The 55,676-nt window shown below is 52.1% G+C and carries 64 protein-coding genes; 53 read left to right on the forward strand and 11 right to left on the reverse strand.

Annotated elements, in window-relative coordinates:
* Positions 1-102 precede the first annotated feature (102 nt).
* The 7 genes from ACMV5H_RS17415 to ACMV5H_RS17445 all read right to left on the reverse strand — a co-directional run bounded on the left by ACMV5H_RS17415 (position 103) and on the right by ACMV5H_RS17445 (position 7,381).
* Positions 103-1,185: a tyrosine-type recombinase/integrase gene (locus ACMV5H_RS17415; RefSeq protein WP_414822183.1), complete on the reverse strand. Its 1,083-nt coding sequence runs from the start codon at positions 1,183-1,185 to the stop codon at positions 103-105.
* The gene (locus tag ACMV5H_RS17420) at positions 1,160-1,438 is read right to left on the reverse strand and encodes an excisionase (RefSeq protein ID WP_414822184.1); all 279 of its coding nucleotides are present in this window, start codon (positions 1,436-1,438) and stop codon (positions 1,160-1,162) included. Before ACMV5H_RS17420 ends, ACMV5H_RS17415 begins: the two co-directional genes overlap by 26 nt.
* Before the next feature lie 71 nt (positions 1,439-1,509).
* The gene (locus ACMV5H_RS17425; protein ID WP_414822185.1) at positions 1,510-1,689 is read right to left on the reverse strand and encodes a hypothetical protein; all 180 of its coding nucleotides are present in this window, start codon (positions 1,687-1,689) and stop codon (positions 1,510-1,512) included.
* Between the two features lie 3 nt (positions 1,690-1,692).
* Positions 1,693-2,760 carry a RecT family recombinase gene (locus ACMV5H_RS17430; protein WP_414822186.1) on the reverse strand — a complete coding sequence of 356 codons (1,068 nt, stop codon included), beginning with the start codon at positions 2,758-2,760 and terminating at the stop codon, positions 1,693-1,695.
* A 14-nt stretch (positions 2,761-2,774) separates the two neighbouring features.
* The gene (locus ACMV5H_RS17435; protein ID WP_414822187.1) at positions 2,775-5,819 is read right to left on the reverse strand and encodes a RecE family exodeoxyribonuclease; all 3,045 of its coding nucleotides are present in this window, start codon (positions 5,817-5,819) and stop codon (positions 2,775-2,777) included.
* 580 nt (positions 5,820-6,399) lie between these two features.
* A complete protein-coding gene (locus tag ACMV5H_RS17440; protein WP_209526789.1) occupies positions 6,400-6,594 on the reverse strand; it encodes a hypothetical protein in 195 nt (64 codons plus the stop codon).
* Positions 6,595-6,994: 400 nt separating this feature from the next.
* The gene (locus ACMV5H_RS17445) at positions 6,995-7,381 is read right to left on the reverse strand and encodes a helix-turn-helix domain-containing protein (RefSeq protein ID WP_173409105.1); all 387 of its coding nucleotides are present in this window, start codon (positions 7,379-7,381) and stop codon (positions 6,995-6,997) included.
* A gap of 102 nt (positions 7,382-7,483) precedes the next feature.
* On the opposite strand from ACMV5H_RS17445, the gene ACMV5H_RS17450 reads away from it, so the two are divergent.
* From ACMV5H_RS17450 to ACMV5H_RS17705, 52 genes are all read left to right on the forward strand, one after another.
* Positions 7,484-7,726, forward strand: coding sequence for a transcriptional regulator (locus tag ACMV5H_RS17450; protein WP_173409106.1), 243 nt, complete (start codon positions 7,484-7,486; stop codon positions 7,724-7,726).
* A gap of 10 nt (positions 7,727-7,736) precedes the next feature.
* Positions 7,737-8,198: a toxin YdaT family protein gene (locus tag ACMV5H_RS17455; protein ID WP_173409107.1), complete on the forward strand. Its 462-nt coding sequence runs from the start codon at positions 7,737-7,739 to the stop codon at positions 8,196-8,198.
* A gap of 15 nt (positions 8,199-8,213) precedes the next feature.
* A complete protein-coding gene (locus ACMV5H_RS17460) occupies positions 8,214-8,447 on the forward strand; it encodes a hypothetical protein (RefSeq protein ID WP_253083480.1) in 234 nt (77 codons plus the stop codon).
* Positions 8,448-8,508: 61 nt separating this feature from the next.
* A complete protein-coding gene (locus ACMV5H_RS17465) occupies positions 8,509-9,525 on the forward strand; it encodes a DnaT-like ssDNA-binding domain-containing protein (protein WP_414822188.1) in 1,017 nt (338 codons plus the stop codon).
* A 28-nt stretch (positions 9,526-9,553) separates the two neighbouring features.
* Complete coding sequence (locus tag ACMV5H_RS17470; protein WP_245209359.1) at positions 9,554-10,012, forward strand: replication protein P; 459 nt, start codon at positions 9,554-9,556, stop codon at positions 10,010-10,012.
* Positions 10,013-10,027: 15 nt separating this feature from the next.
* Complete coding sequence (locus ACMV5H_RS17475; protein ID WP_414822189.1) at positions 10,028-10,426, forward strand: hypothetical protein; 399 nt, start codon at positions 10,028-10,030, stop codon at positions 10,424-10,426.
* A 2-nt stretch (positions 10,427-10,428) separates the two neighbouring features.
* Positions 10,429-10,659 carry a hypothetical protein gene (locus tag ACMV5H_RS17480; RefSeq protein WP_179252718.1) on the forward strand — a complete coding sequence of 77 codons (231 nt, stop codon included), beginning with the start codon at positions 10,429-10,431 and terminating at the stop codon, positions 10,657-10,659.
* Positions 10,656-11,282, forward strand: a complete 627-nt coding sequence (locus tag ACMV5H_RS17485; RefSeq protein WP_414822190.1) for an HNH endonuclease — start codon at positions 10,656-10,658, stop codon at positions 11,280-11,282. Before ACMV5H_RS17480 ends, ACMV5H_RS17485 begins: the two co-directional genes overlap by 4 nt.
* On the forward strand, positions 11,279-11,818 hold the full coding sequence (locus ACMV5H_RS17490; RefSeq protein ID WP_414822191.1) for a hypothetical protein: 540 nt from the start codon (positions 11,279-11,281) through the stop codon (positions 11,816-11,818). The genes ACMV5H_RS17485 and ACMV5H_RS17490 overlap by 4 nt, the downstream gene beginning before the upstream one ends.
* A gap of 225 nt (positions 11,819-12,043) precedes the next feature.
* Positions 12,044-12,199 carry a hypothetical protein gene (locus ACMV5H_RS17495; RefSeq protein ID WP_414822192.1) on the forward strand — a complete coding sequence of 52 codons (156 nt, stop codon included), beginning with the start codon at positions 12,044-12,046 and terminating at the stop codon, positions 12,197-12,199.
* Positions 12,200-12,259: 60 nt separating this feature from the next.
* The gene (locus ACMV5H_RS17500) at positions 12,260-12,853 is read left to right on the forward strand and encodes a DUF1367 family protein (RefSeq protein ID WP_414822193.1); all 594 of its coding nucleotides are present in this window, start codon (positions 12,260-12,262) and stop codon (positions 12,851-12,853) included.
* Entirely contained in the window at positions 12,853-13,140 is a 288-nt protein-coding gene (locus ACMV5H_RS17505; RefSeq protein ID WP_414822194.1) for a DUF1364 domain-containing protein, read from the forward strand. Before ACMV5H_RS17500 ends, ACMV5H_RS17505 begins: the two co-directional genes overlap by 1 nt.
* Positions 13,137-13,973, forward strand: coding sequence for an antitermination protein (locus ACMV5H_RS17510; protein WP_414822195.1), 837 nt, complete (start codon positions 13,137-13,139; stop codon positions 13,971-13,973). Before ACMV5H_RS17505 ends, ACMV5H_RS17510 begins: the two co-directional genes overlap by 4 nt.
* Positions 13,974-14,483: 510 nt before the next feature.
* A complete protein-coding gene (locus ACMV5H_RS17515) occupies positions 14,484-15,512 on the forward strand; it encodes a DNA-methyltransferase (protein ID WP_414822196.1) in 1,029 nt (342 codons plus the stop codon).
* 161 nt (positions 15,513-15,673) lie between these two features.
* A complete protein-coding gene (locus ACMV5H_RS17520; protein ID WP_414822197.1) occupies positions 15,674-15,928 on the forward strand; it encodes a phage holin in 255 nt (84 codons plus the stop codon).
* A complete protein-coding gene (locus ACMV5H_RS17525; protein ID WP_414822198.1) occupies positions 15,928-16,458 on the forward strand; it encodes a lysozyme in 531 nt (176 codons plus the stop codon). Before ACMV5H_RS17520 ends, ACMV5H_RS17525 begins: the two co-directional genes overlap by 1 nt.
* Positions 16,455-16,793, forward strand: coding sequence for a DUF2570 family protein (locus tag ACMV5H_RS17530; RefSeq protein WP_414822199.1), 339 nt, complete (start codon positions 16,455-16,457; stop codon positions 16,791-16,793). The genes ACMV5H_RS17525 and ACMV5H_RS17530 overlap by 4 nt, the downstream gene beginning before the upstream one ends.
* Positions 16,693-16,995: an Rz1-like lysis system protein LysC gene (lysC, locus tag ACMV5H_RS17535; RefSeq protein ID WP_414822200.1), complete on the forward strand. Its 303-nt coding sequence runs from the start codon at positions 16,693-16,695 to the stop codon at positions 16,993-16,995. Before ACMV5H_RS17530 ends, lysC begins: the two co-directional genes overlap by 101 nt.
* Positions 16,992-17,378: a hypothetical protein gene (locus ACMV5H_RS17540; protein WP_414822201.1), complete on the forward strand. Its 387-nt coding sequence runs from the start codon at positions 16,992-16,994 to the stop codon at positions 17,376-17,378. Before lysC ends, ACMV5H_RS17540 begins: the two co-directional genes overlap by 4 nt.
* 121 nt (positions 17,379-17,499) lie before the next feature.
* A complete protein-coding gene (locus tag ACMV5H_RS17545) occupies positions 17,500-18,477 on the forward strand; it encodes a terminase small subunit (protein WP_414822235.1) in 978 nt (325 codons plus the stop codon).
* Positions 18,467-19,738 carry a hypothetical protein gene (locus ACMV5H_RS17550; protein WP_414822202.1) on the forward strand — a complete coding sequence of 424 codons (1,272 nt, stop codon included), beginning with the start codon at positions 18,467-18,469 and terminating at the stop codon, positions 19,736-19,738. The genes ACMV5H_RS17545 and ACMV5H_RS17550 overlap by 11 nt, the downstream gene beginning before the upstream one ends.
* A gap of 11 nt (positions 19,739-19,749) precedes the next feature.
* Entirely contained in the window at positions 19,750-21,171 is a 1,422-nt protein-coding gene (locus tag ACMV5H_RS17555) for an anti-CBASS protein Acb1 family protein (protein WP_337050053.1), read from the forward strand.
* Complete coding sequence (locus tag ACMV5H_RS17560) at positions 21,168-21,989, forward strand: hypothetical protein (RefSeq protein ID WP_414822203.1); 822 nt, start codon at positions 21,168-21,170, stop codon at positions 21,987-21,989. Before ACMV5H_RS17555 ends, ACMV5H_RS17560 begins: the two co-directional genes overlap by 4 nt.
* Before the next feature lie 12 nt (positions 21,990-22,001).
* Complete coding sequence (locus ACMV5H_RS17565) at positions 22,002-23,621, forward strand: NUDIX hydrolase (protein WP_414822204.1); 1,620 nt, start codon at positions 22,002-22,004, stop codon at positions 23,619-23,621.
* Positions 23,622-23,636: 15 nt separating this feature from the next.
* Complete coding sequence (locus ACMV5H_RS17570) at positions 23,637-24,497, forward strand: hypothetical protein (protein WP_414822205.1); 861 nt, start codon at positions 23,637-23,639, stop codon at positions 24,495-24,497.
* Positions 24,498-24,513: 16 nt separating this feature from the next.
* Positions 24,514-25,545, forward strand: a complete 1,032-nt coding sequence (locus ACMV5H_RS17575) for a DUF2184 domain-containing protein (protein ID WP_414822206.1) — start codon at positions 24,514-24,516, stop codon at positions 25,543-25,545.
* Positions 25,546-25,612: 67 nt separating this feature from the next.
* Entirely contained in the window at positions 25,613-26,095 is a 483-nt protein-coding gene (locus ACMV5H_RS17580) for a hypothetical protein (protein WP_414822207.1), read from the forward strand.
* On the forward strand, positions 26,092-26,520 hold the full coding sequence (locus ACMV5H_RS17585; protein ID WP_074031902.1) for a hypothetical protein: 429 nt from the start codon (positions 26,092-26,094) through the stop codon (positions 26,518-26,520). The genes ACMV5H_RS17580 and ACMV5H_RS17585 overlap by 4 nt, the downstream gene beginning before the upstream one ends.
* Positions 26,517-26,951 (forward strand): hypothetical protein, encoded by a 435-nt coding sequence (locus tag ACMV5H_RS17590; protein ID WP_414822208.1) that lies wholly within the window; start codon positions 26,517-26,519, stop codon positions 26,949-26,951. Before ACMV5H_RS17585 ends, ACMV5H_RS17590 begins: the two co-directional genes overlap by 4 nt.
* Positions 26,935-27,873 carry a hypothetical protein gene (locus ACMV5H_RS17595; protein ID WP_414822209.1) on the forward strand — a complete coding sequence of 313 codons (939 nt, stop codon included), beginning with the start codon at positions 26,935-26,937 and terminating at the stop codon, positions 27,871-27,873. The genes ACMV5H_RS17590 and ACMV5H_RS17595 overlap by 17 nt, the downstream gene beginning before the upstream one ends.
* A 4-nt stretch (positions 27,874-27,877) precedes the next feature.
* On the forward strand, positions 27,878-29,272 hold the full coding sequence (locus tag ACMV5H_RS17600; protein WP_414822210.1) for a hypothetical protein: 1,395 nt from the start codon (positions 27,878-27,880) through the stop codon (positions 29,270-29,272).
* Between the two features lie 3 nt (positions 29,273-29,275).
* Positions 29,276-29,713, forward strand: coding sequence for a hypothetical protein (locus tag ACMV5H_RS17605; RefSeq protein ID WP_337050064.1), 438 nt, complete (start codon positions 29,276-29,278; stop codon positions 29,711-29,713).
* The gene (locus ACMV5H_RS17610; protein WP_414822211.1) at positions 29,713-30,309 is read left to right on the forward strand and encodes a hypothetical protein; all 597 of its coding nucleotides are present in this window, start codon (positions 29,713-29,715) and stop codon (positions 30,307-30,309) included. Before ACMV5H_RS17605 ends, ACMV5H_RS17610 begins: the two co-directional genes overlap by 1 nt.
* Before the next feature lie 123 nt (positions 30,310-30,432).
* On the forward strand, positions 30,433-32,454 hold the full coding sequence (locus ACMV5H_RS17615) for a lytic transglycosylase domain-containing protein (protein ID WP_414822212.1): 2,022 nt from the start codon (positions 30,433-30,435) through the stop codon (positions 32,452-32,454).
* Positions 32,454-33,170 (forward strand): hypothetical protein, encoded by a 717-nt coding sequence (locus ACMV5H_RS17620; RefSeq protein ID WP_414822213.1) that lies wholly within the window; start codon positions 32,454-32,456, stop codon positions 33,168-33,170. The genes ACMV5H_RS17615 and ACMV5H_RS17620 overlap by 1 nt, the downstream gene beginning before the upstream one ends.
* Entirely contained in the window at positions 33,167-33,442 is a 276-nt protein-coding gene (locus tag ACMV5H_RS17625) for a hypothetical protein (RefSeq protein WP_414822214.1), read from the forward strand. Before ACMV5H_RS17620 ends, ACMV5H_RS17625 begins: the two co-directional genes overlap by 4 nt.
* Positions 33,442-34,485, forward strand: a complete 1,044-nt coding sequence (locus ACMV5H_RS17630; protein ID WP_414822215.1) for a hypothetical protein — start codon at positions 33,442-33,444, stop codon at positions 34,483-34,485. Before ACMV5H_RS17625 ends, ACMV5H_RS17630 begins: the two co-directional genes overlap by 1 nt.
* On the forward strand, positions 34,482-35,198 hold the full coding sequence (locus ACMV5H_RS17635; RefSeq protein WP_414822216.1) for a hypothetical protein: 717 nt from the start codon (positions 34,482-34,484) through the stop codon (positions 35,196-35,198). The genes ACMV5H_RS17630 and ACMV5H_RS17635 overlap by 4 nt, the downstream gene beginning before the upstream one ends.
* A complete protein-coding gene (locus ACMV5H_RS17640) occupies positions 35,195-35,527 on the forward strand; it encodes a hypothetical protein (RefSeq protein ID WP_414822217.1) in 333 nt (110 codons plus the stop codon). The genes ACMV5H_RS17635 and ACMV5H_RS17640 overlap by 4 nt, the downstream gene beginning before the upstream one ends.
* A complete protein-coding gene (locus ACMV5H_RS17645) occupies positions 35,524-36,750 on the forward strand; it encodes a baseplate J/gp47 family protein (RefSeq protein WP_414822218.1) in 1,227 nt (408 codons plus the stop codon). Before ACMV5H_RS17640 ends, ACMV5H_RS17645 begins: the two co-directional genes overlap by 4 nt.
* Entirely contained in the window at positions 36,734-37,411 is a 678-nt protein-coding gene (locus tag ACMV5H_RS17650) for a hypothetical protein (protein WP_414822219.1), read from the forward strand. Before ACMV5H_RS17645 ends, ACMV5H_RS17650 begins: the two co-directional genes overlap by 17 nt.
* A 146-nt stretch (positions 37,412-37,557) precedes the next feature.
* Positions 37,558-39,375: a hypothetical protein gene (locus ACMV5H_RS17655; protein ID WP_414822220.1), complete on the forward strand. Its 1,818-nt coding sequence runs from the start codon at positions 37,558-37,560 to the stop codon at positions 39,373-39,375.
* A 1-nt stretch (position 39,376) separates the two neighbouring features.
* Complete coding sequence (locus ACMV5H_RS17660) at positions 39,377-40,303, forward strand: hypothetical protein (protein WP_414822221.1); 927 nt, start codon at positions 39,377-39,379, stop codon at positions 40,301-40,303.
* 167 nt (positions 40,304-40,470) lie between these two features.
* Positions 40,471-42,249 carry a gp53-like domain-containing protein gene (locus ACMV5H_RS17665; RefSeq protein WP_414822236.1) on the forward strand — a complete coding sequence of 593 codons (1,779 nt, stop codon included), beginning with the start codon at positions 40,471-40,473 and terminating at the stop codon, positions 42,247-42,249.
* Positions 42,250-42,251: 2 nt separating this feature from the next.
* Positions 42,252-42,674, forward strand: a complete 423-nt coding sequence (locus ACMV5H_RS17670) for a tail fiber assembly protein (protein ID WP_414822222.1) — start codon at positions 42,252-42,254, stop codon at positions 42,672-42,674.
* Positions 42,675-42,712: 38 nt separating this feature from the next.
* The gene (locus tag ACMV5H_RS17675) at positions 42,713-43,747 is read left to right on the forward strand and encodes an acyltransferase family protein (RefSeq protein WP_414822223.1); all 1,035 of its coding nucleotides are present in this window, start codon (positions 42,713-42,715) and stop codon (positions 43,745-43,747) included.
* Between the two features lie 146 nt (positions 43,748-43,893).
* Entirely contained in the window at positions 43,894-44,100 is a 207-nt protein-coding gene (locus tag ACMV5H_RS17680) for a hypothetical protein (RefSeq protein WP_414822224.1), read from the forward strand.
* 484 nt (positions 44,101-44,584) lie between these two features.
* Complete coding sequence (gene cho, locus ACMV5H_RS17685) at positions 44,585-45,457, forward strand: excinuclease Cho (protein ID WP_115158017.1); 873 nt, start codon at positions 44,585-44,587, stop codon at positions 45,455-45,457.
* A gap of 309 nt (positions 45,458-45,766) precedes the next feature.
* Positions 45,767-46,240 carry an anti-virulence regulator CigR family protein gene (locus tag ACMV5H_RS17690; RefSeq protein WP_115158016.1) on the forward strand — a complete coding sequence of 158 codons (474 nt, stop codon included), beginning with the start codon at positions 45,767-45,769 and terminating at the stop codon, positions 46,238-46,240.
* 220 nt (positions 46,241-46,460) lie between these two features.
* Complete coding sequence (gene umuD, locus ACMV5H_RS17695; protein ID WP_414822225.1) at positions 46,461-46,883, forward strand: translesion error-prone DNA polymerase V autoproteolytic subunit; 423 nt, start codon at positions 46,461-46,463, stop codon at positions 46,881-46,883.
* Positions 46,883-48,154 carry a translesion error-prone DNA polymerase V subunit UmuC gene (gene umuC / locus ACMV5H_RS17700; protein WP_115158014.1) on the forward strand — a complete coding sequence of 424 codons (1,272 nt, stop codon included), beginning with the start codon at positions 46,883-46,885 and terminating at the stop codon, positions 48,152-48,154. The genes umuD and umuC overlap by 1 nt, the downstream gene beginning before the upstream one ends.
* 225 nt (positions 48,155-48,379) lie before the next feature.
* A complete protein-coding gene (locus ACMV5H_RS17705; protein WP_258557341.1) occupies positions 48,380-49,063 on the forward strand; it encodes a VanW family protein in 684 nt (227 codons plus the stop codon).
* Positions 49,064-49,128: 65 nt separating this feature from the next.
* Here the strand turns inward: ACMV5H_RS17705 and ACMV5H_RS17710 are convergent, their stop codons facing one another.
* The 4 genes from ACMV5H_RS17710 to ACMV5H_RS17725 form a co-directional block, all read right to left on the reverse strand.
* A complete protein-coding gene (locus tag ACMV5H_RS17710) occupies positions 49,129-49,917 on the reverse strand; it encodes an inositol monophosphatase family protein (protein WP_115158012.1) in 789 nt (262 codons plus the stop codon).
* A 21-nt stretch (positions 49,918-49,938) separates the two neighbouring features.
* Positions 49,939-51,000 (reverse strand): ABC transporter ATP-binding protein, encoded by a 1,062-nt coding sequence (locus tag ACMV5H_RS17715; RefSeq protein WP_414822226.1) that lies wholly within the window; start codon positions 50,998-51,000, stop codon positions 49,939-49,941.
* The gene (locus ACMV5H_RS17720) at positions 50,997-53,225 is read right to left on the reverse strand and encodes an ABC transporter permease (RefSeq protein ID WP_414822237.1); all 2,229 of its coding nucleotides are present in this window, start codon (positions 53,223-53,225) and stop codon (positions 50,997-50,999) included. The genes ACMV5H_RS17715 and ACMV5H_RS17720 overlap by 4 nt, the downstream gene beginning before the upstream one ends.
* Before the next feature lie 74 nt (positions 53,226-53,299).
* On the reverse strand, positions 53,300-54,328 hold the full coding sequence (locus tag ACMV5H_RS17725; protein WP_115158010.1) for an ABC transporter substrate-binding protein: 1,029 nt from the start codon (positions 54,326-54,328) through the stop codon (positions 53,300-53,302).
* Positions 54,329-54,544: 216 nt separating this feature from the next.
* Here ACMV5H_RS17725 and ACMV5H_RS17730 point away from each other — a divergent pair, with 216 nt between their 5' ends.
* A complete protein-coding gene (locus ACMV5H_RS17730) occupies positions 54,545-55,585 on the forward strand; it encodes a LacI family DNA-binding transcriptional regulator (protein ID WP_024528810.1) in 1,041 nt (346 codons plus the stop codon).
* Positions 55,586-55,676: the final 91 nt, after the last annotated feature.

Consider the following 55,676-nt stretch of genomic DNA (forward strand, 5'->3'; position numbering starts at 1 on the left):
AGGAATCGTACTCGGTCTTTTTTTATTCTATTGATTTATAAGGATAAAAAATCAATTCCACGAAAATACACGAAATTTCCACGAATTCCTATACTCGGCCTTTTACAACATCACGTATTCTTTTCCCCTCGTATCGAGATATTTGTCCGTCATTTTGACCGACTTATGCCCCAGCAATTTCATCGCAAACTCCTTCCCTTTCTCCTTCTCATACAGTCGCCCGGCCAAGCTTCGGATCTCATGGAACGTTGGCGGCGAATCCTCAAGAACGAGCCCAGCCAGTTTCCTGGCCTTCACAAATGTTTTTGTTAAGCTGTCAGGATTAAGGGAGCCGTCCAGGCTGTTTTTCCTTATCCCTGAACTGACCATAAAGCCTGTGGTGCTGGCCTGCTTGCATCGTTCAATAACCGCCTCCAGTTTTAGCCCCAGCGCAAGAAGCTCCAAATCCAGTGGTACAGAGATCATGGCGCCAGTTTTTCCCTGGGTGATCTGCAGGCGACCATCAACAATATGTTCGAAACGGATTTGCGCCACATCCTCCCGACGCTGGCCGGTGATCAGCGCGAGATCCATTGCAAGGCCAAACCATGCGGGCAGAGCGGTAGCCGCTTCACGAATGGCTACGTATTGCTCCAGTTCCAGGCGTTCACGCTTCACAGTAACCGTGGCCGCTCTCGTTGGTGTCACCGGGTTGCTATCAATATGGCCTTCGACAATTGCCTCGCGGAAAATGTCAGACAGCACGGATCGCATGGTTGTGGCCATTGTATGCTTTTCCTGAACCACCCAGAACTCGAGGAACTCAGCGACATGCCGTGTCGTGATTTTTGATAGCACCATCGCCCCCATTTTCTCGCTGACGATGGCTATTTGCCCCTTGCGTGATTTGTAGGTGTTATCGGATAGCTTACGACGTTTGAAAATAACATCGTATCGCTCAAGCCAGGCGTTCAACGTGTATTCGTGCGTCCCCTTTATTTTTTCAAGCAAAAGAACAGGGGAGTAGTTCTGCTCAATGTAATGGTTGGCCTCGATCGCCTGGGCAATTGCGTCTCTTCGTGCGATTTCCCCAAGTGGAATTTCCTTCTTTGTTATGGGGTTTCGCCAATAGTAAGATTTGTACTTACGGCGATAAGTCAAATTTTTGGGTTTTTTCATATCATACCCGTCCTTTCGCCGTGCCATTGATTACCTTCTCCATAAACACGGCCCGTGCGGGCTCCGCGCTTTGGGCGTCTCTTATTTTCTTTCCGAGATTTAGGTCGTTTGGGTTGATATAGATTGCGCCAGGCTTAACGAAGTATTGCCTGCCTTGTTTATCCGGTGTCGGGTATATGTTCCCGTTCCTTGCCCACCGCTGGAGCGTCGGTCTGGTAGGCTTAGACTTGTCCGTATAAGTTTCATCAGCCCATTCTTCTAATGTCAGTAACTTGGTCATTGGTTATGCCTCGAGCACACAACCGGCCACCATGATAAACGCGATGGCCGGAGTGGTTTGGTTTTTGGAAATCAGTTTTCAGGTCGGTAGGCTTCGCCACAAAAAAGAACTGCGTGTGGTCGGCGCACCTGGATCGCTTCTTTCACCTGCTCGCATTCAGCTTTGGTCGAGTACACCCGCTCGGATACCGGCAGCGCATCACAGAAATTGTGACCACAGGCGTTAACTAACAGAACGAATCCGATTAGCATGCATCACTCCTTAAACTCAGAACGCATGTCATCCAGTGCAATCTGGAAACGTTCCAGATCATCTGCACTGAGGTCACGCTCGGAACGGCGAACCAAAGCCTCCGCTGCTGCAAAGGCTTCCGGTGTGCTGCAGGCTTTAATCTGCTCATTTACGGTTGTAGCCGTGGTGATCTGCCGGTGGCGCTTGACCACTTTATTTTTCAGCTCGGTGTAATCTGTGATGCCCAGTTTCTGTTTCAGCTCCTCGACCTGCGCGCGGATAGCCGTGGTTTGTTCGGGGGCTTTCGCCTGCTCGATCGCTGCCCGGATATCTGCCGCAATACCGTCGCTGTCTACCGGCGGGGCGCTGCTTTGCTGCTGCGCTGCCGCAACTGGTTCAGTCAACTGGCTGACACTCACCCGCGCTGCAGGGGCTCCCGGATTGATTTCTTTCTCGTTCCGCTGCTCGAGTTCGTCAATTGTGTACACGCCGAGGATGACCTCAGGGCAATACAGGCGCGCCCAACGCTTAACGGCCAGGTAGGCCAACTGCTGGCGTGGATCATCAGCCCAAAGCGTAGAGTTGCGTGTTCTGGCCTGCGCCAGCAACAGGGTAAGTTCGCGAGGCTCTGCCTCCCCCTTGAGCGTGGCCCATACCTTTATGCCGATCCCTTCTTCGTCCGCCATCCGCCAGCCAGGAACGCGGTATTCACCTTTTTCACTTCTCTTGACTTCAAACTTCCCGATGACCTTATCCCATGGCCCAAACCAGTCGTAGTTGATACGGTCAACCAACGGCCCGCGCGTGGAAATCACTGCGTTGACGAGCTGTGCCTCATAGCCGAGTATCCCGCTCACCGTGTAGGTCTTCTGCGCTACTGCAAAGGGGTTCATTTGCCACTGTGCTGCCTGCATCGCGATTGCCATACAGTCGGCAGGGTTGCCCTGTAGATGCTTGGGAACCGTGGCCACGCCGCTGGCCATCATCTGCGCAAAGTTGCTGATGGCTGTCAGGTATTGAGGATTGAACAGGGCAATGTTGGAGTCAGTAACCGAGTTCGTTTTTTCTTCTGCCAAAGTGATATTGCTCATTTTTTTCGTTCCCCTTATGCAATGCGCAGCGCTTCAAGCCGGCGTTGGTCAAAATCGTTCAGGTCGTCGATCACTTCTTCTGTGATCGGCGCTGGCCATGTTTCGGTGTCGAAAGCTTGCTTGATATCGCGCATCGCTTTTTTGTATTCCAGTCGGCCCAGCTCCAGCAGATCCGGAGAGGCCTCAACGATGGCCACCCAGTGATAGCCCTCGTCCTTGTTCACGAAAATCCAGAAGAACTGATCAAAGGCGGCAACGTCGCAATACATGGCCGCGCTGAGGTGGTAATCGCGGTCGATGATTTCCCGGTGCAATTTGGCGCGTAAAAAATCCTGTTTAACGCGGCCCATGCTGGTCGATTTGAGATCCACACCCAGGCGAACGCCATCAAGGTCAATCTCTAGGTCTGGACGAATGCGGACCTCGAGGCCTGTGTCTTCGTCGATCCCGAAGTAACTCACCTCGACAGCACGGTTCTGGTGCTGCAGTAGGGGGCCAGCGGACGGGTGAGTGAACAGGGCACGCTGAATGGCTTTCGCCGCCTGCATTTGCTGCTGGGTCACCAACTGGCGTCCGTCATCTGACGACGTCCATGCATCAAGGATTTCATCGGCAAAAATGGCCTCAGGCAGAATCGTTTTGATCCGGGCTGCCATGTCCTCTTTTGACCCGCTGACCGGCAGCGGCGCAGGGATGGCTTTTTCACGCGTGGCGAATTCCAGATCAATGGTTGCCAACTGCTCGAGCAAAGCATCACGGCCGCCGCTGGTTTTCAGCATTTCGGGCAGGGTGGCGTTGTACTCTTTGATGCAGGCTTTCATGGCAGTAGCCGTGAATTTCTGCCCCTCGGCGATGCTCTGAAACTCCTGCGGTAGCAAGGTGTAAATCCGGCCGATTTCATCAGCGTTGCCGCCCAGGGCGTAGGGTGTTGGCAACTTGGCGTTGTGCTCATCAAGGAGTGAACGCAGCGTGTCCGAGTCCGTCATTTTGGGCAGGGTGGCATTGTGCTTTTCGATGAATGCGCGCATCGATGCTACGCCGGTGAATGCACCCTCAGGAATGATTGGCTCGATGTTGAAATCGTTGGTCAGTTTTTCAGGCTCCAGCGCCATCGTGTGGACGAGTGAGCCGAAGGTCAGGGCATCGCTACGTTCACGGGCAATAGACTTGATGACGTGGCGGCCATGGAAGTACATCAGGCTGATCCGTGCATCCTTCACTTGGGTGCTACTGATGCCGTTCGCCGCGTGGTAAACGTCGTTCGGGATATCGTGGTAACGACCAGGCTCGAAATAGGCCGGGTACGTTACGGCAGGTTCTGCCGTTTCGCTGGCAATCACCTCTGGAGCGGTTTCGCTCACTGGAGTGGATACCTCCACAGCTTCTTTGTTTTCGAGGGTGACGCTTTGAGGCTCTGCGCTACCTTCGCGCAGATAAGATTCAATGCGTTCGTTGATCAGATCAATCCGCTGGGATTTATCATCAAGCCAACCCTCGAGTACATCGCAGGTGAGGTGATAAATATCATCCTCGACCAGTTGCTTCAAGGGATCACAAGGCTCTATCTCTTTGGCCAGCAGCCTGGCGAGATATGCGTAATTAAGGCCGCCTGTGTTTACGATAAGCTCCTCGACATCAATCACACTCATCACTGATGTTTTGCCTTCAAGAGCTCTCATGATTTCGCGGCGTAGCCACGCGCTGCGCGTTGTTGGTTCGAGATCGCTAACTGCGTCCACTTCTTCTTTTTCGCCTTCATTTGAGGCGATTTCCGGCGCAAGTTCTACAGGCGCGTTCTGAAGAGGGGAAGCCTCAAAGAGTGCGGACACGTCGAACTGACCGCTTCCCATGCTGACCAGTTCGCCCGCCAGCGTCGAGCTGCCAACACCTTCTGCTGCGCCTGCCAGCGTTTCATTCTCAAGCTGTTCATCAGCCAGTGAGCCTGCCTCGCCCTGCGGCAGCGATTGGGTTTGAGCATGGTTTTTTACCTTCGCTGTTTTGTCGTCAATTTCAATCAGGTTCGCATTGATATAGTCGCGTAGTGGGCCAGGTGTTAGGTGGAGGGTTTCCGGCGCATTGCGGATAAGCATACCAACGGCCTCACGGGAAAAGTCCAGAATGCCGGGAGTTTCGGACAACTGTCCATACCATGCTAATGGGGACTTTTCTTTGCGCGTTTTCATCTCTTTTACTGCATTAACAATGCCGATTGGCGGCCTGCTGATATCAAAATCGGATGGGTAGTGCGCAAGGTAGGTAACTGTTTCAAGTTCGCTAAAGGACGCTATTGGTGTGCCGTAGGCTGGTTTCTTGCCTGTGCCGGCCAGTGCGCCGGACGACGTGCGCGGCAATTCTACCTGTGAATTATTTGCGGTACCGGGCGACGTCTGCCACTTGGAAATTACAGACTGGCGATCATCTACTTTCGCATTCAGGTATTCGGTTGCGAACTGACTAATTTTGCCTAGCTCTGGCGCTTTATCGAATGGTGGCCAGATAGCCTTTATGGCTGCAATGGCTACAATTGGCATGTCCGGGTAAACGTAATCGAACCCCTTAAGATTGGAGAGGGCCATGATGACGTTTTGCGGGTACCGCTGCGAGTCATCCATCATAAGCCTGGTTGCTGCTTTCAGCTGCTCCCCTGTCATTTTCATGCAGTCACGGCCAAACAGCCACGCGGCGGCAATCACAGTATGCTTGTCGAGGTCTATTGCGGAATATGTGGTCTCGTCTTTTGCTGGCGGTTTTGCGGTTACCTGCGGCAGCTGTTGCGCGGGTTCGGTAACGATCAGCTCCCACGTCAAACCATCATCACCTAAGCAATAACGGTCACACCAAGGTTCGCTGAATACACCTTCGATAGGCAAGTCGTCGACCACCGGGAAGTTTGTGCGAACTGGTTTGAAATACTCTTTCGGATCCAGCTCGGCATCTTCAATTTTGTTTTCCAGATCACGCAGCGCTCGGGCGTCGTTCTTCGCTTCAAAATAAATGAACAGGGAAGGTTTGCCGGATTTTTGTTTTGCCTTGAGATAATAGGCATACATGTTTTGCATTATGCAATTCTCCTGAATTTAGGTAGAATGCAGTCGATCATTGACTGCGATAGTGGTCATTGGTTATGTCTCGGTTGCTGGGGGTGGTTCCCCGGCTACCCATCCCCCAGATGTAAAATGGGTAAGATGGCCCGCCTAGCGCGGGCTTTTTTACGTCTAATCGTCATAGCTCCGGTTGCAGTGAGGGCAGAAGCAGATCACCTTGCTGCCAGCCTCTTGAACTGAAATGCCAGTAGGACGCGTGGGGGTGGTTTGTTGCTGATAAATGTCCCGCTTGCAACGCCAGCAAATCCCGTCACGTGGCGCGAAATGCGGGTAGCTTTTTTCTTTGCAATATTTGGCCTGCGCCTGTCGAGCCTCTTCTGAGTTAAAAGTTTTCACATCAACACCTCGTTAAATAATTGCGATTTGGTGCCTTTCAGGCGTGGGGATCCCGTGGGCAAAGTAATTGCCCGTCAGGTGCCGGTTATTTTTTAATTAGAAAGTGCAAAAATTAGAAAGAACACAAACGCCCAAAACAAAGAACAACCGATGATTATGTCCTTCCAAACATGTCGCCGAATGGTCATGGTTTATACCCTCAGTGGGTACCAGCTGGTTCGAACTCCGCCGGGATGCCGGGGGCTTCGAACGGTGCCTTGATGGCGCGCAGGTTGCCTGTCGGTTCAAACCGGTAGACGCTGCGCGTGTGGTCGAACGAGGCAACCCAAGGCGCGCCGGTGCGCTTATTGCGGAGGGTTACCGCTTTGCCGCTATTAGGAACGATTGTATTCATTGGTTTATGTCTCGGTTAGTCTGCATGCTTTTCCCGTTACCGGGGCTACGGATGATGGCTGTCAGGACAGCGCCTCTACAAACTCTGCAAAACTCAATGCTTCTTCGCCTTTTGCCAGGCTGTTGAAATATTCTTCGTATGCATCTTCCATCATCTAGCCCTCTGCGGTAGTGGTCATTGGTTATGTCTCTGCCGTCTTTCCGGCTGTCAGAACGTTTTCACCTGCTGCTTGTTGAGATCAATTAAACACAAAGTTTATAAACATGTCAACAAAATGAGTTTAAAAGGCGTGTGGGCATAAAAAAACCGCCATGCGAGGCGGTTTATGATAGGAAGGATTTTATTATTATTTTTTAAAAACAGTGAGTTGTGGGAGTTTTATGAGAAGTAAGGCCTTCAGCTATGGCTGTTTATTTCTTCGTTGTGCGTATCTAGCTGTAAACTCATCCAATTCTTTAAGCCGCATTTCGAAGGCGGCGATCATGTTGTCTTGATCAGCCTCAGGAAGCTGAGCAAAAAGGTTGAGCAGATGAGTTTGCCTTTGATCAAGTCCTGTCTGGCTATCATCACCCTCGCATAAAATCCACGCGACAGAAACGCCTAACTCCTCCGCTAATTTTAAGGCAGAGCTTTTCCCAATAGTGCCGCGAGCAAACCAGTTATTGACAGATTGAGGGCTGACGCCAGCTATCCTGGCCATCTCTGCCTTAGAGATACCCTTCAAGTCCATCAGCTCATTCAGCCGCTTAATTTGCGGGTGATCTACTTGGTGCGTTTTTCCTTTCATGCCAGAAGTTTAAACCAAATGTTTATAAGTAAAAACACCCTTAATGTTGACATAATAATAAACATATTGTTTACTCTGGTTGTCTAACCACAGGAGCTATGTATGAGTGCATTGGAAAAGGCCATCAGTCGAGCGGGAAATGCGACCAAGTTGGCCAAGAAACTGGGGCTTTCGTCAATGGCCATTAGCCATTGGAAGAAGCGCTATAACGGCGTGATCCCATCAGAACATGTTCTCCCAATCTTTAACTTAACCGGGGTAACACCCCATGAGTTGCGGCCTGACCTTTACCCAAATCCAACCGATGGATTACCACAGCAGCAGGATACCTGCGTCGCCCCTTAAGGACTGATATATGGAAATCAAACACGAGTTGATCCGCGACGCGCTGCGCGGATGGGCCACGGAGGCCACTCAGCGCACGGTTGCAGCCGAAATCACTCGGGCTTACTTCGACATGAATCTGGACCTGCCACACCTGGACCAGATCGAACGTGCCGACGGCACTGTGGATTTTGCTGCCTGGCACAACAACAAGCAGCAGATCTTCCGTTGGCTGGACAGCGACACTGCTGGCGCCCGTCGGAAAATCGAAATGCTGCAGCCTGCGATCCTGGCCGCCTTACCGGCAGAACTGCGCGCCCGACTAGTCGCAGGCAAGAGCATCGAGTATCTGGCCATCCGTTCGCTGAAAGAGCACCAGGAGGCGATCGCCGCGGCTTTGCTTAACGCATCACCTGCAGACTTCGAGCGAGAGTGTGACGAGGCGGAACGGAGCTTCCATGAACTACGGCGCGCATATTGCGCACTGCACTGACCGAGACATAAACCAATGACCACACATGATGATTTCCTGCAAAAGCAGATCGCCGCGCAGCTGCGTGAGGCGAAATACGAGGAGGCTGTCGCAGTGTCGTCGGCCATGGCTGCTGTCGATCACCAGCGCAGCAACCCACGCATGAAATTGCCTGAACTGCTGGCATGGGCCAAAACGCATGCGAAGCATAGCAGGCGAGTAAAGGGGAAACCGACCAAAAGCAGCGCCATGGCTTCTGCACGACGTTAACCCTTGTGTGTGCAAAACGTAACGCACTCAGCGTTACAGAATACTGATAGTAGAGGCAATTATGGCGGCAAGTTGGATCAAGGTAGAGGTAATCACTCCAGATAAACCGGAGGTGTTCCAATTGTCGGAAATTTTGAAACTGGATCCTGACGCGGTGTTAGGGAAATTGGTTCGCCTCTGGGCTTGGGCTGATCAGCAGACCATCGACGGTAACGCAAAGTGTAACGCTACCAGCGTTACTAAAAATGCAATTGATCGCATCACTTTCGTTACCGGTTTTTCGGATGCACTGATTCATGTCGGTTGGCTGGCTAACGAGGGCGAAACGTTGGTATTCCCGAACTTTGACAGGCACAACGGGAATTCATCGAAAAAACGGGCACTTACAAATAACCGCGTTACAAAATCGAGACAAGTGAAACGCAATAGTAACGCTAGTGGTAACGCCAAAGGTAACGCACAAGGCGTTACACCAGCGGATCCAAATGCGTTACCAGAAGTAGAGGAAGAAGTAGATCTAAAAGATAAAACCCTCTCTCTAGGGGGCCAGCAAAATTCTGATGATTTACCCCCTGATAAAAAACCAGGGGAACTACAGGAACCGGAACCATGGGGCGACGACCAGCAAACGCCATTCGGTAAATTCGCCATGGCTGGTACTTGGGTACCGTCGGAACAGTTCCAACGGCAGGCGGCACTGTGGGGCCGGATTATCACAGGCCCAGCGCCAGGGTACGAAGCCACAGAGCTGGCCAGTTTTATATCGTTCTGGCAGGCCGAGGGAAGGGTATTAAATCAAACCCAGTGGGAACAGAAATTTGCCGATCACGTGCTGTACGAACGGCAACGGGCGGCGGTAAGAAAACCAGCATCAACGGGAGGTTCAAATGCGACAAGAGCAACAGCAGGCGTTACCGCTCAGCAGCAGGTCAGGGCTGCACGAAACGCAGAGCGGGAAAGACAGGGGCTGGCTCCTCTGGGAGACGATGGCGGGGATTTATGCGAACCGCTGGGTGAGCAAGAACGGGGTGCAGCCTTCCATGATTTGGGTCCAAGCGATTTCGCGGTTCTCGAATGAACAGCTGGCGTTCGCGGCGAAGCGGTGCATGGAACGCTGCAGCGCGGGTAACCACTGGCCACCAGACCTTGCCGAGTTCACGGCGATTGTCGGCGAGTGTACGGCTAACCCGTTCGGGCTCGCAGCCGAGGATGTCATGGCGGAATACAAGCGTTGGCGCAACGAGTCATGGCGCTATGAATCGTCGGAAAGCTTCCCTTGGAAACACCCAGTGTTGTTCCAGATCTGCACCGAACTGCGCAGGGCTGGTGTCGAGCGAAAACTAGGGCAGGCCGAGCTGGCGGCGCTGGCCGGGCGTCAGTTGGCGAAATGGGCCAAGCAGGTCGAAATGGGCTTTTCAATCCCGCCGATCCGCAAAACCAAGTCCCTGGAGCATCGGCCACCAGGCGAATCTCAGATCGCCGACGCCGACGGGGCTTACAAGAAAAAAGGCATGGAACTGTTGGCGAAAATTCGCGCCGATGCAAAAAGTAAAATCGTTAAATAACCGAGACATAAACCAATGACCAATAAAACAAGCCAAAAATACAGAATTACAACCAAGCAGTTCGTCGATCTGATCCTGGGTAAGGAACTGAGCACCAGCGAAATTTACGAGCTGGCACACCAGGCTTATCCAGATGGTGACCTCACTCGCATGTCAATCCTCACTCGACTGAGGAATATGGTTCGATCTCCACACGCTGAGATTGTTGTCAAAAGCCAGGGGAGCAAGGCGCGATACACACTGATCAGCGCCAGCGAAAAATTTTTGGCGCGAGGGGAGATCAATTATCGCGCTTACTCCCAAACCACCCCGGCCAATGAAACACGGTGGCATTTTAATCCGATTGAACTGCGGTTCTGCCATTTTCACAAAATGTTCGATCAGGCTCTGGCTAAAGTGCAAGTGAGGATTTAACCATGAAAAACACAATTCAAGATTTGATGAATCACCAGTTTGCCATGCTGGAAACTGTTACCGATCCCAATATCAAAGGCGAAGTCTTGCAGGAGGAGCTAGCCCGAGCTAAAGCGGTAGTGGAGATCTGCGGCACTATGGTGAATACCTACCGGATAGCGCTGGATGCTCAGAAAGCTGTTTATGATGGTTACGCAGGCAATGTTCCTAAAGTAATGGGGATTGAGAAATGAGCAAACCATATCCGAAAGAGCAAATATTATTTCTCGAAGCACATTGTCAGGGTATGACATGTCGAGAAATAACAGAGATTTTTAATCATAGGTTTGGCACAAACAAAAGTCTTGGTTCGATTAGGGAGATTCTGCGCGGTCGCGGAATGGATAAACATCTAACAAAAGAACCTAGCTATACGGATGAACAGTTAACATTTCTATTTGTGAACAAAGATAATACTTACCCAGTTCTTACAGAGATGTTTAATAATCGTTTCAAAACCAATAAAACTGTAGACGCCGTTAGATGCTTCATGCGTGGAAAAGGGTGGGGGAAATATCGACTTTCTGGTCGAGGGGATTACCAAAAAGTTTACATCAAAGGTAAGCCTATACGGTTGGATATCTATGTTTGGGAGTGTGTGAACGGACCACTCAAACCGGGTTATACAGTAATTCATTTGGATAACGACAAGAACAACAACCAGATCGCCAACCTGATGGCTGCTCCGTCACATACAAAAGCGATGTTCGTTTTATCTGGTGGTGGTGATGCTCCCAAGGCTCTTGCTCCGGCACTATATGCCAAGGTCATGTTACAGGGTGCTATCCGGAAAATTGAGAAAGGATCCAGACCATGAGCAACAACGATGCACTTAGCCAGCCTATCGCATACACAGACCGCGAAGAACTGGAGTCTATGCAAGGCCCTGGTGGTGATACATATGCGAACCTGTGGACTATTCCCCACGGTTTCGGGCAAGACATAGCACTCTACTCGCAAGAGTACGTAACAACACTGCAATCTGCGTTAAAGCTTGAGCAAGAGCAATCAGCATATTACGAGCAGCATATGTGGCATTTCCACGGACTTGCTGAATCTGAGATTAAACGTGCAGAGGCAGCAGAGCAACGGCTGGAACTAGTTCGCGAGCAGCATAATAACGAGCTTCGCACAAACTCAAAGCTGGAGCGGCGACTACAGCAGCTTATCAAGTTGCCAGCGGCGGAGGGGGAACTGGAGCAAAACTACCTCGATAAAGTCATTAAGGCCCTCAACAGCGCAGGAGTCCAAATTCGTTACGACTGTCCGCGCTGCAATGGTCTGCTTGATTTAACGTGTCGGCCTAATGGGGCTCACTATTGCCATCAGCAGGCCAAGGCTGAGATAAAATAAATCTCGAAAAGTCAATCGGGTTTTGTTGTGTGGTGAGGTAAGTAAAAAGAAACCTTCAGGGAGGATAGTTTCTTATAAATCATATGATTGTGATTTAAATCAGTATTTTGACAGCAAGTATTTGATCAAATTTATTTCTGCTGATACTGTGTTTATATACAGTAAATCCTTTGGCGATCAGTGAAGCGATCGATGAGGTGGAATATGTTTACAGTGGAACAATTTTTGAAGTTATTACCGTTCACCGGGAGAGCAGTGGTTTATATGGATCGTGGCGAAGCGCAATCAGTGTTAGTTCTCACTGATGGGCAAATCATGGCCGATCTGTCGTTAATGATCGAGTTAGTCAAACGCGCGGGCTACGACGTCCGTAAAAAGTGAGCTACACTACACCCGTCAGCCTGAACAGCTGATCACCTGCTGCGTCTTGGAGTGAACACCATGGCGCAGTTACAACTTATCAAGCAATCATCAGGAATACTGATCCCGGCCAGCCCGGAGACCAGAGAATTCCTGCAAACGAAATGCAAGCTCGGCGCCGTGCTGGTTGCCGACTTCAAGCAGGTGCGAAATCCGGCGTTTCATCGCCGTTTCTTCGCGCTTCTCAATCTGGGTTTTGAATACTGGGAACCTACCGGCGGCGCGATATCGAGTAATGAGCGCAAGCTGGTGACCGGCTATGCAAAATTCCTCGCTACTTTCGGTGGTAATGAATCCGCGTTATTGGATGCAGCTGATCAGTACCTGGATCGCATCGCAGATCGACGAACTGGTAGCATCAGTGCGTGTAAATCCTTCGATGCCTACCGGGCATGGGTAACCATTGAAGCCGGGCATTATGACGCGATCCAGCTTCCAGATGGCACCCTACGTAAGCACCCTCGCAGTATTTCGTTCGCCAACATGGACGAAACGGAATTTTGTCACCTCTACAAAGCCGCGCTCGATGTTCTATGGCGCTGGATCTTGCATAAACCTTTCCGCATGCAGCACGAAGTAGAGAACGCCGCGGCACAGCTGATGAATTTCGCATAATGGCAAATCTACGAAAAGCGGCCGAGGGCCGAGACTGCCAGATCCGGATCCCTGGAGTATGTAATTTCAATCCCTACACCACGGTGCTGGCGCATTACCGCTTGGCTGGCACCTGTGGTACCGGAATAAAACCCGATGATGCTCAGGGCGCGTGGTCCTGTAGCAACTGCCACGATGCGATCGATGGCCGCATTAAAACCGAATATGACCGTGAAACCCTGCGTCTGTACCACGCCGAGGGTGTATTTCGCACGCAAGCAATTCTGAGAAAGGAAGGAAAATTATGAATCTCGAGTCGGTAGTAAAATATTTCTCACCGAAATCTCCAGTGCTGGGGGACTCGGTTCCGGCAACGGCTTCGGATTCTTTGACGATCAGTGACGTAATGGGGGCGCTGGGAATGTGTCAGGATCAGGCGGAATTGGGCCTGTCAGCGTTCTTGGGGAAGGTGGGCATTAGTGAGGCTGACAAGGTTAAGGCGGTAGTGTTGCTTGCCAAGCACTGTATAGTGCGCTCTGACACCGTTGCAGCTATTCGCAAACTCCCAGGCGAAACCAAAGCCCGAGTGATCCTTACCCTGGCGGCATTCGCATTCTTGGACTTTTCCCGTAGCGCTGCCAGCGAGATCCCCTGCGACGCATGTGATGATGGCTTTATCGAAGAGCGGAAATTTGTCATGAACAAGCTGGCGAAGGCCCACGACACTATCGACAGCTTTGCGCGAGGAGATTTGCCAGCTTCGATTACGCAGTTGGAAGGTCGGGAAATGCGGGTGAAGCATGCTTTCTATGAAACCACGCGCAAGGTGTGCCCAAAATGCAACGGCAGAACGGTGATAAAAACGGACTGCAATGATTGCCGCGGTCGTGGGGTAGCCATCGACAAAGATGAGTCAGAGCGCCAAGGCTTACCAGTGAAGAAACCCTGCAAGCGTTGCTCAGGGCGTGGCTATGAACGAATACCTTCGACTCAGGCTTATAGAGCGATCGCTTGTATCACTGAAAGTATTTCGTTAGATACCTGGAAAAAATCGGTGAAGCCATTTTATGACGAGATGATCACCCAGTTGGATATTGAGGAAGAGAGAGCCAATATGGCGTTAAGGGCAACGACAAGTTGACAAAATAATGAGTGATTTTATCGCGAGCTATTTACATTTCCCGAAAGTGTGGTAGTTTCTCTCTAACGATGGGTGTTTTGTGCCTGACGTTGAAAAGCCCGCCTCTGTGCGGGTTTTTGCGTTTCTGGAGATCAAGAAAATGAAACAGTAAACGGAAATACCGACGAGCCAAAAGGCGCGCAAGCCACTGTCATGATGTGGCCCCGAGTCCCCGCGTAGGGAGCCAGCTTTGTATCTGGTTAGGGTTAATGTAAAAGGCGCACCGGCGGCGCAGCGTGAAAGCCAATCACGCACCGGTTACGGCTGAGGGGGAGCAGAGACGAACCCAACATGACGACTCAAGGGCATGGGCGCGGCCACGGCGTAATGTGGCAACACTATGTTTGTGAATTGGGCGGCGGCTAGGTGTTATCAGCACACTAACCGCCAGGCGCTCATGCTTTTCGGTCACAAGCGAACCTTTTGCCCATGCTGCTTAACAGCGGTATGAGCCTATCAAAGAGGGCGCTAATGATCTCAGGTACCTGTCTTGTCAACGCTGACACAATCGAATACATCAAAACCCTGCCTGATAACTGTATCGATCTGATCGCTACTGATCCTCCGTATTATCGGGTGAAGTCGTGCGCCTGGGATAACCAGTGGAAAAGCGAAGCCGATTACCTTGCCTGGCTGGATGAGTTGCTGGCCGAATTTTGGCGGGTGCTAAAGCCGAACGGCAGCATGTACATTTTCTGCGGTAGCCGGTTAGCGTCAGATACAGAGATGTTGGTTCGCCAGCGGTTCGACGTGCTGAGTCACATCATATGGGCCAAGCCATCAGGCCCATGGAAACGGCAGAACAAAGAGAGCCTCCGCGCATTTTTCCCGGCAACAGAGCGGATCATCTTTGCAGGACATTACGCCGGTCCGTATCAGCTAAAAGATACCGGGCACGCCGCCAAGTGTTCAGAGCTGAAGCAAAACGTATTCAAGCCGCTGATCTACTATTTCAGATCGGCACGGCAGGCACTGAACGTATCAGCCAAAGAAATCAACTGCGCAACGGGCAGCCAGATGACAAGCCACTGGTTTAGCGAAAGCCAATGGCAATTGCCCAGCGAAGATCAGTATCTGGCGCTTCAAGAGCTTTTCCGGCGTAAGGCTGACGAGCAGTGCCAGGCCAGTGGTCTTGATAAGCCACATCATGTCCTTGTGCGGGAATATGCCTCACTGAATCGCGAATATAAGGTGCTTTGCCAAGAGTACAAACAACTGCGGCGTCCATTCTCCGTATCAGTGGATGTGCCATATACCGATGTTTGGACGTTCTCACCGGTGCAGTATTACCCAGGCAAGCACCCCTGCGAAAAGCCAGCAGCCATGATGGCGCACATTATCAGTGCCAGCAGTCGTCCTGGTGATGTGGTGGCAGATTTCTTTATGGGTTCAGGCTCCACCATAAAAGAGGCGATCAGGCTGGGCCGTATTGGTCTGGGTGTGGAACTCGAGAAAGAACGATTTGATCAAACCTTCAGGGAGATAAACCCAGAGGGATAAACGAGCCTCGGCATAGTCCGGGGCTTTTTCATTTAGCCGCCCGCCAAGACAGTCAACCATTGCAAATACTCTACTTTTCCAGAGTGACTACGGCGAGCGGCTAAACCCTATCGATCACCCGACAGCCAGGAGAACCCCGGCAAGGGGGAGGGATGAGAAACATGCTGGAAAAAACAGCTGATAACGCCACTCATGTTGGCTGGCTCGTCGGGGCAATGTTAGGACTTATCAATCACTTCTCACCCAGCGAATGGATGGTTATTGGCATTATCGTGGGGATTCTTTGTTCTGTCATCGGTTGCATCACAAGTGTGTGGTTTAAGTGCCGACGAGAGAAATTACTGAAAATGTATCTTGTCGATCGGTCAACAAAGAGCATTGCCGCTCATGATGTTGAGCTGATAGGGGGTGAGTGATGCCCTCAACAAAAAGCAAACTCAGCGCCGCGATGCTGCTGCTTATCGCTGGTGGGGTATCCGCCCCGGTAATGATGGCGCAATTCCAAGATGAGAAAGAAGGGCAGCGGCTGGTTGCATACCAGGATGGTGTCGGCATCTGGACGATCTGCGGCGGCGTGACGACGGTCAACGGTAAAAAGGTTGTTCAAGGCATGCGCCTGGTGGCGGAACAGTGCAAACAGATAGACGCAGCAGAGCAGAAAAAGGCGCTCGACTGGGTAGATCGCAACATCAAGGTAACGCTGACCGAACCCCAGAAAGTGGGCATCGCCTCTTTTTGTCCTTGGAATATCGGCCCTGCCAAATGCTTCACATCGACATTCTACAAAAAATTGAATGCTGGTGACCGGATCGGCGCCTGCCGTGAAATCCGGCGTTGGATATATGACCGCGGGCGGGATTGTCGTATCCGGTCGAATAACTGTTTCGGTCAGGTATTGCGGCGAGATCAAGAGGCAGAGCTCGCATGTTGGGGGATAGACAAGTGACAAAGTCAATCTTGGCAATGCTGGCCGCGCTCGTAGCAGTGGTGATCTCCCTTGGCTGGTATGCATCTTCGCTATCAGACGATTTGGATACTGCGCAGGAGGCCAACGGAAAGTTGGTAAAAGCAGTGGAAAGCAGGGATGAAACGATCAGCGCCCTAAAAGGTGCTGCTGATGCCGATCGCCGCGCCACCGAAGAACAGTTAAAGCTTGAACAGCAGAAGAGGGCCAAGGCCGATGCTGAAAACACAAAGTTACGCAAGGCGTTGGACTCGAGCGACTGTAGCAATCAGCGCCTGCCTGATTCTGCTATCGACATCCTGCACGGAAAGGCCTAAGCCAGCACCGCCCCCGCAGATTATCTACGTTTACCCGCCAGCTGTATATACGCAGCTATGCGAGAAAACCCCATTCACCGGCACCACGTTCGGCGATGCAGTCGTAGCGTTGCAGGTGGCGCAGAACGAGTTGGATGTGTGCGCCTCTCGGATTGAGGGGCTGATTAAGTGGCAACGAGAAAAAACAGGAAAAACACAATGAACAAGACAGCGGAAGAAATTAAGAGTGATGCGTTATCGGCGATGCAGGACTACTTTCCAAATGGTGGCCGTGACTGGGACGCTATCGGCGCACTGTATGACGCTATCGCAGTGGGGAAAATTGCTGGTTTGAGTGTGAACATGAAAATTCACGATCACGCATGCACCAACTGCTTTGCTGATCAAGGCCCATGCCTGGGCGAGTGTGCGGTCAGCGATGAGAACGCAAAGCGGCGCAATGACTTTGAAGAGGCCGCAAAGCCGCTAATCAAGTGGCTGGCTGAAAATGTTCACCCGCACCACACCGTGATTGTTACCAGCACTAACGCCGAGCTGCTGGAAGGGAGTATGTCATTCCCTACAGATGAGTTCCTGAAGGACTGACGGCATTACAGATGGCATTCGATGAGTGCCATCGATAATGCACGATAACCAAAGCCATTTTCCTGCACCCACCGCGCACCCAGCGCATTGGCAGGCTGATGGCTTTTTTATTGGAGGAGTTATGGCGAAGCCGGACTGGGGCGAGCTTCAGCAACGGTTTCTGTCAGAGCACGCCAAAACCAACATCTCACCGAAAGAATGGTGTGAGGCTAACGGACTGAACTATGCGACAGCCCGCCGATACATCAAGAAACCGAGCGCGTTAGATGCGCAAAAAACTGCGCAGCAAAAACTGCGCACTGCGCAATCTGAGAAAAGCGCAAAGAGGCTGGTTGAAAGTGGATTAAGCGCTCAGCAAAAACGCTTCGTCGCTGAATATCTAGTGGATCAGAACGCAACAGCTGCGGCAGAGCGCGCCGGGTACAGTGACCCGAACTACGGGAGACAGTTACTGGCGAATCCTAACGTTGCGCAGGAAATTGCGCAGCAGCAGAAAGATTCTCTTGTGCGCACCTTGGCAAGTGCAGATGAGGTGCTCGAAAAAATGTGGCAACTGGCCACGTTCGACGCCAACGAGATTTCTCAGTATCGCCACGGAGCCTGCCGACATTGCTGGGGGTTCGGTCATCACTACCAATGGCGTGACGCTATCGAGCATGAGGAAAAGTGCGCAGAGGCGAAAGCCAGGAACAAGCCTGATCCACCCGATAAGGGGGGCTACGGATACGACCACAATAGGGACCCTAATCCAGAGTGCCCACGGTGCAATGGTGACGGGATCGGTCGCGCCTACTTTCCTGACACGCGAAAATTATCTGGTATTGCCCGATTGGCTTATTCAGGCACGAAGATAGGTAAGGGTGGGATAGAGATTTCTGCCATCAGCCGAGAAAAAATGTTCGAGGCAATCATGCGCAGAATGGGACTGAACGAAACCGAACTTGCGCAGCGGTTGGTTGAACTGGAGATACAGAAGCGGCAGACAGAGGCAGAACGCCTACAGCTCGAGCTTGCTCTCCAGAAACAAACCAGCGGGGATAACAAGCCGGGCGGCCCTCAGATAATCATTAACCTGGTGAATTCTCCCGATGGCGACTGAACACACGATCACGTTCCTGCCGTTTCATGACGGGCAGAAGAAAATTTATCGTTCATCGGCAAAGCGCAAAGTGATCCGTGCAGGTCGCCGCTTCGGCAAAACCACCATGTTAGAGCAGGCGGGGGGCAACTGGGCCGCAAAACAGATGCGTGTGGGGTGGTTTGCGCCGTCCTATAAAATTCTGCTGCCGTCGTTCAAGGCTATTCGAGATCTGCTCAAGCCGATCACCACCAGTTCCAGCAAGACGGATTCGATAATCGAAACGATCGGCGGTGGGCAGGTGGAATTCTGGACGCTGGACAACCCGGATGCTGGTCGCTCCCGTAAATATCACAAAGTCATCATCGATGAGGGCAGCCTAGTTAAAAAGGGCATGCGCGATATTTGGGAGCAGGCGATAGAGCCGACGCTGCTCGACTATGACGGTGATGCCGTTATGGCCGGTACGCCCAAGGGCGTGGACGACGAGAATTTTTTCTATCAGGCCTGCAACGATAAATCGATGGGGTGGGAAGAGCACCACGCGCCAACAGCGGCGAATCCGACCATCAACCCCGAGGCGCTGGCGCGAATAATTGCCGGACGCCCGCCGATGGTGGTTCAGCAGGAATACAACGCTGATTTTGTCGATTGGCGAGGGCAAAACTTCTTCAAGATGGAATGGCTTTTGGAGAACGGCGTCCCAGTCGATTACCCGGCGAGTTGCGATACCGTCTATGGAGTTGTCGATTGCGCCCAAAAAGGCCAACTACAGAATGATGGTTCAGCCTGCATCTGGTTCGCACTTAGCAACTTTCCATCGCCCTGCCTGGTCATTCTTGACTGGGACATCATCCAGATTGACGGATATTTCCTGAAAGACATCGTGCCGCAGTGGATTGGGAAAGCAAAACACCTCAGCGAAATATGTCTGGCACGTATGGGCACAGCTGGGCTGTTTATCGAGGACAAGGCCACCGGTATCACGCTATTGCAGCAAGGGGCTAACGAGGGCTGGAACGTTCACCCCATTGACAGCGAATTAACATCGCTGCCTAAAGAGTCCCGCGCCATCAATATCTCCGGGTATGTGGCGTCGGGAAAAGTACGCATCTCGAAATACGCCTATGACAAGCTGGTGGAATACAAGCAATCGAAGAAAAACCACCTTCTGACGCAAGTGCTCCAGTTCATTATTGGCGAAGAGAATCAGGACGATGACCTGTTTGACTGTTTCAACTATGGCGTCGCGCTTGGGCTAGGCAATGGCGACGGCTTCTGACGAGAAAACCAATGAACGAAGATGATTTCGAAATCGGCAGCTGCTCTCATTCAGAGTTGATGGCATTGCTGGACAGCGATGATATCCAGCCAGGATCCTCGGCGGGCTATCAGACCTGCAAAACGGTCTACCTCTACCACCCGCTGGGCGGCAAGATGGTGGATCGCCCCATTAAGATGGCGATGAACGAACCGCGCACCGTGCATATTGCTCAGTCTTATGGCCTTGAGCAGCGCCTGCGGGATGCGTTCGAGCGCGAATGGAAGGCGCTTGGCGCAAACCAGCATATTGCTAACGCTGCCCGCATTGCCCGAATTTACGGTGTGTCGGCAGTGGCTATGCTGGTGGACAACCAGGAGCCTAACGAATCGCTCGATTACCGCACGCTGTACAAGCACAGCGTCAGTTTCAATATTCTGGACCCGCTCAACACGGCGGGCAGCATTGTATTGAATCAGGATCCGAATGCTCATGACTTCCAGAAAGTCGATGGCATCCGGGTTGCTGGCAAGCCGTATCACAAATCGCGCTGTGTCGTTGTGCAGAACGAGGATCCAATTTATCTAGCGTACAACCCCGCGGCGTTCGGTTTTTCCGGGCGCAGCGTTTACCAGCGCGCCCTGTACCCGCTGAAATCCTTCATTCAGACCATGCGCACCGACGACATGGTGGCGGTGAAGGGCGGACTGCTGGTGACAAAGATTCAGGGGCCCAGCTCGGTAGTCAACAACATGATGCAGAAGCTGAGTGGCATTAAGCGCATGATGCTGAAAAGGGGTAAGACGGGGGAGGTTCTGCAAATAGGTGACAAAGATAGTATCGAGTCAATCGACCTGAGCAACCTGGAAAAGCCTCTCGACTCTGCCCGTAAGCACATTCTGGAGAACGTGGCCGCCGCCGCCGACATGCCGGCGATCATCCTGAACTCAGAAACGTTTGCTCAGGGGTTTGGTGAGGGTACAGAGGATGCGAGGTCGGTTGCAGTGTACATCGACAACATCCGCGAATGGCTTGATCAGCTTTATGCATTCTTTATTCGCGTATGCCAGTACAGGGCGTGGAGTATTGAGTTCTTCCAGTCGCTGCGCGCTGACTTCCCTGAGCTGAAAAACACCTACAGCCTGTATTTCTCGATGTGGATAAATAACTTCGAGTACCGCTGGCCGTCCTCCCTCAAGGAGCCGGAGAGCGAAAAGGTGAAAGTAGATGAAACGCGGTTTAAGGCCATCGTCAGCATGCTGGAAGTGGTTCTGCCGCAACTCACGGCTGATCCGGAGAATCGGGCAACGCTGATCGAGTGGGCGTGTGAAAACGCCAACGCCAACGAGAACCTCTTCCCTCAGCGGCTTAACCTCGATTACATCTCGCTAAAAGAAAATCCGCCGCCAGAGCCTCCAAAGGCTGAAGAGCCGGGCGGAGGGATGATGCTATGAACACGTTCACGCGAACCGTGAGAGAGGCGGTAAGGTTCTTTCTTCGCAATGGCTACACGTCTCGCGAGGAGCTTGAGCGCTGGCAGAGCATTATCAGGCAGGCGGCGGAGAGCGAAACCGCTAACGACTATATGGCGATGGTTTCCCGCAACCTGACGCACGCCTATGACCTGCAGGTTGGTCGCGCTGGCGCGCTGAAACGTCACCAGGGGATATCCCGGTTTACGCTCAACTACCTTGAGCCGAAGCTGAGGACTGAACTCGACAGACGGATCCTGGCCAGTGCCGACCTTATCCAGCTCAACCGCAAGAAAGCCATCGACACAACGTTGTCGCGTTTTAGCGGCTGGGCCAGCAGCATTCCTTCCGCCGACAGCATCGCGCTGACCGGCATTCAGGGAACGATGCGGGAGACGGCTGCGCACATTCAGAAGGCCGCCGAGAAGGTGGACTATGAAGCGCGCAGGGTCATGATCGACCAGAACCATAAACTGATAGCCAACATTGACAACGTGATCGCAACGAGCAACAACGCGATTGCAGCGATTTGGCACAGCCACTGGCGCAGGGCTGGGTATGACTACCGAGAGGACCACAAGGAGCGCGATCAACTGTTCTACCTGATCCGCGGTAACTGGGCGCAAAAAAACGGCTATGTAAAAGCTGGGCCTGCTGGGTATCTCGATGAAATCACCCAGCCTGGTGAAGAGGTTTTTTGCCAGTGCTATGTGACCTACATCTACAACATCCGCAGTATTCCTGAATACATGCTGACCCAAAAGGGGCAGAAGTTCATGGAGTCAATGAAAGCAGCATAGGAGCATTAAAACGTGGCTATTTTTGGCAGCGGGATAATGTTCCGTCAGGGTAAGTTCGTCTTCCTGATCCAGCGCTCTGATGATGGAACGTGGTGTCAACCTGGCGGCAAGGTCGAACCGGGCGAGCTCGCTATTGATGCTGCGCGCCGCGAGGTGCTGGAGGAGGTGGGGTATCAGTACGATGGCCCGCTGAATCCGCACAGCGTCTACGGTGATTACCTGACGTTTCGCGCTGAGGTGCCGGAGCAGTTCGAAGCGAAGCTAAACGACGAGTCGCTGGCCGCCGGGTGGTTCCATATTGACGATCTGCCAAAGCCGCTTCATCAGCCTTTTGCTGAGATGTTGGCGCAGCAGGCGCTCAATGAAACCGACGTGGCCGCGCTCATCGCTGATGGGACATTAAGCAGCCCGCAATACTTTATCAACATGTGGATGTTCGCCATCCGGGTGACCGGAACGGGGGTTACCTGGCGCTCTGCAGATCAACAGATGGCATTCCGTAACCCGGATGACTATCTCACACCTGAGTTTCTCCAGCGCGTTGCCGGTGTACCGCTTATCTGGCTACACCCGGAGAAAAACAAGCTCGATAGCGATGAATTTGCGAAGCGTGTTATCGGCACCCTGACGAACAGTTGGGTTGCTGATAATGGTGAGGTGTGGGCAATTGCCCGAGTGTACGACGCCGAAGCCGCCGGAATTATGGCGACCAGGCAGTTAAGCACCTCGCCAACCGTCACGTACAGCGAAATGCAGGACTCAATCATCAAAATCGACGGTCAGCCTCTATTGGTGGAAGGTTCCCCGGTATTGCTCGACCACGTTGCAATTTGTGAACAGGGCGTATGGGACAAACTCCTTGCCCCTACTGGTGTTAAATCTGATTCCATACCAAATGAGGCAGAAAAGATGGACGAGGAAAAAATCGTAGCGCTTATCAATAAAGCGATCGATGCCCGCATGGCAAAAGCTGATTCCGAGGCAAAAGAGGCCAAGGAAAAAGCGGATGCCGAAGAGGCGGCCAAGAAAGAAAAGGCTGATGCAGAGTCGACAGCGGCAGAAGAAGCGAAAGCCAAAGCAGACGCGGAAGAGAAGACCGCCAAGGAAAAAGCTGACGCTGAGGCCAAAGAAAAGGCCGATGCTGATGAGGCTGAGCGTATGGCAAAAGAAAAGGCAGATTCTCAACTGCGTCAGGAAATTGCTGATTTGCGCTCACGCATTCCAACCGATCTGAGCGACGAAGAACGCAACGAAGTTGCTGACGCGCAGGTCAAGGCAGACAGCGTATTCTCCAGCTTTGGCAAACGCGCCCCGGTCCCGCTGTCAGGCGAAAAGCCGCTGGCATACCGGCGCCGTCTGATGATCCAATTGCAGGAGCATTCACCGGACTTCAAAACCGTTGACCTGTCATCAATCGCTGATCCCGCGCTCCTAGGGTTTGCTGAAAAGCAGATTTATGCCGACGCGCAAAAATCTGCAAGCTTGTCTGTCGGCCCTGGCATGCTGCGTGAAATCAAACGAGCTGATGCGACCGGTCGCCAGATCAGCACCTTCGAAGGCGATCCCGCTGCTACCTGGGCTCCGTTCCAGTCAGGTAAGCGTCAGGTCACCAGTTTCAACAACCAGGCTTAATGGGAGCTCTAAAGCATGGCTAATTTATCTCTTAACCCGATGGCAACCACGAACGCGCTGGGTTCCTTCGGTGTGCAATCCGACGGTTATATCCAGGGCATTGCTCTGGATGACCCGGCTAACCGCTTTAACCTGGCCGCGGGTACCGTGGCGGCAACGGAAACCAAACCTCTGTGGGGCGGCCTGCCGGTGGCTGAACTTCTGTCAGGCACGCAGTCTAGTCCGCGTGGTTCATATATCCGCCGGGCTGTGTCCGTGGCGGAGTTGGAAGGTTTCACCGTGTTTAACCAGGCGCATAATGGCCTGACCACCCCACAGTCACCAGTACCGCTGTATGCATCAGGCATGAGCGTTTCGTATTATCGCCTCGGTTCCAACATGCGCGTTCCACTGAAAGCCTCTGCGCAGGTTGTTGCCCTAGGCACCTCCGGGGCATCCGTGAAAACGGCGCTGGCCTGGGACTTCGTGAACAACCAGATCACCACTGCGTCTGCGGCCGGTTTTGCGGGTGCTGATATTGCGACTACCGCAGTGAGTTTTGCTTCTGGCGTGGCAACGGCAACGACCGCAACAGCACACGGCCTGAGCGCTGGCCAGTATGTGAAAATCAGCGGCGTAACGCCTGCCGCGTACAACGGCACCGTTGTTGTGCTCTCCGTTCCAAGCTCAACCACTTTCACCTACGCTCCGGTGACAGCACCTAGTGGCGCAGCGACCACGCAGGGCAACATCGGTGCAGTAACACTTTCCGACATCACGCTGCCGGTAAAAGTGATCGCCATCGAATCAGGAAACTCCAAAACTGTCAGCTATGACAGTGCGACAGGCTTCCTGACCTGGAATAACACCGACAGCTGTGCGCTGGTCTTACTTTAATCGGGAGCTGAATTAAATGGCTGCAATTACCCCCAGCTACACCATCGTCAATCCGTCGTATATTGCGCCGGAGATGATCCTCGGTTACCAGCAGGCGTCAGGTGCGTTTGAAACCATCGCCAGCGGTAACCCACAAGTTCGACTCGGCGTAGGCGACCAGTACGTCTATATGCGTCGCCTGGATATTCGTACCCAGGTAACCTCCAGCCAGTCAGGTAACGGCAACCAGTTGCCGAGCGTCGCGATGGACGCGAAGATGATCTCCACCCCTACCTACCTGTTCCGTTGCCGTGGTATTTACGACCATCACGATATGGCGGCTGCCGGTAACTGGAATTTCGCACTCCCAGAGGCTCAGCGCCTGGGTATGCGTCAAGGCATCTTCCAGCAGCTCCGCTCTGCTCTGCTGTACGGCATGAACCCGGCGGGTGGGGAGGGACTGCTGAACACCGCGGGTGCGACCACCGAGTCTCTGCCGCCGGACAGCAACAATAACACCACCGTGCTGACCTATGATCACGGTCAGATGGCTGTGTATCTGCTGGGCCATGTTCAGGCGGCCCTAACCCGTACCATGCAACTGGGTCGCCAACTGCGTGTGGTTATCCTTGGTCCTCAGCGTATCTTGGGTGCAATGGAGATCCAGCAAATCGTCCAACTGACGTCTTACCAGCGACCTGGCGGCGGTACTGATACCGTCGGCGGCACTGTGAAAGAAGTGCTGAAGGGTGCAAACATCCAGGTTGACTGGGTGTATGACGACACCCTAATCGGTGCTGGCGCAGGGGGTACCGATGCGGTGGTTATCACTATCCCGGAGGTTGAGGTGCCAATGGTTAACCCGACCATTAACACCAACGAATTCGCCAAGTTGACCCCGTCTCTTGCTGCGAATGCCCTGATGTTCTGCGACATGGCCGCGCCTCGTGAAATCCCGACACCGATTGCTGGTGGTGCGATTGATGTTCTGTCTGAAATGCGTTCTACCGCAGGCTGGGCAGTGCGTCCTGAAGCCATCACCATCCTGTCCATGAAGTACACCGACTGATCCGCTCCTGTCGTTGTTAAGCCTCTGCCGGGGAAACTCTGCAGGGGCTTTTTTTATGAGGTAACCAATGAAACTCTTTATCGCCAATACCACCAAACAACGCCAAATCTTTGCCTACCGCAAGCTTGAGACTGGTCGCCTTGTTCAGATCCCGATTAAACACGGTGAGCAGATGATGGTGCTCGACGGCTCCACCGAAGAGGTTGATTCAGTTATTGAGCATCACCAGGTATATGGGCTGATCGACTCGACGAAAATCGACCAGAGCCAGGCATTTGTCGGCCTTTGCTACAGCATCAATAAGCCAGTTTCAGCATCGGTGATCGAAAAGACTATCCGCGATAACGATATCCACATGACACGTGGCGCGCACAACCGTCGCCAGGCGTCCGTGGCTGCGCTTGACAGCTCGTTACGCGAAAGCGGTACCGGCTATTCCGGTGAAATGGAAGTCAGCGCAGAGCAGGCAAAGGGCCGCGATGACAACTCAGAGGCGGACATGGTTAACGAAACCATCGTGACTGAAAAATCCGGGAGCAAGAAAAAATGATAACGAGCCTGTCGGGATTTATTGAATTCGTTCGAACTGACATGAAGGTAACCGCTGAGCAGGTTCCCGACGACTCGCCGTCATTTTCCCTGGCTTATGGCGGCGCGATTGAATGGGTTAACCAGGATATCGCGTGCGTCATGCCGAACCTCTATACCGTGGCTGTTTACAACCTCGGGGCATCGTTCCTGATCAACTACGGCACTGAGTCAGTGCTTGCTGAATTCAGGAAAGAATTTGGGCTTAATGATTTCAAGGCTGGCGTGATAACCGGAGCCGGGGACAACGCAACCAGTGCGCAGCGTCTGGTTCCTGACTTCTTCAAGGAGTTGTCTCTTGCTGACCTTCAGATGCTTCAGGACCCGTGGGGGCGTCGCTACCTGATGATTGCCCAGCAGTTTGGCAGCTTGTGGGGGTTGTCATGATCACCTTCCATCTGGGAGTTATCGATATTCCTTACGGGGATGAGAACACTACAACCGGGGACGTTGCTGAAAATCTGGAGGAAAAATACCAGATCATGCAGACCTTCTTCGATAGGTATGGCAATGACATTGCCGACCTGATGAGCAAAGATCTCGCCGCAAATCTCGAAAACATGTTGGCTGGCGCACCACCAGGAAATGATCCATTCGCTGAGTCAATGTCTCGTATCCATGATCTGTTTGTCGGCTTCCTCGATAACTGTGAAATGAACGGGCTGCCTGGGGTGCCTACGCTTCGGGCGATGAAAGGAATTTCTAAGCGCTTCAAAAAAAGGAATGGCCCCCCGAGACCTTCTTTCATTGACACGGGAACCTATCAGGCGGCGATGCGCGCCTGGGTAAGTGGGGTGTTAAATGCCTTCCCTAAGTGAACTGCAGCAGAATGCGAAAACCGAGCTTAACGCCACGCTGACACAGGGTCTTGACGACCTTAGCCGCTTTCAGGTGGTCACCTTCACGAAGTACATCAGGAAAGTGCTTCCGCTGGATGGCTTCGTGTTTTGGGTAAAGGCGTCGATTGCCGATGATCCGGGCAGTGAACCTGATACCAAGAACGTAAAAGGCTACCTGCACCTGACAACGGAAAGCATTCAGGATGAGGGGCAGCTCTACGACAAAAACGTGGTGACGTTTACCGCACAGGCCGATATTGACCCCTTCAATGACATTGGATCCGAGGTGCTCTACATCGGCGAATTCTACGGCATTCGGTTTGCGTTTTCCCGTCGTTCCGGGTTGAACGAACCTGCCAATATTTACCACTACACCGGACACGCCATTTACCCGCACATGATGTCACAGATCATCAATTCGCCGGACGATATCGATCTGGCGGATGTGGTGGTCTCCAGTTCGCTGCCGATCTGGCTGTCTTTGAACCAGTACATGCCGATGTTTCCGGCAATGCTGTCGTTGCAAAACCTAGCCCCGCCGTATGCCACGGTGAAATGCAGCGATCCGGTACCGGTCGCCGGTGCTTTTTATCTGGATGAAAAATCCAATCAGTACCAACTGGTTTCCGAGGATGTGACGATTTCGGTCACTGGCCTGCGCAATGCATCCGTAGAGGATTTTCTCCGCTACGTTCAGCAATACACGCTCAGCGATGATGCTGAAATGGGCGTGATGAACATTCCGGTGGTGCAGGACGAGCGCGTGACTCAAAACGAGCTCAACATCATTGCCATGCGGAAGAAGATTAAATTTCGAGTCAATTACTATCAGCAGCGGATGAGGAATGTCGCCCGTCAGTTGATCACGTCTGCCATCCCGTCCATTTATGTGGAGAAATAATTAAATGGCCATTGTGAATATTAATGTATCGGTCACAAACCCACCGAAACCGAGCCAGTTGCTGAAATCCGGTGCGCTGGTCTCTGTTGGGGGGACGACTCTGGTACCAGGCAGCTATGAGCTGCTGACGTCAAAAGACGATTTAAAAACGATTGCCGCGCCAGCTAAATCAATCTCGGCTATCGCCTGGGCGACGAATACCGTGACGGTTACGTTATCTGAGGCGCATGGCTGGGCTAACGGGGACACGGTCCCTGTGTTGATTTCCGGCGTTTCGCCCGCAGGGTACAACGGTGCTCATACGGCAACGGTGACTGGCGACAAGGCGTTTACTTATGCGCTGAGCGCAGATCCAGGTACCGCAACAACGATGGGCACCGTGCTTTCGGTGGCGGCACTTGAAATCCAGCAGATGAATACGACCTACTGGGCGCAGGGAACCAGCCGCGCGGTTTTTGTGCTGGAGTTGGGTGAGCTGAGTGCGTCCGCTGCTGTCACGGCGTTGAGCGCTTTTATCGACGAAGATATTTCGCTGGGCAACACCTATCAAAAATTCTTCTCCTACCTTGTTCCACGTGAATGGGACGCCGAGGCCACGTTCAAGACGTTGGCGAACAACTACACGTCGCCGGGCTCGCTGGTGAAGTTTTTTGTTACCACCACCATTGCTACCTATGAAGCGTGGGTGCTGGGGAAATACCCTAACGTTTTCGCGGGGGTTGAGGCTCCGGGGATTGGCGCTACCGAGTTCTCCATGGCAGCGCCGTTCCAGTCGTCGCTGGCCAACGATCCCAGTTCGTCGAACATGGTGCCGCCAATGGCGTACCGCTTCATGTATGGCGTCACGGATTACCCTCCATCGGGGAATGGAAAACTGCTGAAAGCCCTACAGGACAACAATATCAACTATATCGGCACGGCGGCGGAGGGGGGGCTGAGCAACAAGATGTTGGTCGCCGGCCATATGCTGGACGGCATGCCATTTAACTACTGGTATGCGGTGGCCTGGTGCGCCATCAACCTGGAGATGGACCTGGCGAATGAGGTCATCAACGGCTCTAACACCACCGTTAACCCGCTCTATTACGAGCCGCAGGGCATCGGTCGCTTGCAACGACGCGCACTTAAAACGCTTCGTTCAGGCATCAGTTACGGGCTCATCCTCGGCCAGGTTATTGATACGCAGCTCAATCAAGATGCCTTTAACGAACAATATGAAAAAGGCGCTTATGCTGGCAGCGCAGTCATCAACGCCGTGCCGTTCGCCAACTACACCAGCCTGAACCCTTCTGATTACGCGGATGGGAAATATAGCGGTCTGAGTGCGATTGTCACGCCGAAACGTGGTTTTGAGTCTATCACCTTCAATCTGAACGTAACCAACTTTGTGGGGGCGTAATAAATGCCAAATCCATTAGTACCGCAGGGGTTTCTTAACCGCGTCAGGGGCGCGGTTAGCATTACCGACAACCCGGCACTTAACGTCACCGCGTCATTCCTGGGAAAAGAGGGGATCAGCATGCGGCCGGATTCCGCCGCTACAGACATCATCCAAACCATGACGGGTACCGTTGGCAGCCAGGCACCTTACCAGCAAGTGACCTTGACGGTGCACCTGCTGAAAACGCAGGGGCTAGCTGCCAGCTATCAGCGGCAGTTTGCCTCTGATACGGCACTTGGCGAGATCGTGGTCACGCCTGACGCGACCCCTTTTGGCAACTACACCATTCTTAACTGCTACCTGGTGAATTTTAACGAAATCACCCTCAACGGTACGGATGCGGGCTTTGTTGCGACAATTTCCGGCTACCTCACCACCAACGACAAGATGTGGGATTGATGGGTATGAAAATTGATAAAAAACTGAATTTCGTCAGCACGATCACGCGCGACGATGGCTCGCTGGTCTACCTGCACGTTGTGCCGTTTCCCTACGAGGTGGTGCAGGAAAACTGCGTGCTGCTGGGGAATATGTTCCACAACTTCTTCACGTCGGTGGGAATGACCGGTGCCCCACGCGTGGCCGCTATGATGTTGCGAAATATTCTCAAGGCGCGACAAGATGTCGAAGGTGCCCAGACGGGTACGCCGCCCACGCCTACCCTTGTCGATGATATCCAACGCCTGACCACGGTGATTTTCAGCGATAACGGCGTATGGCGCTCTATCCCGCTGGAGGTGGCGTTCAAGCAGGCGATCATTTCTTCAGACGAATACCGCGAGGTCGAGGGTGAAGTGGTGTTTTTTATGGTCTCCTCTGCCATTCAGAAAGCCAACTTAATCGGCCCGACAGTGGGGAGAGCGCTCGAAATGTACAGTGGGCAACTCGTCTCATCGAGCGCTATGGCGTTTCGCGATTCTTTACCGACGTCGAAGACGGATACCGATACCCCGATCCCGCCAGCCCCGCAGGAACTGTCGTTCATTCCCTCCTGACCTGGGCCTCCTGTGAAGGGTTCAGCGAACTCTGTCGGGAGCTGGAGTGCGGCGAATACAAAAGCCCGCTCCATTTCCGGCAGCGGTTCATTCTGGAAGAAATAAGACAGAAGGGCTATTTCAATGGCAGCTAAATCCGTTGTTGAAATTGATGTTCAGGACGAGAAATTTCAGACGTTCCTCGAAAAATTCAATGAGTACCAGAAGGCGCTCGATGGCTTACCTGAACAATGGCGGGGAGCGGCTCAGGGGATCGGCGACTCGGCCAAGCAGACTGACAAGGTACTGGGCAGCACGGAGGCGATCGCCCAGTCTTTCACTGATGGCGTTGCCGCCATTGCCTCGATCAATGATGGTCTTGATCGACTGAATGGCAACCTTGAGAGAGCCAATAAAACACAATCTGAATTTAACAAAAAAACCAGCGGTGCCCGAAAATTTCTAAACAAGGCCAGCAAGGATGCCAAGGATCTGGCCGGTCACATTAAAAATGCCACGACCAGCCTGCTTTCATGGGGGGCCGTGATGGGGTTGTTTTCCGGTCTTGCGGGGGCGGGTGGCTTGTGGGGAATGAGTCGCCTGGCTAGTTCTGCATCGTCGCAGCGCTTCACTGCAATGGGGCTGGGAACGACTGCTGGCGGCCTTAATTCGAGTGCGGTGAATTACCAGAAGGTACTTGGAAATCCCGTTGGGACGATGGGTGCGATTCGTGATGGTCAATTGGATCTGAGCAAGCGCTGGCAGTTTAAGGCGATGGGGATTGATAACCCCGATCAGGACCCGGCGGCGTTATTGCCGCAAATGATTAAAAGCGCCCGCGATATTTTTACACGTAACGGAGGTTCGCTGCAGGGGGCTGAAGCTTACGGACTGACCAACTATTTCACGCTCGACGATCTGAATCGCTTTAAAAATATGAGCGATGCTGAAATCGATGCGATGACCAAGCAGGCGCAGAAGGATACGCAGCGCCTGCAACTTAGCGACCAGCAATTAAAGCAATGGCAGGATTTCAATATTCAGCTGGATCGCAGCAAGATTAGCATCGAGAACACCTTTATTCGTGGGCTGGCTCCGTTGGCACCTGAATTGGGGAGATTGTCTGATGCCTTCTCCGAGGCCGTGGAGACGGTACTTAAATCGCCGGAGTTGGGTAGGTGGATAGATGGGCTGGCGGATGGGATCCGCAAGTTCGGTAATTACCTGGTATCACCTGATTTCAAAAATGACGTTGTGTCGTTTATGACCGGCGTTGAGCGGTTGGCGCAGGTTATTGGCAAAGTGATTGACTGGATTACCGGAAAAACCAAGATCACGCTGGATGATGTGAAAGCCAACTCTTCCATGCTCAGCGACGAGAAGCGGACGGATCCGCAGACCGGACAGAGCTACACGCCAGGTACCGATGATGATCCGCGCGTATGGGGATGGTTAAAGGGGGTTAAGGGCTTCTTTTCCAGTGAAGGCGGCCAATCTGCCGTTGATGATAAAGGCCCTTGGTGGAGATTACACGCTGGTAATGATGGGATTTTAAATAACAAATGGAATCAACCAGAACAACACGCCCAATCCACCAAAAAGCGGGCCTCAGGCGCTGCCCCCTCTGATTACGATGAATATTTTGAAGAGGCGGCAAAAAAATACGACTTAGATGCCAAGTTGTTGAAATCCGTGGCAGGTGCCGAGTCTTCATGGAATAAAAATGCAGTGAGCACGGCAGGTGCTCAGGGATTGATGCAGGTGATGCCCTTCAACTTTAAAACCGGTGAGGATCCCTATAACCCCCGCGACAACATTATGGCCGGTGCCAGGGTAATGAAGTGGGCTAAAAACCAGGCTGGCGGTGATATTGAGGAAATGTTGCGTTGGTATAATGGCGGTAAGAATCGCGGCAGCAAGGAGAATCGCGAATATCCCGGACGAGTGAAAGAGCAATTCTTAAAACTCTATGGACCAGGCGCTCCTGGATCTACCCAAAGCAATCCTCAGCAGCAACTCACTCAGCAGTCTTCCAATAAAACCGATCAGATATTACAGCAGATCTTGGATAACCAGCGCAGGGGCGGCAGTTCTGGTGTGGTGGTATACAACAATACCGGCGGCAGCGCGATTATCTCGAGCACGCAACTCGGAGGATTTGGTTAATGGCATTTACTCGCGAGCTCTACAAATTAGGGTTTGAAATCTCCCCTGTCATCCTTTGTGACGGTATTGCGCAGAGTATCCCAGGGGGGATGCTGCCAATCGTCGCATTAACGCAAAGTGCCAGTTATGTCAGCAGCCTGATGGGCGGGTCGATGAATCTGACCGACCTGGATAAATATTTTTGCCACTGGCGCGCTGCTCAGGGGGGTACCATGATCGATTACGATATCGGTCGGTACCCCTTCGCTAATCAGGCCGTCGCGGCCAATGCGTTACTGGCTCAGCCGTTGCGTATTCCCATGTTGATGGATGCACCAGTGAATGATAATACCGGTGCACTGACAAAACTCGTCACGCTCAGCGCGTTACAGGCGGTATTGCAGGCGCATGCCAATCTCGGCGGCACGTTCGTGGTGGCCACGCCGGGGCTGATTTACAGCGGGTGCATACTGCGCACAGTTCGCGATGTCACCGGAACAAACGAGCCGCTGCCTCAGCGCCAGTGGTTGTGGGATTTTGAACAGCCGCTGATCACCGAAAGCGGAGCTGAGCAGGCGATCAACAGCTATTTAAGCAAGATTGATAACGGCGATAAAACCACAGAAAGCGCCTGGACCAATACGGTATCCGCGCTCGGGAATACGTCACTGGGCAGCAGCGTTTCAGATGCAGTTACCGGGCTTATCGGTAAATTAAGTGGGGCGTTTAATTTATGAGCACAACACTTTATCCATTTTCCGGGAATGAGCAGAAGAGCATGATTTTTACTCCTATGCTTGATGGTGAGGTATATAACTGCCAGACAAAATGGAATCTTGCTGCGCAGCGCTGGTATCTGAATGTTACGGATAACTCAGGAAATCGCCTGTTAACCACGCCAATGATAGAATCACCGATTGGATACGATATTAATCTACTTGTCGGTGCATTCGCAGCAACGAAAATGGTGTGGCGATATTTGTCGGGGCAAATAGAGGTAATCAACTGATGCGTTTTTATGATATTCAGATATTTACCCCAACCGATAAAAACGGTAACCCCGGAAAACTCTTTAAGCAATATTCCAGTCTGAAAAATGGTGTATTCAATCCTGGAAATTTAATGATCGAGTTTGATATTCAACGCTTTGGTGAATCTACGCCGATGGGGCAAAGCTGCATCACCATTTGGGGGATAGGTCCTAAAGATATGCAGCAGGCCAGACAGAATATGTTTGGCATGGCGATAAAAATGTGGGTAGGCATGTCGAAGGGGTTACCGCTGGCGAAGCCCGCACAGCAAGGACTGGTGCTAGAGGGGACAATTTGGCAAGTTCTGGGTAACTGGCAAGGTACCGAACTAAGGACAGACCTCATTGTTACGGCGGGGGCGGTATCTGCGGTTAATCCAGCGCCATTGGCACCCATAAATTTAACGCTACCGTGGAATAAGGGGATCAAACTGTCCGTCGCGCTGACTAGGTGTTTTCAGAATATGGGCGGAGCTTATCGTTACTCGATAAGCATCAGTGATCGCCTGGTGAATAATTACGACAGCGACATGTTTTGTGGAAGCCTTTCAGAGCTGGCGACGAAATTAAAAGCATTGAGCAGAAATATTATAAAGGATGATAAATATTCCGGTGTTGAAATAACAGTGGTGAACGGTAAGGAGATCCGTGTTTTCGATAATGACTTTGAAAACCATATCGACAAGGAGTCAAATAAAAGTGCCAGTTACCGCAACCAAAATCCGACACAAATAGCATTTACTGATCTGGTCGGTCAACCGACGTGGGTGCAGTTTGGCACGGTCAGTATTCCCTGCGTCATGCGCAGCGACATTCAGGTGGGGGATTATATTAGGATGCCTGAAAAGCTGCGACCGATGGTACAAGCCTCATCCTATTCCCAATTTCGTGATGACGCCGCTTTTACCGGTGACTTTCTGGTTTCTTCTGTGAGGCTTCTCGGTAACAGCCGGCAGCCGGACGCCAATAGCTGGGTTACTGTATTAGAGGCGCATCCAACCGGAGGGATGGCAGCAACATGAGCATTGATAAAAAGCTGAATTTTGGCGGCAACATGCATCGGTTCGCTGACCAAAAAATCGCGGATGCCATGCAGATGGCTGGCAAGGTGCTGCCTGCATCTGTAGTGAGCCGATCAGGTAACATGGTCACACTGTCGTTCCTGCTTCGCGATATACCGTATATGTTGCCGCAGATCACCATTCCCTTGTTCGGCCCGCAGTATATCCGCTACCCCATGCAACCGGGTGACCGGGGGATCGTCATCCCCGCGGATACCTACCTGGGCGGTGCAAGCGGGCTGGGCGGGGGTACCGCCGATCTCACTCCTCCGGCCAATCTCAGTGCGTTGGTATTTTTGCCTATCAGTCATACGGAATGGGAGGGCGTCGACCCGCAAGTGCTCACGCTGTATGGCCCGGAAGGCGTCACGATACGCGATGCAGGCAGTAAGACGACGTTCCTACTGACGCCCGAGAGCATCACGATTGCAACACCGGATCAGTTTAAGGTCACGGTTGGCAGTACCGTGTTGACGCTGACAAACGGCTCATGGTCGCTGACTGGCCAGAGCGGTACGCTTGCAGATGCCCAGGCCAGCACCAGCCCTGAAATCATGCATAAAGGCTGGCAGCAGTTGCTTACCTGGGTGAACTCCCATCAGCACAGTAATGGAAACGATGGGCAAAATACTGGGGGGCCAACGACACAATTCAACGGGAGCATTACCGAATGAGAACATACGGGCAAGATGAAACCGGTAAATGGGTAATGATCACCACCGACGCGAACGGTTTCAATGACGCGGTTTATCTCACTACGCTGGTTCAGAACCTCAAGCTAGCACCGCAGGAGTCACCCTTTTTTGCAAACCACGGCATTCCGGCAAACGGTTCGGTGATCCAGCAAATTATTCCCACGTTTTACGTAAACAGGCTGCAACAGCAGTTCAGTAGATATTTTTCCTCTCTCCAGATTGCACTTACCGAGGTTGACCCGCCAGTTTACAACATCTCGGCAATCACCAACTCAGGCTCGAAAATAGTGGCGCAGGTGTATGTATGAGTGATTTACCCGTTATTTACGATATTTCCGGCCCTGTGCCGAAAACAGCAGATGAGCTGAGACAACAGGTTATTGCTACAGCGGTTCAGCTCTCTCCCGGCATCACAACCGACTTGCCCGGCTCATTGATCGAGGACATGGTCAGTACCAGCGTCGGTGCGTTGCTGGTTTGCGATCAAGCGCGGGTCGATTTGATTAACTCGTGCAGCCCCTACGGCGCGAACGTCCACCTCCTGAAACAGCTTGGGGCCATGGCCGGTGTACAGCAAGGTGAGGGCACGAACACCTCGGTATATGTCGTATTTTCAGGGCCGCCGGGGTTTGGCATTCCGAAAGGGTTTACTGTCGGAGATGGCACCTATTTTTATACCGTAAGACGTGACGCGGCTATCCCCGCTAGTGGCCAGACGGAACCCTTGTATTGTGTGGCTACAACCGAGGGGACATGGCCGGTACCTGCTGGGACTGTTAACCAGGTGAAAACCTCTGTACCTGAAACGTACCAGGTGACCTGTACCAACTTGACGGCGGGGTTGCCGGGCGCTGATAAACAAGGCTACGCGTCTTATCGGTCGCAGGTTTTGCAGGCTGGCATGTTCGGCGTGCAGGGAACCCCAGATTGTTTAAGAGCAACCCTAAAGAAAGTCGAGGGTGTTCAGGAAAACCTGATTTCTTACCGACAGGCATCACTCGGTAAATGGGTGGTGGTCGTCGGTGGTGGCGATCCTTATGAGGTTGCCTACGCGATCTATAAAGCCGTGCCGGATATTTCTATCTTGACCAATGAGGTATCAAACCCATCAGGTGCTGAGGTAGAGAAAAAAACAATACCGATAACAGTTTATCCAGATGTTTACCGAGTGCCGTTTGTCGTGCCGTCATCGCAGAACGCGACGGTTCTGATAACGTGGAATTCGGCGTCCACGGCGTACATCGATCCAGCCGGAATAGAAAGTGCGGTGCAACAGAATATTGCCGATTATGTTAACGCAATCGCCGTTGGTCAGCCGATCAACATATACCAGATACAGGATATATTTCTGAGGTCGGTCGAGGGACTGGTGGCGGCGTCACTGGTTTCAATGATTCAGATCCAAATCGGGATTAATGGTGTAATCAAACCGCCTGAAGCAGACTCCAGCCTGGTTTATGGTGACACCTACGCCTATTTCTCCACCTCTGCATCAAAAATTCAGGTTAAGCAATATGGCAGCTCTAATTGATAACATTATCCCCGCTTACCCTTATACGCAGTACAACAGTGACCCCAACATCGTCGCATTTTTCACGGCTTATAACTCGCTTGCTCAGGAGTATCTTGACGAGCTCAATGCGCTGAATTTGCCGTGCTGGACATCCCCAACCATCACGGGTGAACTACTAGACTGGATCGCGTTAGGTATTTACGGGGAAGGGCGGCCATTACTGCAAATATCGGAGGATGCGATCGCCCGTGGTGCCTACAACACCATCGAGTACAACGCTATTCCTTATGCCGGACTCAAAAATTACGCCCCTGGCTCGGCTTCATACGTGTCCGATGATTATTTTAAACGGATCCTGACCTGGAATTTTTACAAAGGTGACGGATCGCACTTTTGTATCGACTGGCTCAAGCGTCGTGTTGCTCGGTTTATTCATGGTGCCAATGGAATAGATCCGCCTTTACAAGACACCTTCGATATCAGCGTGACAGCCAATAACGGCGTTTTCACTGTAAATATCCCCGATTATGGTGATGGCATCGGCTATTTTCTGAAGGATGCGATCAACCAGTCGTTGGTAAAACTGCCCTTTATATATAAATACGAAGTTGTAATTGCCCCGAGCTGGTGGTCAACGTTGGACATTGTCGTAACCAAAATCATGCCTATTAGTGAGTAATGCCGTCTCTTAAATGATACCGATAGCAAAAGGTCATGCATGAAAATGACAGTATAACTTATCACAGAAACCTGATTTAAGCGCAGCACCATCAACACTAAACAACACCCCATCCATAGTGCTGGGATTTTTTTTATGGGAAAATTATGCCAACACAAAATCCAGTACCGAGCAATTCGTTTGAAGACTTGCTGTTTAACACTGAAAAGTTTGATCAGGTGATGACTGGTGTATTGCTAACATACACAGATCGACTTGGCAATGTTCGTTACACCATTGCGGGATTAGAATCAAAGAATGATGATTTAATAGCCAGTCTTACAGAAAACTACGCCAATGTGGTTAATAATCTTGCTCCTCTCGGAAAGGTTTATAGCGATTTATCTTCAGCGAATGCGGCTATAGCATCAGGCGAGATAGCTAACGGAGTGATTTTTTTTATTCGTTCAGCAAGCAATAAATCAATTGCTGACGAATACCAAAATATTTCTGGTGTAGCTACTGCAACAGGGAAAGGTTATCCGAGCTCAGAGTCGCTAAATGAAATTACTAAATTGATTAATACCCAAAATTCAGAGAGCGTTGCATTTTCGTTTGAGGATCCTCTTGGTCGCAGTTGCGCCTTGATCTATGCAGATAGTAGATTTAAAATTCCTAGGTCTATATTGGATGAAGTTCAATCCGAGAAGTCATCAGATGGATGGGTTTTTTCAATAAGAGGTAGGGGCGGAGAAGTTTTAGCAGGGTTCAACGATCGCGGCGAGGCTGTCGGATTTTACACCCCACCCGTTGAAGCAAACGCACCAGCAGCCAGAAACGAATCATTATTTATAACGCCGAACAGTTTTGATGGTGCAACACAAACAGATCGAATAAAAGCTGCTCTGGATTTAATTGAATTTAACGGTGGTGGGACGCTGACGCTGGGCATCGATACTGTTACTGTGCCAAACACGAATACTTGGCTTATATCTGAGTCCTTGTTACTTCCTGACTATACGACATTGTACATCGATAACGCCAAGTTAAAGCTTCAGAATGGTGTGTTTGATAATATCATCCGTAACAAAGGCATTGTGGTTGATCCAGCCAATCCATATAGCTTAGCTTTGAAACTCAATGAGAATAGAGGGATAAAGATAAAAGGCAGTGGAAAAACAACTGCTTTTATAGAGGGTCCAGATATTCCATACGTAGCCCCGCATCCGGTCACTGGAGGAGCGCCGGTCGCGTGGGTAGGGGACGCATACGGATGGAGGACACTCGGCATCTTGCTTGCGAACACGAAAGATTACGAAATTTATAATTTTAAAATGCAAAAAACAACCTGCTGGGCCATTTCTCAAGAGCATGGCTGCGATGGAATGTATTTGCATGATCTTGACTTCAACACAACCGTTAAAAATGGGGACGGCATAGACTTCAGGAAAGGGTGTTCCAACGGTAGGGTTGAGAGAATAACGGGAACAACAGCTGATGATACGATAGCCATGACAGCGTTGCTGAACTTTATCGACACCTATCCATCAGGAAACTATATTTATCCGCTGCAAGTCGGTGGCGATAAGCCTAGTCCACTGGGTGACAATATTACTAATATTTCTATCTCTGGCGTATCAAGTAAGTCAGCGCATAATCAGGTGCGTATTTTGCCAACTGGCGGATCGGTGATTGATACTGTGAGCATTTCTAATATTGAAGACACTGCCGCAACGGGTGGGAGCCAAGTATTGGTTTCCACTTCCTCGTCATACGGCAGGCCTGCATACTTGACAGATATGCGGAATATTGTAGTGAACGGCATTAAATCTAATTTCTCTCAAAATCCGCTGACCATCAGTGGTCCATTGATTAATGCCAGATTCAACTTTATTCAACAGGCTAAAGCAGGCGGTAATCTTTACGTTCAAAGTTCCGCATTCCCGTATGTCAATGTTTCAATTACTAACGCAAAGGCTGTTTAACATGGCGACAAAAATAATTGCCTCAGGAACTGTTTTCACAAACTTTATCGGCGCCGATCGCCTGCTCGGCATGTACCCTGGTGCGGCCGCTGCTTACAGTTTGCGCCAGGTAGGTAGTGGTATTTATGCCGGGCCACTCGTCACCATTCGTCGATCTTCTGACAACTTAACCATGGACTTCTACGCTGTTAACAACGCCGTTAGCATCGATGACGTCAAACTGTTCGTTGGCAGCGGTGATGGTACAGTGGTTACACTCTATGACCAGACTGGCAACGGCTTACATGCAACGCAACCAACTGCCGGATTCCAGCCCAAAGTAATATCCGGTGGCACCCCGGTTCTTCTGAACGGTAAGCCATCAATCATGTTCGATGGTGTCGATGATTTCCTTTCTATTCCCCAGGCTCTGCCCCAGCAGTTCAAAGCGGCAAACGCAGAGCTCTCGATGTTCTTTGTTGCAGAAACAAAGACGACTGCATCGTTTACCGTTCTTTCAATGGCCGCCAGGGATTCGACGGTAGCGAATGATAACGATCTGCTGCTGTTCCAGTGCAATGGCCAGTATTCCGGAGTGAATGGAGGGGTGGGGATGTTCTTGCGTATTGTTCGAACATCAACAGCGATAAAATCTGTCGTATCACCGACAGCCCTGAAAACCGCGGGGCGGTCAGGCGGCCTGATCCGCTCGGGATTAACGGCCTTTGCTGTTGATGGCTCCGCGGTGGGAACTCCAGGTGATATGAATGCCATCGGAATGCATTTGGAGCAGGCGACGATTGGCGCTACACGTAGGGGGATAAACCCGGTGACAGAGGCATCCAACCCGAACAGCAAAATCGCTGAAATCATCATGTATCCGAGCGATAAGGGAGCGGTTAATCAGGGGGTCATCGGCAATATGGCAGACTACTACAGCACTATCTAACGCTTTACTTCCCTCTAAATCAATTCCCTATCATTCACCAGCCAAATCTATATTCACACGTAAAATAACTGTGTTTCTGATGGTTTTCTTGGTTGCGTGATGAAATTGGGGTGACCTTAACTAAATTAACCCCTGCAGTTGCGGGGGTTATAATACGAGGATGAATGATGATAATTGGATTTGGAAACAATGTCGTATCGTCTCTGGCTGCGGATATCACGGCGAATCAAACGACCATGCAGGTGACGCCAGGTACTGGAGCGCGTTTTGCAGGCTTGCTTACTTACGATTATGCCAACAGTTCAAATATTCTTAAAACTTACGCCAAAATCACTCTGACGGACGCCAAAGAAACGGTATTTGAAGTGTGTCATCTGATCTCGGTCAGCAACGACATGCTGACGGTTGTTCGCGGCCAAGAAGGGACAACAGCTAAAGGTTGGTCCTTGAACGATGTTATAGCCAACTTTGCGACGCGTGGTTCAGAAAACCAGTTCGTTCAGATCGAGCAGCTTCAAAGTGGCCATTATACTGCCGCAGTGGCCGGGGGAACTGCAAATGCATTGACGCTGGAGCTACCAGCCACCTATTTCCTGAACGGATCCACCGATTGGGTGCTGAGATCGCCGGTCATCGTCTATCCCACGCAGAACAATACAGGTGCCAGTACGCTGCAGCTTACAATGGGCGGGCGCGTTCTAGGGACTTTCCCTCTGTATAAAGGGAATAAAGCTGCGTTGGTTGCTAACGATATCCTGAAGGACGTGGCTCTGGTGTGCCTGATGGACAACACGAAGACCTTCTTCAACGTTGCAAACCCCGGAGCAATTTATGCAGGATTGGGGACTGCGGCGTTTCGTGATGCGCAAACGTCAGTCACTGACGCAACTGCGGGCCGATTAATGCAAGTAGGCGCTTTTGGGCTTGGTGGAGCAACTCCGGAAATCTCAAAGGTCAACACACTGACGGAGCTTAAAGCGATGGGTAGCGGCAAATATGCCGTTAATGCCCCTTCGCCTGACATGCCCTCAATAGCGGTGGCCTATGAATTGGACTGGTCATTGACTGCTAACAGTGGTAACCAATACGGGATTTTGATAGCGAAAGCTCTGGTGGATAAGGGGAGCGTATATGACAAAGTCTACCGTAATGCCTTGAGAAATGGTGTCTGGCAAGGTTGGGTCATGTTCTATGACCAAGCCAATAAACCGACTGCAACGGATACCGGTGCTTTACCTATCACCGGAGGTACTCTGACAGGCCCGCTGAGCATCAATAATGCTGATTTCATCAACAAAAATGGCTATACCACGTATACAGACGGTGGTGGCAAGGTACACCGCCAAGCTGGAGGGATGCGGCTAACAATAGCTGATACTATATTTACCGAGCTTTATTACAATGAAACATCAGGGGAAAGTGCTGAAGTTTCATTACACAATAAATATGGTTCGACAGATTCTTATTGCTCATTGCGGAATGATGGGCAATTATCAGTAATAGGCGTCAACCCTCAGGTTATCCTAAGCAATGGGACGATATTTGCCACGGACGGAAATGTTAAGGGATCTGTGTGGGATAATGGCTATTTGAGTAACTGGATTTTAAATAAAGCTAATGATGCCAAAAATTCCGCCATCGATTGGGCTAATACTAACTGTGCAAGGAAACCCACCTCATCTTTGCAGTCTGCCGGGTGGTTCCGTGATGCAACTACGGGATTCATTACGCAATGGGGAATTCTTACCAGAACAGGGGAATCTACTCGTGTTTGGTTTCCGGTAGCCTTCCCCAATGCATGCGTTAATGTGCAACTCACATTAAGGAACTCTAACGCGGGGGGAAGCAACGCTAACGTTTTTGCAAACGGTGAAGACGGTCAGGGATTCAATTATATATCTGGTAGCAATGAAATTCAGTCATTTTGGATGGCGATAGGGTACTGATTATGGGTAAGTATAAGTTCAGCGCAAAAACAAACAGCTTTTATCCGATAGAACTACTCGAATGCTATGAAGAGGCTGGCACATTACCACCAGACCTGCTTGATGTTACAGATGAAGCATATGCCGCATTCATCGAGCAACCACCGGAAGGGAAAGTCCGGGGTAGCAAAAAAGGCATGCCTGCTTGGGTCAACCTTTCACCACCAAGCGAAGAGCAAACTAAAGAGTATGTAGGCATAAAAAAACAACAACTAATCGATGAGTCTGATGCTATTATTCTACGTCTTGAACGTGCTGTGAGGCTTGACATGGCGACCGATGATGAAAAGAGTCAGCTTGCGGCCTGGGAGCGTTACAGTGTGCTACTTAGTCGTGTGGATGTCGGTATGGGGGCGGATATTGAGTGGCCTACACCGCCTGTATAGCTAGTTAGTGGAATTTAAAATAGTGTTGGAGGCATTTGTTGAAGCAATATGTAGGAATTCAATATTTACGTGGGCTAGCAGCAATTCTGGTCGTTGTCTACCATTCAATGGCGATGGTGGCTGTAACCCCATACTTCCCATATCCACTTGGGAGCTTTGGCGTGGATGTTTTTTTTGTCATATCTGGGTTCATAATGTGGACCACAACGACACATAAAAAAGCATCCCCGGCCGGTTTTTTTAAAGCCAGACTATTTAGAGTATTTCCACTTTACTGGATTTTTACATGTGTCCTTCTCGTTTCCATTTTTGCTGTGCCTTCAGCTTTCTTAAATCAAAGAAGTCTTGATGTATCATTTTTGATAAAGTCATTCTTTTTGGTGCCTACATATAATCCCGACGTGGGCGATATCACCCCGTTGTATACTGTAGGATGGACTTTAGTTTATGAAATGTTCTTTTATGTTATTTTTGCACTATCTTTGTTTGTGCCTGTTGTTAGAGTTCGTCTTGCTATTTTAATAATTTCATTTTGCACTCTCGTTATTGCTGGGGCTTTATTTAATCCTCAGGGCGCTGCTGCTTTAACCTATACCAACCCTCTGTTGTTAGAGTTTCTTGCCGGAGTTATTCTTGGAGTTATCGTTAACGGGTTGTCAAAATTGAATGTTAAGTATGGTTTTGCCTTCATTGGGTTAGCTGTGGTGCTTTTGTCGTGGGGTACTATGAATGAGGCCATTTTATCGCGTGTGATTGCATTTGGGCCTGGTGCTGTGTTGTTAGTAGCCGCGAGTCTTGTTTTTGAAAAATCCTTTACCAGCAAACCGAATAAGTTTGCACTTTTACTCGGTGGTGCATCCTACTCTATGTACTTGGCACACCCGTTCGCTCAGCGGGCGTGGTATATCATTGAAACTCGCATTAACGGCGGCATATCATCGATGTCGGGTGCGGTTATATACTCTATTGGCGCGGTCATTGCAGGTGTCGTCGGTGGGTTAATTTGCTACTTGATAATTGAGAAACCTATTTTGAGCATGAAACACAAAGTGAGACTCTTGCGAGCAAGATAAAGCATGTTTGAAAAGCTGCCCGTTGCCGGTTACATACGTTCTAACCAGGTTAGGATCGGTAGGGCGGCTAACCAGCAATCTGTACTTTTACGCTTCAACACAATGCATGTTAATCTGAATGAAAATCACACTTTGATGGGATGGAAATGGAAATCAACGAAGAACGTGCGGTGTTCATAGCCAACGAGATTGGGGCTGCGGTGATCGATCTGATCGCTAATGGCATGGGCGTGAATCGCCCCAATATCACTGACTATTTGGAGTTGAAACGAAAGGCTGTAGGCAACACGCTTTACAAAGGCGTGCTGAGGGATGCGGCTGCTTTGGTTAGAGGTAATGGTGACCGGTCATAATATAGGTGTCGAATTTTGCGGTTTTTGGTGCCGAAATTTTCCCGAATTGAAACGAGAAATCTGATAGGTATTTGAAACTAAAGGATGTAAAACGAAGGTATTGAGAGGTTGATTTTGATGGGTTTTGATCTTATCACATTGAATTTTAATGATTTATTTATAAATTGACACATAAAGGAATCGTACTCGGTCTTTTTTTATTTTTCTGATTTATAACGGTTTTTAACTGCATCGCGAAAACCGCCACCCCTCACCCCAACCCTCTCCCCGAACACATCTTAGGTAACATTAACGTTCCCACAGGGAGAGGGAGCTAGTCCGCAGTTGCGGTCAGGAACTGTATTAACATGTAGCACGTACCGTCCCCGGTCAGTAAAGGGGCTAGGGTGGGGGGACGATCATTGATGCTGTATTGACCACAACCCCCTTCAACCCCCCACATAACCCCGCTATACTGTATAAAAAATCAGTATGGAGAGTACGATTGACCAGACGTTCTGCCGCACCAAGGCTTGAGTTTGAAGCGGAAGCTATCTACCAATACCCGGAACACCTTCGCCAATGGCTGGAAGGCTTGCCCCCTTTACCTGGAGTGTACCTGTTCCACGGTGAAAGCGAGACCATGCCGCTCTACATCGGTAAAAGCGTGAACCTTCGCAGCCGGGTGCTTGCACATTTGCGCACCCCGGACGAAGCGGCCATGCTGCGCCAGGCCAGGCGTATCACCTTTATCAGGACGGCGGGTGAAATAGGGGCGTTGTTGCTGGAAGCGCAACTGATTAAACAGCAGCAACCGCTGTTCAATAAACGCCTGCGTCGCAACAGGCAGCTCTGCGCATTGCAACTCAATGATGACAAACCCACGGTGGTATATGCCAAAGAGGTGGATTTTGCTCGGCACGCTGGGTTGTTTGGCCTTTTTGCCAACCGGCGGGCGGCACTACAAGCGTTGCAGTCTATCGCCGATCAGCATCAACTCTGTTATGGGCTGTTGGGGCTTGAACCATTAAGCAAAGGCCGCCCTTGTTTTCGTTCTGCACTGAAGCGTTGTGCCGGAGCCTGCTGTGGTAAAGAAAGTCTGGCCGATCATCGGCAGAGGTTGGCCTCAGCGCTTGAGCAAAGCCGCGTGGTGTGCTGGCCGTGGCGTGGCCCGATAGCCTTGCGAGAGCAGGGGGCTGATATGGCGCAGTACCATATTATTCACCACTGGCTGTGGTTGGGTTCAGTAGATAGCCTGGATGAAGCGAGGGAGTTAATGATTGCTGCGCCGGGCTTTGATAGCGACGGCTATAAAATTTTATGCAAACCCGTGATCGGCGGAGAGTACGAGATTATCGATCTCTACGAAAAAAACTGAGTTAACGTCTTTGCACCAGCCAGAAGGACTGCGCGAGTGCCTGCATCAAAGGCGGACGCCAGAACCGATACCAATAGTGGCCGTTGAACGCCCCGAACTACCGCCAGAGCCAGAAACACTGACTGAAGTGCATCCTGCCAGCAGGATGACTAAAAGGGTACCTGCAATAATTTTCATAAAGCCCGCCTGGTTAGCCCTGCAACGCATGAATCAACTTAGCATAAAACCCACTATAAGATGAATCCATATTGCTCGGTAGTTAGGGGAGGACTAGATTGATCGGGTATCCCCTCATTGAGGTTATTTAAAATGCTCAAACATCGCTGGTCTGCCCTCGCACTTGCGTTGATCGTGTTCACTTCCTCAGCCTCTGTTATGGCCAATCCAGGGAATGGTAATGGAGGTGGGCATGGTAATTCCGCTAACCATGGCGACAATCATGGGAAGGGTAATTCAGGCAAAGACCATTCAGACAAAGGCAAAAAAGCCAAGGGCGGTCATGATGATCTGGTTACCGTGAATATCAATTATGACCGTGTCCGGCCCCTGGCGGTAAACTATGGATTAACCGGGTATCAATCTTTACCTCCCGGCATTGCCAAGAACCTGGCACGGGGCAAGCCATTGCCGCCAGGGATCGCCAAGAAAAGGGTGCCTGCTTCAATGCTGGGACAACTGCCATCTTATCCTGGCTATGAATGGCGTATCGCCGGGAATGATTTAGTCCTGGTGGCCTTAAGCACGGCTATTGTTGCCTCTGTCATCAATGGGGTATTTGACTAGCTACTGGCCAGCTCTGGGTAATTATTTCAACGATAGTTACCCAATAAATCAATGGGTTCCATGTCGGCGGCCCCTATCTTAGCCGATGATGAGTATTGGCAGAGAGGCCAACTTTCTTTCCTTACCGATCATAGCCATATCATTCATGGTGAAAATCTCTCTTCCTCCCACCATTCGGCATATCTATACTGTATAAAAACACAGTATAGAGACATGTCCGATGAAACACTTTGTTCCAACACCAACCCCAGAGAAATTGTACCTGCCACTGTTTTCCGATCGGGTGCCTGCTGGCTTCCCAAGCCCGGCGCAGGACTACGTCCATGCCAGGATCGATCTCAACGAATATTGCATCAGCCACCCGAATGCCACTTACTTTCTCTACGCCTCCGGTGAAAGCATGTTGGAGGCGGGCATTACTGATGGCTCGATGCTGGTGGTCGATTGCAGCATTGGGGCCGATCATGGCGATATCGTGATCGCCAGCGTTGGCGGGGAGTTCACGGTAAAGCGGTTATGTCTGCGGCCAATCGTGCAGCTCGAACCGATGAATCCCAACTACCAGCCCATCCCGCTACATGATGGAGCTGAAGATTTAGATATCGTTGGCGTCGTGGTGTCGACTATTACGAGGCTGAAGTAATGTACGCGCTGGCCGATGTGAACAACTTTTATGCCAGCTGTGAAATGCTGTGGCGGCCCGATCTGCGTGGCCGCCCGGTGGTGGTGTTATCAAACAATGATGGCTGCGTGGTGGCCCGTAACCAAGAGGCCAAAAAATTGGGGATGGCGATGACCGGGCCGTATTTCAAGGTCAAGCAGCAGTTGGAACGGGCGGGAGGCGTCGCTTTTAGCAGCAACTACGAGCTGTATGCCGATATGTCAGCTCGGGTGATGACGGCATTGGAAGCGTTGGTCCCCCGCGTTGAGATCTATTCTATCGATGAAAGCTTTCTCGATCTCTCCTCGGTGCCTAATTGCGGCAATCTGGAACTGTTTGGGCGGCAGATCCGGGACAAAGTGTGGAGCGAGACGAGGCTAAAGATCGGGGTCGGGATTGCGCAAACCAAAACGCTGGCCAAGCTGGCAAATTTTGCCGCCAAAAGATGGGTGAAACAAACCAACGGCGTGGTCGACCTTTCCAGCCTGGAGCGGCAGCGTAAGCTGATGAATAAGGTGCCGGTAGAGGAAGTCTGGGGCATTGGGCGGCGGATAGCAAAAAAGCTGAACGCGATGGGCATAGAAAGTGCGCTGCAACTGGCTGATGCCAGTACCACCATGATACGTAAACGCTTCAGTGTGGTGGTCGAACGTACGGTACGGGAACTGTGTGGTGAGCCTTGCCTTGAGCTGGAAGAGTTTGCGCCAACCAAGCAGCAGATTATCAGCAGCCGCAGCTTTGGTGAGCGCATCACCGAGTATGAACATATGCATCAGGCGATTTGTTTATATGCCACACGAGCGGCAGAAAAGCTGAGGGCAGAACGGCAGTATTGTCGGCACGTCAGCGCCTGGATCAAAACCAGCCCGTTCGCCACTCACGAGGCCTATTACGGCAATTCGGCCAGCGTAAAATTGAATACGCCAACGCAAGACACCCGCGATATTATTGCCGCCGCGATGCGCTGCCTGGATGCCATTTGGCAACCCGGTCATCGTTTCGATAAGGGCGGGGTGATGCTGCAGGATTTTTTCAGCCAGGGTGTGGCACAGCTCGACATGTTCGATGAGTATCAGCCTCGGCATGGCAGTGAAGAGTTAATGAAGGTGATGGACTCCATCAATAACTCGGGCCGGGCCAAGTTGTGGTTTGCTGGCCAGGGAACGCAGCAGGTGTGGTCAATGAAGCGTGAACTGCTGTCACCGGCTTATACCACCAGGCTGAGTGATTTGCCCCGTGCTCGGGTATACTGAGCGGCGCTTTTCCCTGACCACTACGTCATAACGTGGTGGTTAATGGTTTTTTTATAATTCTATCAGTAAGTTACTGGGTAATGGATTAACACTATGCGCAGGCCTCTATCATCTTATCACCCGCTGCTTTATTGGCTGCGCGTTCGGCAAAAGCGGGTTTTGCGCCATCTTGCGTGGCAATGGTCATCGCGCCGGTACGCTAGTGAGAGAACGCCGGATCAGCGGTTGGATCACCGTTTTATCAAGCACACCTCGAAGCTGATCCGCAAGCTGGGCAATAGTGATATTGGCTTGCAGCACAATAAAGTGATTAATCTGCGGCTGGCAGTTGCGGCAACCAGCGGAATTATTATCAAGCCGGGTGAGTATTTCTCGTTTTGTAAGCTGGTGGGGAAACCGACTCGCGCGCGTGGTTTTGTTGAAGGGATGGAGCTGTCGTTTGGCGAAGCGCGCAGCGGTATTGGCGGGGGGATTTGCCAGCTCAGCAATTTAATCCACTGGATGGCAATCCACTCACCGTTGGTAGTAGTCGAACGGGCAAATCACAGTTTTGATCCTTTCCCGGACGAAGGGCGGATCTTGCCTTTTGGCTCGGGAGCCGCCATTTTCTACAACTATATCGATCTGGTGCTGCATAACCCGACTCAGGATAGCTTTCAGCTCGTGTTCAACGTTGCGGAGCACCAGTTGGAAGGTGAACTGCTGTGTTCGGCCCCCCGCACGGTGAAATATCATATCTACCAAAAATCTCACCGATTTATCCGTCGGCAACAGCGTGTTCACCGGCAGAATGAAATCTGGCGTGATATCTCCACCAAAGGGCAGGACTCGGTGGTATTACAGTCCGAACGGCTATATCTGAACGATGTGGTAGTGAAATATGATATTGAAGAACAACAGGTTGAGTAAACAAGCTCAACCTGTTAATCCGTCGGGGTCGACAATGGTCCGGCCCCAAACAGAGAGAACACGGGTTACAGCCGTGCGATCCGTAACAGCTCATCCTTGGCTCCGGGGGCAACGGCCAGCACCGGCCCGCCGTGCAGCAGGTGGTTTTCCCCAGTATTAAATGGATGCGTCCAACCACCAGCCTCGTTCACCAGGCAGTAACCCGCCAGACAATCCCAGGCGTGCATATAAGGTTCGTAGTAACCGACCAGCCGGCCTGCGGCAACCCAGGCCAACATCATGGCCCCGGAACCGTTGCGGAAAAAATTGCCGCCAACCGCCGTGATCTCGGCGACGATCTCACCAACGCGTTCGGGGGCCACATAGCTGTTGGCACCAAAGCCGGTGATGTGATTTTGCAGCGTGCGCGCCGGATCGACGTGTAGCGGCTTGCCATTAAGCGTTGCGCCTGCGCCACGTGCCGCGACAAAACACTCCTGCTGGCAAGGCGCCATAATCACGCCAATCACCGGATCGCCATGGTGAATGACGGCAACGGAAACGCACCAGTTCGGCATGCCGTTGACGAAGGGGCTGGTGCCGTCGATCGGATCAACCACCCAGGTGTAGCCCGAACTGCCGGATTGCAGGCCAAACTCTTCACCGAGAAAACCGTCGTCTGGGAACTGCTGTGCAATACGCTCGCGGATCAACAATTCAACTTCGCGATCGGCGATGGAAACCACGTCCTGCGCATCACGCTTGGTTTCAATCACCAGGCTTTCGCGGCGGTTGAAATAGTCCAGCGCCTTGGTTCCCGCCTCATGTGTGACCTGCTCGGCCAACGCCAGGCGTTGGGAAATCTGCTCATTCATATCAAGTCCTTAAATTTGGGTTCACTGGGCAATCAGCGCCAGCCCCTGAGGTTTAAAATCAATGGCCACGCGGGTCATCGGCGTCAGTTGGCGCTCCATCTGCACGTCGACGATAAACAGTGCGCCGAGGTCGGTTTTCACTTCATATTCGATGTGGTCGCCGAGCCAGATGCTGTGGGTCACTTCTCCGTTCAACGCGCCAGCCTGGTCCGCATGCAGGGTAATAAACTGCGGGCGTACCGAAAGTTGGGCGGCACCGGGGGAGGCTTTGGCTCCCGGTATCCGATATTGACGGTTGCCCAGGCTGATCAGCGCCTCATTCCCCTCCACCCGTTCAATCGCGCAGGGCAGGATATTCGCCTCGCCCATAAAGTCGGCGATAAACACCGAAGCGGGGGAGTGATAGAGTTCCTGCGGTGCCCCTTGTTGGGCAATATGCCCGTCTTTCATGACAATAATCTTATCGGAAACCGCCAACGCTTCTTCCTGATCGTGGGTGACGTACACCGCCGTAAAGCCGAGGCGCTGTTGCAAATCGCGGATCTCGGTACGCACGCGGCGGCGCAGGCGTTCATCAAGGTTGGAGAGGGGTTCGTCGAGCAACAACACCTGCGGTTCTAACACCAGCGCACGCGCCACGGCGATGCGCTGCTGCTGTCCACCAGACAACTCGGAGGGCAGACGTTGGCCCATGCTTTCCAGGCCAACCAACTTCAGCACCTCACGTGCCCGATCCTGCGCCTCTTTACGCGATAGCTTGCTGGCGAGCAGGCCGTACATCACGTTGTCCAACGCGTTCATATGCGGGAACAGGGCGTAGGATTGGAAAACCATCGCGATGTCACGCTCGTTGGCGGGCAGATGTGTTACGTCTTTGCCGCCAATTAGGATGCGCCCCGAAGTTGGGTGCTCTAAGCCAGCCAGCAGACGCAGCGTGGTGGTCTTTCCGCAGCCGGAAGGACCGAGCAGCGTCACTAGCGTCCCTGGCTCGACGGTAAGAGAAAGGCCGGGCAGGGCGACAAAATCGGCAAACTGTTTGGTGACGTTTTCAAACACCACCGAGCCGGAACGAATGGCAGTCATACGGCATTCTCCTGTTGTAAGGTTGCCGGAGGGAACGCCGGCGGTGTGGCAATGCGGGATACGCGGCGCAGGCGGCGTTCGCCGACCAGCAGTTGGAAGGTCAGGATCACGGCCATCATCACCACGATCAGCACTGAGGAGTAGGCGATAGCCACGCCGTATTCTCCGTTTTCAACCAACCCAACGATGTAGGAGGTGGCCATGTTGTACTGGGCACTGACGAGGAAGATCACTGCGCTGATGGAAGTGATCGCCCGCACAAAGGCATAGACCAGGGCCGCGCTGATAGCAGGTTTCAACAGTGGCAGGATCACCTTGCGCAGGGTGCGGAAACTGCTGGCGCGTAGCGTGAGCGAAGCCTCGTCCAGACTGCGATCCAACTGACTCATGGCGGCGATGCCACCGCGTACGCCAACCGGCATATTGCGGAACACAAAGCAGGCAACGAGGATCAGAGCCGTACCGGTGATCTCTAACGGTGGCAGGTTATAGGCCATGATGTAACTGACGCCGATCACCGTGCCGGGGATGGCAAAGCTGAGCATCAACATAAACTCGAAGGCCTGGCGGCCAACAAACTTTTGCCGCACGATCAGCCAGGCGGTCAGCATGCCGACGATGGCCGTGAGCGGTGCGGCAATCAGCGAGATCTCCATGGTGGTCCAGAACGAGTTCCAAGCCACGCCGGTCCAGACGATCTGGCCATCGTTCCAGTGAAAACCGAAGGCACGGGCGTAATGTGCCAACGTCAGACTGCTGTCTAGTCCCCAGGACTGGACAAACCCGCCGATCAGGATCATGCCGTAGACGACCAGCGTGAACAGGCCCCAAGGGATCACCAGCAGATACACGCCATAGCGCAACCCGCGCGGTAGCCCGCAGTGCGTGCCTGCATCCCCTTTGCCGGTGACGGTGGCAAAGCTCTTCCCTGCCAGCCACAGACGCTGCAAAACAAAGGCGCTGAGCGTAAAGCACAGCAGGATGATCGCCAGCACCGCCGCGCGGCTCGGATCGTTCTGCGCCCCGACCACCGAGAAGAAGATCTCGGTCGACAGTACCCCGTGGCTGCCGCCAAGCACCATTGGGTTACCGAAATCCGCCATGCTTTCGATAAAACCGATCAGAAAGGCATTCGCCAGCCCAGGTGCCATCAACGGCAATGAAACATAGCGGAAGGTACGCCAGCGATTGGCGCGCATGGTTTGCGAGGCTTCCTCCAGCGAAGGGCTAACGCCTTCCACCACGCCAATCAACACCAGAAAAGCGATCGGCGTGAAGGAGAGCACCTGAGCGATCCAGATCCCGGTCAAACCATACAGCCAGCGGCCAGGCTCAATGCCGAATAGGGTGAATAATAGTTCGGTCACCACACCAGAACGGCCAAACAGCAGCATCAACGCCAGGCCAATCACGAAGGGCGGCGTGATGATCGGCAGCACGGACAGCATGCGCAACCCTTTCTTGAATGGCAGTGGCGTGCGGGTGGCGGCCAGCGCAAAGGCCAGGCCAAGCAGCGTAGAACCGCTGGCGGTCATCAGTGCCAGCCACAGAGTGCGCCAGGCGGTGCCGCAAGTGCCACCGCTTAAACAACTGAGGCTCCAGATCGCCGGATCGCGCATATTGGTGAGCAGACCATCTGGCTTAAACGAGCCATCCACGTCCTGTACCGAGGCGACGAACATGCTCAGTACGGGATAGAGCACGAAGGTGCTGACCAGCGCCACCAGTAGTACAATCGAGCTGACGACAAAGGCATCGCCCTTCAGCACGCCACGTTCGGCAAGCCCAAAAGAGAACAACAGCAAAAAGGTGGTGAGAAGCAGGATCGCGCCGGCCCCAAAGGCGGGTTGGCCGTCACCGAGCGCACCAAACAGCTGTTCGCTCCATTGCCAGTTCCAACCGTTGTTGCCGATAGCATGGCCTTCAAACAGCAGGAACAAAATGCCCACGGCACTGGCATATATCAGTAATTGGGAGCGTAACCGGCCCACCTGTAGCAGCCGACCTAGCGCACCCGTTAACAGCAGTAACAGGGCAATCGCCAGCCAGGGGCGTTGAAACGCCAGTATCTGCCATAAGGCCGGGGCATTCTGCCGATCCTGCCAGAGCGTATTCAGCCAGCCAAAGCCGAAGAATCCGGCTTCCTGGCTATACCAGGGCAGCAGCAACACTGCCAGCGCTCCCAGCACCAAAGCCCCATCCAATCGGCGGTTTTGAGCATTCATTGTGACCTCAAACATGCATGATTCCTGTTAGCGCCTTAGCAAACGCATCGGCGCGGAGGAGGATGACGTGATGATTATTGAGCATTGGCGCCGATCTCTTTATCCCAGCGGCTGAGCAACTCTTTACGTTTTGCCGTATCGCCATAGGTTTTAAAGTCGTAATCAATCAGCTTGATGTTTTCGAAGCGCGGAGAGTATTCGGAGATCGCTGCGTTACGGTTTGACGGCAGTTGGTAAGATTTGGCGTCTTTCATGTGTGACTGAGCCTCGGCACTCAGCGCCCAGTCGTACCACACCTTGGCGCTAGCGAGGTTACGAGCACCTTTGACAATCGACATGGAGCCAATTTCAAATCCGGTGCCTTCACAGGGGGCAACGGCCTTGACCGGGAAGCCATCCACCTGCATGGCGACGGCATCATGCATAAAGACGATGCCGATGGTGGTTTCACCGCGCGCCGCCGCTTTAACCGGTGCTGAACCCGACTTGGTGTACTGCGAGATATTGGCGTTGAGTTTTTTCAGGTAGTCGAAGGCTTTCTCCTCGCCCATCAGTTGAACCAGAGTGGCGAGTGTGTTGTAAGCGGTGCCGGAAGAGTTCGGGTTAGCCATCTGGATCTCGCCCTTGTAAGCCGTGTCTAGCAGATCGCTCCAGCAGGTCGGGGCTTTGATTCTTTTCTGCTCCAGTAACTGGGTGTTGTAACCCCAGCCCAGCGCTCCGGCGTAGATGCCCACGGTGCGATAGTTGGCGCTTTCTGCCTGCTTACGCGCCCAATCTTGCTGTTGATCCAGTAGCGGTGACTGGTAGGCCTGGGTTAACCCTTCGTTGGCAGCTTGCATATGCGGATCGCCAGTGCCTGCCCACCAGATATCGGTGCGCGGGTTGCGAGCTTCGGTACGAATACGGGCATAGGCTTCCCCGGCGGAGAGGCGCACCATACTGACTTTGATATCCGGATGCTGTTGCTCAAACAAGTTGGTCATTTGCTCACAGACCACGACGTCAGCGGAACAGATCATATTCAACTGCTCGGTAGCGTGGACAGAGAAGGCTGAGAGCGCGGTGCCAGCGACGATGGCCGCCATCAGAGTGACTCGATGCATGGTGTTCTCCTGGTTGGTGTAGGGTGGCGATACGTTGTCGCCATTTCTTTGCACGTGTGTGCAAATAACTAGAGGATAAAAATCGCACTGTCAATTGCGCTGCGAAATAATTCAACCTCTTCGTCACAAAAATGGAACAATTATGCCAATAAAAATTTGCACAGCTTTGCAAAGTGCGGCAAGATTTTCACCAACGCGCGATGGATGGGTGTAAAGATGGCGGTAGACAAAATGATGATCAGTGCGAAAGACGTGGCGGAGCTGGCGGGGGTCTCCCGTTCGGCAGTTTCTCGCACCTATACGCCCGGTGCCAGCGTGTCGGCGGTAACCCGTGCAAGGGTAATGCGGGCCGCTGAAGAACTGGGCTATCACGTTAATCATCTGGCGCGGGGGTTGGTGCGTAATCGCAGCGGCATTGTGTGCCTGATCGTGTCAGAACTGGCGACGCCTTATCGGGCCAGCCTGGTAAGATTACTGACCCAGCATTTGCAGGAAGCGGGAAAAATTACCATGCTGATCAACACCGATCGTCCCGATGACAGCGTATCGCAGGCGTTGCAGCAGGCCATTAACTTCCGTGCGGATGCCTCTTTTGTCCTCTCCGGCATGCCGGACAGTGCGATCGCTCGCCTGTGCCACAAGCACGGCCAGCGGCTGGTGTTGATTAACCGTAACGACGCGTTGCCGGGTTCACTCAGTATCAACCAGGATAACGAAGAGGCGGCGGGGCGGATCGTGATGGCGTTTGCCCGTGCGGGTTGCCAGCGGATCGCGTTTGCCAACTCCTTGGCGGGCACGCCAAGCCTGATGGCGCGTGAACGTGGTTTTATCCAGGCGGCGCAAGCGGCGGGGCTGGCGGTCACCGTCGAACGTTTTGGCACCACCTCCTATGAGAGTGGGCAGATCCTGGCGCACCGCTTGTTAACCCGGCGGGAACGTCCTGATGCGGTGTTCTGTGTGACCGATCTGCTGGCCTGTGGCTTTATGGATGAGGCGCGCCATCGCTTTGCTCTACGCATTCCAGAAGATCTTTGTGTTGCTGGCTTCGATGATATTCCGCAGGCGGCATGGTCCTCCTACAACCTCACCACGTTTACCCAGCCAGTGGAACAGTTTGCCCAGGATGCGGTGGCATGGCTGATGGCGGAGGAGGAGAAGGAAGAAAACCTGGAGTCTGAGCAGGGGCTGGATAGTCCAGGAGAAATGCGGATGTATCATGCCGATTTTATATGGCGTGGCACTATTCGCGGTGGTTGACACTATCCCCGTCCTGCCATTGACAGCACAACGGTAACAGAAGGAATCCTTATCATTAAGTGGATAATATTTAATTAAGCAGAACAAACAC

Source organism: Serratia sp. N21D137 (genome assembly GCF_047530005.1).
GTDB lineage: Bacteria > Pseudomonadota > Gammaproteobacteria > Enterobacterales > Enterobacteriaceae > Chania > Chania fonticola_B.

Excerpts from the sequence above, each read along its gene's own strand:
- ACMV5H_RS17415 (WP_414822183.1), bottom strand. The coding sequence starts at position 1,185 with ATGGCACGGCGAAAGGACGGGTATGATATGAAAAAACCCAAAAATTTG.
- ACMV5H_RS17420 (WP_414822184.1), bottom strand. The coding sequence starts at position 1,438 with ATGACCAAGTTACTGACATTAGAAGAATGGGCTGATGAAACTTATACG.
- ACMV5H_RS17425 (WP_414822185.1), bottom strand. The coding sequence starts at position 1,689 with ATGCTAATCGGATTCGTTCTGTTAGTTAACGCCTGTGGTCACAATTTC.
- ACMV5H_RS17430 (WP_414822186.1), bottom strand. The coding sequence starts at position 2,760 with ATGAGCAATATCACTTTGGCAGAAGAAAAAACGAACTCGGTTACTGAC.
- ACMV5H_RS17435 (WP_414822187.1), bottom strand. The coding sequence starts at position 5,819 with ATGCAAAACATGTATGCCTATTATCTCAAGGCAAAACAAAAATCCGGC.
- ACMV5H_RS17440 (WP_209526789.1), bottom strand. The coding sequence starts at position 6,594 with ATGAATACAATCGTTCCTAATAGCGGCAAAGCGGTAACCCTCCGCAAT.
- ACMV5H_RS17445 (WP_173409105.1), bottom strand. The coding sequence starts at position 7,381 with ATGAAAGGAAAAACGCACCAAGTAGATCACCCGCAAATTAAGCGGCTG.
- ACMV5H_RS17450 (WP_173409106.1), top strand. The coding sequence starts at position 7,484 with ATGAGTGCATTGGAAAAGGCCATCAGTCGAGCGGGAAATGCGACCAAG.
- ACMV5H_RS17455 (WP_173409107.1), top strand. The coding sequence starts at position 7,737 with ATGGAAATCAAACACGAGTTGATCCGCGACGCGCTGCGCGGATGGGCC.
- ACMV5H_RS17460 (WP_253083480.1), top strand. The coding sequence starts at position 8,214 with ATGACCACACATGATGATTTCCTGCAAAAGCAGATCGCCGCGCAGCTG.
- ACMV5H_RS17465 (WP_414822188.1), top strand. The coding sequence starts at position 8,509 with ATGGCGGCAAGTTGGATCAAGGTAGAGGTAATCACTCCAGATAAACCG.
- ACMV5H_RS17470 (WP_245209359.1), top strand. The coding sequence starts at position 9,554 with ATGGAACGCTGCAGCGCGGGTAACCACTGGCCACCAGACCTTGCCGAG.
- ACMV5H_RS17475 (WP_414822189.1), top strand. The coding sequence starts at position 10,028 with ATGACCAATAAAACAAGCCAAAAATACAGAATTACAACCAAGCAGTTC.
- ACMV5H_RS17480 (WP_179252718.1), top strand. The coding sequence starts at position 10,429 with ATGAAAAACACAATTCAAGATTTGATGAATCACCAGTTTGCCATGCTG.
- ACMV5H_RS17485 (WP_414822190.1), top strand. The coding sequence starts at position 10,656 with ATGAGCAAACCATATCCGAAAGAGCAAATATTATTTCTCGAAGCACAT.
- ACMV5H_RS17490 (WP_414822191.1), top strand. The coding sequence starts at position 11,279 with ATGAGCAACAACGATGCACTTAGCCAGCCTATCGCATACACAGACCGC.
- ACMV5H_RS17500 (WP_414822193.1), top strand. The coding sequence starts at position 12,260 with ATGGCGCAGTTACAACTTATCAAGCAATCATCAGGAATACTGATCCCG.
- ACMV5H_RS17505 (WP_414822194.1), top strand. The coding sequence starts at position 12,853 with ATGGCAAATCTACGAAAAGCGGCCGAGGGCCGAGACTGCCAGATCCGG.
- ACMV5H_RS17510 (WP_414822195.1), top strand. The coding sequence starts at position 13,137 with ATGAATCTCGAGTCGGTAGTAAAATATTTCTCACCGAAATCTCCAGTG.
- ACMV5H_RS17515 (WP_414822196.1), top strand. The coding sequence starts at position 14,484 with ATGATCTCAGGTACCTGTCTTGTCAACGCTGACACAATCGAATACATC.
- ACMV5H_RS17520 (WP_414822197.1), top strand. The coding sequence starts at position 15,674 with ATGCTGGAAAAAACAGCTGATAACGCCACTCATGTTGGCTGGCTCGTC.
- ACMV5H_RS17525 (WP_414822198.1), top strand. The coding sequence starts at position 15,928 with ATGCCCTCAACAAAAAGCAAACTCAGCGCCGCGATGCTGCTGCTTATC.
- lysC (WP_414822200.1), top strand. The coding sequence starts at position 16,693 with ATGCTGAAAACACAAAGTTACGCAAGGCGTTGGACTCGAGCGACTGTA.
- ACMV5H_RS17540 (WP_414822201.1), top strand. The coding sequence starts at position 16,992 with ATGAACAAGACAGCGGAAGAAATTAAGAGTGATGCGTTATCGGCGATG.
- ACMV5H_RS17545 (WP_414822235.1), top strand. The coding sequence starts at position 17,500 with ATGGCGAAGCCGGACTGGGGCGAGCTTCAGCAACGGTTTCTGTCAGAG.
- ACMV5H_RS17550 (WP_414822202.1), top strand. The coding sequence starts at position 18,467 with ATGGCGACTGAACACACGATCACGTTCCTGCCGTTTCATGACGGGCAG.
- ACMV5H_RS17555 (WP_337050053.1), top strand. The coding sequence starts at position 19,750 with ATGAACGAAGATGATTTCGAAATCGGCAGCTGCTCTCATTCAGAGTTG.
- ACMV5H_RS17560 (WP_414822203.1), top strand. The coding sequence starts at position 21,168 with ATGAACACGTTCACGCGAACCGTGAGAGAGGCGGTAAGGTTCTTTCTT.
- ACMV5H_RS17570 (WP_414822205.1), top strand. The coding sequence starts at position 23,637 with ATGGCTAATTTATCTCTTAACCCGATGGCAACCACGAACGCGCTGGGT.
- ACMV5H_RS17575 (WP_414822206.1), top strand. The coding sequence starts at position 24,514 with ATGGCTGCAATTACCCCCAGCTACACCATCGTCAATCCGTCGTATATT.
- ACMV5H_RS17580 (WP_414822207.1), top strand. The coding sequence starts at position 25,613 with ATGAAACTCTTTATCGCCAATACCACCAAACAACGCCAAATCTTTGCC.
- ACMV5H_RS17585 (WP_074031902.1), top strand. The coding sequence starts at position 26,092 with ATGATAACGAGCCTGTCGGGATTTATTGAATTCGTTCGAACTGACATG.
- ACMV5H_RS17590 (WP_414822208.1), top strand. The coding sequence starts at position 26,517 with ATGATCACCTTCCATCTGGGAGTTATCGATATTCCTTACGGGGATGAG.
- ACMV5H_RS17595 (WP_414822209.1), top strand. The coding sequence starts at position 26,935 with ATGCCTTCCCTAAGTGAACTGCAGCAGAATGCGAAAACCGAGCTTAAC.
- ACMV5H_RS17600 (WP_414822210.1), top strand. The coding sequence starts at position 27,878 with ATGGCCATTGTGAATATTAATGTATCGGTCACAAACCCACCGAAACCG.
- ACMV5H_RS17605 (WP_337050064.1), top strand. The coding sequence starts at position 29,276 with ATGCCAAATCCATTAGTACCGCAGGGGTTTCTTAACCGCGTCAGGGGC.
- ACMV5H_RS17610 (WP_414822211.1), top strand. The coding sequence starts at position 29,713 with ATGGGTATGAAAATTGATAAAAAACTGAATTTCGTCAGCACGATCACG.
- ACMV5H_RS17615 (WP_414822212.1), top strand. The coding sequence starts at position 30,433 with ATGGCAGCTAAATCCGTTGTTGAAATTGATGTTCAGGACGAGAAATTT.
- ACMV5H_RS17620 (WP_414822213.1), top strand. The coding sequence starts at position 32,454 with ATGGCATTTACTCGCGAGCTCTACAAATTAGGGTTTGAAATCTCCCCT.
- ACMV5H_RS17625 (WP_414822214.1), top strand. The coding sequence starts at position 33,167 with ATGAGCACAACACTTTATCCATTTTCCGGGAATGAGCAGAAGAGCATG.
- ACMV5H_RS17630 (WP_414822215.1), top strand. The coding sequence starts at position 33,442 with ATGCGTTTTTATGATATTCAGATATTTACCCCAACCGATAAAAACGGT.
- ACMV5H_RS17635 (WP_414822216.1), top strand. The coding sequence starts at position 34,482 with ATGAGCATTGATAAAAAGCTGAATTTTGGCGGCAACATGCATCGGTTC.
- ACMV5H_RS17640 (WP_414822217.1), top strand. The coding sequence starts at position 35,195 with ATGAGAACATACGGGCAAGATGAAACCGGTAAATGGGTAATGATCACC.
- ACMV5H_RS17645 (WP_414822218.1), top strand. The coding sequence starts at position 35,524 with ATGAGTGATTTACCCGTTATTTACGATATTTCCGGCCCTGTGCCGAAA.
- ACMV5H_RS17650 (WP_414822219.1), top strand. The coding sequence starts at position 36,734 with ATGGCAGCTCTAATTGATAACATTATCCCCGCTTACCCTTATACGCAG.
- ACMV5H_RS17655 (WP_414822220.1), top strand. The coding sequence starts at position 37,558 with ATGCCAACACAAAATCCAGTACCGAGCAATTCGTTTGAAGACTTGCTG.
- ACMV5H_RS17660 (WP_414822221.1), top strand. The coding sequence starts at position 39,377 with ATGGCGACAAAAATAATTGCCTCAGGAACTGTTTTCACAAACTTTATC.
- ACMV5H_RS17665 (WP_414822236.1), top strand. The coding sequence starts at position 40,471 with ATGATAATTGGATTTGGAAACAATGTCGTATCGTCTCTGGCTGCGGAT.
- ACMV5H_RS17670 (WP_414822222.1), top strand. The coding sequence starts at position 42,252 with ATGGGTAAGTATAAGTTCAGCGCAAAAACAAACAGCTTTTATCCGATA.
- ACMV5H_RS17680 (WP_414822224.1), top strand. The coding sequence starts at position 43,894 with ATGGAAATCAACGAAGAACGTGCGGTGTTCATAGCCAACGAGATTGGG.
- ACMV5H_RS17690 (WP_115158016.1), top strand. The coding sequence starts at position 45,767 with ATGCTCAAACATCGCTGGTCTGCCCTCGCACTTGCGTTGATCGTGTTC.
- umuD (WP_414822225.1), top strand. The coding sequence starts at position 46,461 with ATGAAACACTTTGTTCCAACACCAACCCCAGAGAAATTGTACCTGCCA.
- umuC (WP_115158014.1), top strand. The coding sequence starts at position 46,883 with ATGTACGCGCTGGCCGATGTGAACAACTTTTATGCCAGCTGTGAAATG.
- ACMV5H_RS17710 (WP_115158012.1), bottom strand. The coding sequence starts at position 49,917 with ATGAATGAGCAGATTTCCCAACGCCTGGCGTTGGCCGAGCAGGTCACA.
- ACMV5H_RS17715 (WP_414822226.1), bottom strand. The coding sequence starts at position 51,000 with ATGACTGCCATTCGTTCCGGCTCGGTGGTGTTTGAAAACGTCACCAAA.
- ACMV5H_RS17720 (WP_414822237.1), bottom strand. The coding sequence starts at position 53,225 with ATGAATGCTCAAAACCGCCGATTGGATGGGGCTTTGGTGCTGGGAGCG.
- ACMV5H_RS17725 (WP_115158010.1), bottom strand. The coding sequence starts at position 54,328 with ATGCATCGAGTCACTCTGATGGCGGCCATCGTCGCTGGCACCGCGCTC.
- ACMV5H_RS17730 (WP_024528810.1), top strand. The coding sequence starts at position 54,545 with ATGGCGGTAGACAAAATGATGATCAGTGCGAAAGACGTGGCGGAGCTG.